General features: G+C 47.5%; 65 protein-coding genes (2 of these 65 running past the window's edge). 36 read left to right on the top strand and 29 right to left on the bottom strand.

What is annotated here, in order from left to right; genetic code table 11:
* The 4 genes from ACQ4M5_RS24945 to ACQ4M5_RS24930 all read left to right on the top strand — a co-directional run.
* On the top strand, positions 1-244 hold the 3' end of the coding sequence (locus ACQ4M5_RS24945) for a DUF6816 family protein (RefSeq protein WP_430678406.1). Its footprint begins 473 nt before the window's first position; only the last 244 of its 717 coding nucleotides appear in the window; the start codon falls outside the window, past its left edge; it ends in the stop codon at positions 242-244.
* A 318-nt stretch (positions 245-562) separates the two neighbouring features.
* Positions 563-880, top strand: a complete 318-nt coding sequence (locus tag ACQ4M5_RS24940; protein ID WP_430678405.1) for a hypothetical protein — start codon at positions 563-565, stop codon at positions 878-880.
* A gap of 95 nt (positions 881-975) precedes the next feature.
* Positions 976-1,263 (top strand): hypothetical protein, encoded by a 288-nt coding sequence (locus tag ACQ4M5_RS24935; protein ID WP_430678404.1) that lies wholly within the window; start codon positions 976-978, stop codon positions 1,261-1,263.
* Positions 1,264-1,296: 33 nt separating this feature from the next.
* Positions 1,297-1,560, top strand: a complete 264-nt coding sequence (locus tag ACQ4M5_RS24930) for a type II toxin-antitoxin system RelE family toxin (RefSeq protein WP_430678403.1) — start codon at positions 1,297-1,299, stop codon at positions 1,558-1,560.
* A 22-nt stretch (positions 1,561-1,582) separates the two neighbouring features.
* On the opposite strand, the gene ACQ4M5_RS24925 is transcribed toward ACQ4M5_RS24930, so the two are convergent.
* Both ACQ4M5_RS24925 and ACQ4M5_RS24920 read right to left on the bottom strand, forming a co-directional pair.
* Positions 1,583-2,065: a hypothetical protein gene (locus ACQ4M5_RS24925; RefSeq protein WP_430678402.1), complete on the bottom strand. Its 483-nt coding sequence runs from the start codon at positions 2,063-2,065 to the stop codon at positions 1,583-1,585.
* A 71-nt stretch (positions 2,066-2,136) separates the two neighbouring features.
* Positions 2,137-2,517: a hypothetical protein gene (locus ACQ4M5_RS24920; RefSeq protein WP_430678401.1), complete on the bottom strand. Its 381-nt coding sequence runs from the start codon at positions 2,515-2,517 to the stop codon at positions 2,137-2,139.
* Positions 2,518-2,674: 157 nt separating this feature from the next.
* On the opposite strand from ACQ4M5_RS24920, the gene ACQ4M5_RS24915 reads away from it, so the two are divergent.
* On the top strand, positions 2,675-3,358 hold the full coding sequence (locus tag ACQ4M5_RS24915; RefSeq protein WP_430678400.1) for an SDR family oxidoreductase: 684 nt from the start codon (positions 2,675-2,677) through the stop codon (positions 3,356-3,358).
* Here ACQ4M5_RS24915 and ACQ4M5_RS24910 read toward each other — a convergent pair.
* The gene (locus tag ACQ4M5_RS24910; protein ID WP_430678399.1) at positions 3,348-3,776 is read right to left on the bottom strand and encodes a hypothetical protein; all 429 of its coding nucleotides are present in this window, start codon (positions 3,774-3,776) and stop codon (positions 3,348-3,350) included. The two genes, ACQ4M5_RS24915 and ACQ4M5_RS24910, sit on opposite strands and share 11 nt — an antisense overlap.
* 79 nt (positions 3,777-3,855) lie before the next feature.
* Here ACQ4M5_RS24910 and petN point away from each other — a divergent pair, with 79 nt between their 5' ends.
* A complete protein-coding gene (petN, locus tag ACQ4M5_RS24905; RefSeq protein WP_071596148.1) occupies positions 3,856-3,945 on the top strand; it encodes a cytochrome b6-f complex subunit PetN in 90 nt (29 codons plus the stop codon).
* A gap of 65 nt (positions 3,946-4,010) precedes the next feature.
* On the top strand, positions 4,011-4,190 hold the full coding sequence (locus tag ACQ4M5_RS24900) for a hypothetical protein (protein WP_430678398.1): 180 nt from the start codon (positions 4,011-4,013) through the stop codon (positions 4,188-4,190).
* Between the two features lie 226 nt (positions 4,191-4,416).
* Here the strand turns inward: ACQ4M5_RS24900 and ACQ4M5_RS24895 are convergent, their stop codons facing one another.
* Positions 4,417-6,000 carry an ammonium transporter gene (locus tag ACQ4M5_RS24895; protein ID WP_430678397.1) on the bottom strand — a complete coding sequence of 528 codons (1,584 nt, stop codon included), beginning with the start codon at positions 5,998-6,000 and terminating at the stop codon, positions 4,417-4,419.
* Between the two features lie 52 nt (positions 6,001-6,052).
* Here ACQ4M5_RS24895 and ACQ4M5_RS24890 point away from each other — a divergent pair, with 52 nt between their 5' ends.
* From ACQ4M5_RS24890 to ACQ4M5_RS24870, 5 genes are all read left to right on the top strand, one after another.
* Positions 6,053-6,217: a hypothetical protein gene (locus ACQ4M5_RS24890; protein WP_430678396.1), complete on the top strand. Its 165-nt coding sequence runs from the start codon at positions 6,053-6,055 to the stop codon at positions 6,215-6,217.
* Between the two features lie 336 nt (positions 6,218-6,553).
* Positions 6,554-7,024, top strand: a complete 471-nt coding sequence (smpB, locus tag ACQ4M5_RS24885) for an SsrA-binding protein SmpB (protein WP_430678395.1) — start codon at positions 6,554-6,556, stop codon at positions 7,022-7,024.
* Between the two features lie 73 nt (positions 7,025-7,097).
* On the top strand, positions 7,098-8,516 hold the full coding sequence (locus ACQ4M5_RS24880) for a tetratricopeptide repeat protein (protein WP_430678393.1): 1,419 nt from the start codon (positions 7,098-7,100) through the stop codon (positions 8,514-8,516).
* A gap of 180 nt (positions 8,517-8,696) precedes the next feature.
* Positions 8,697-11,654 carry an excinuclease ABC subunit UvrA gene (gene uvrA / locus ACQ4M5_RS24875; RefSeq protein WP_430678392.1) on the top strand — a complete coding sequence of 986 codons (2,958 nt, stop codon included), beginning with the start codon at positions 8,697-8,699 and terminating at the stop codon, positions 11,652-11,654.
* Entirely contained in the window at positions 11,651-12,499 is an 849-nt protein-coding gene (locus ACQ4M5_RS24870) for an alpha/beta fold hydrolase (protein WP_430678391.1), read from the top strand. Before uvrA ends, ACQ4M5_RS24870 begins: the two co-directional genes overlap by 4 nt.
* A 60-nt stretch (positions 12,500-12,559) precedes the next feature.
* Here ACQ4M5_RS24870 and ACQ4M5_RS24865 read toward each other — a convergent pair whose 3' ends face one another.
* Positions 12,560-12,883 (bottom strand): STAS domain-containing protein, encoded by a 324-nt coding sequence (locus ACQ4M5_RS24865; RefSeq protein WP_430678390.1) that lies wholly within the window; start codon positions 12,881-12,883, stop codon positions 12,560-12,562.
* Positions 12,884-13,336: 453 nt separating this feature from the next.
* On the opposite strand from ACQ4M5_RS24865, the gene ACQ4M5_RS24860 reads away from it, so the two are divergent.
* On the top strand, positions 13,337-13,537 hold the full coding sequence (locus tag ACQ4M5_RS24860; RefSeq protein ID WP_058998328.1) for a chlorophyll a/b-binding protein: 201 nt from the start codon (positions 13,337-13,339) through the stop codon (positions 13,535-13,537).
* 99 nt (positions 13,538-13,636) lie between these two features.
* Here the strand turns inward: ACQ4M5_RS24860 and ACQ4M5_RS24855 are convergent, their stop codons facing one another.
* The 3 genes from ACQ4M5_RS24855 to psbD all read right to left on the bottom strand — a co-directional run bounded on the left by ACQ4M5_RS24855 (position 13,637) and on the right by psbD (position 17,717).
* A complete protein-coding gene (locus ACQ4M5_RS24855) occupies positions 13,637-13,831 on the bottom strand; it encodes a DUF2795 domain-containing protein (RefSeq protein WP_430678389.1) in 195 nt (64 codons plus the stop codon).
* 249 nt (positions 13,832-14,080) lie between these two features.
* Positions 14,081-15,940, bottom strand: a complete 1,860-nt coding sequence (locus ACQ4M5_RS24850; RefSeq protein ID WP_430678388.1) for an iron uptake porin — start codon at positions 15,938-15,940, stop codon at positions 14,081-14,083.
* A 718-nt stretch (positions 15,941-16,658) separates the two neighbouring features.
* On the bottom strand, positions 16,659-17,717 hold the full coding sequence (psbD, locus tag ACQ4M5_RS24845; RefSeq protein WP_430676012.1) for a photosystem II D2 protein (photosystem q(a) protein): 1,059 nt from the start codon (positions 17,715-17,717) through the stop codon (positions 16,659-16,661).
* Positions 17,718-17,961: 244 nt separating this feature from the next.
* Between psbD and ACQ4M5_RS24840 the strand changes: the two genes are divergently transcribed.
* From ACQ4M5_RS24840 to ACQ4M5_RS24800, 9 genes are all read left to right on the top strand, one after another.
* The gene (locus ACQ4M5_RS24840) at positions 17,962-18,228 is read left to right on the top strand and encodes a hypothetical protein (protein WP_430678387.1); all 267 of its coding nucleotides are present in this window, start codon (positions 17,962-17,964) and stop codon (positions 18,226-18,228) included.
* Positions 18,229-18,234: 6 nt separating this feature from the next.
* A complete protein-coding gene (locus ACQ4M5_RS24835) occupies positions 18,235-18,936 on the top strand; it encodes an energy-coupling factor ABC transporter ATP-binding protein (protein WP_430678386.1) in 702 nt (233 codons plus the stop codon).
* A gap of 223 nt (positions 18,937-19,159) precedes the next feature.
* Positions 19,160-19,381 carry a hypothetical protein gene (locus ACQ4M5_RS24830; RefSeq protein ID WP_430678385.1) on the top strand — a complete coding sequence of 74 codons (222 nt, stop codon included), beginning with the start codon at positions 19,160-19,162 and terminating at the stop codon, positions 19,379-19,381.
* 36 nt (positions 19,382-19,417) lie between these two features.
* Complete coding sequence (locus tag ACQ4M5_RS24825; RefSeq protein ID WP_430678384.1) at positions 19,418-20,551, top strand: AAA family ATPase; 1,134 nt, start codon at positions 19,418-19,420, stop codon at positions 20,549-20,551.
* A gap of 199 nt (positions 20,552-20,750) precedes the next feature.
* Positions 20,751-21,071: a DUF433 domain-containing protein gene (locus tag ACQ4M5_RS24820; protein WP_430678383.1), complete on the top strand. Its 321-nt coding sequence runs from the start codon at positions 20,751-20,753 to the stop codon at positions 21,069-21,071.
* Positions 21,071-21,424, top strand: a complete 354-nt coding sequence (locus tag ACQ4M5_RS24815) for a DUF5615 family PIN-like protein (RefSeq protein WP_430678382.1) — start codon at positions 21,071-21,073, stop codon at positions 21,422-21,424. Before ACQ4M5_RS24820 ends, ACQ4M5_RS24815 begins: the two co-directional genes overlap by 1 nt.
* A gap of 131 nt (positions 21,425-21,555) precedes the next feature.
* On the top strand, positions 21,556-21,891 hold the full coding sequence (locus ACQ4M5_RS24810) for a hypothetical protein (protein ID WP_430678381.1): 336 nt from the start codon (positions 21,556-21,558) through the stop codon (positions 21,889-21,891).
* Between the two features lie 43 nt (positions 21,892-21,934).
* Entirely contained in the window at positions 21,935-22,339 is a 405-nt protein-coding gene (locus ACQ4M5_RS24805) for a DUF1308 domain-containing protein (RefSeq protein WP_430678380.1), read from the top strand.
* A gap of 3 nt (positions 22,340-22,342) precedes the next feature.
* A complete protein-coding gene (locus ACQ4M5_RS24800; protein ID WP_430678379.1) occupies positions 22,343-22,633 on the top strand; it encodes a hypothetical protein in 291 nt (96 codons plus the stop codon).
* 4 nt (positions 22,634-22,637) lie between these two features.
* On the opposite strand, the gene ACQ4M5_RS24795 is transcribed toward ACQ4M5_RS24800, so the two are convergent.
* On the bottom strand, positions 22,638-23,069 hold the full coding sequence (locus ACQ4M5_RS24795) for a hypothetical protein (RefSeq protein ID WP_430678378.1): 432 nt from the start codon (positions 23,067-23,069) through the stop codon (positions 22,638-22,640).
* 38 nt (positions 23,070-23,107) lie between these two features.
* Between ACQ4M5_RS24795 and ACQ4M5_RS24790 the strand changes: the two genes are divergently transcribed.
* From ACQ4M5_RS24790 to ACQ4M5_RS24775, 4 genes are all read left to right on the top strand, one after another.
* Positions 23,108-23,497 carry a hypothetical protein gene (locus ACQ4M5_RS24790; protein ID WP_430678377.1) on the top strand — a complete coding sequence of 130 codons (390 nt, stop codon included), beginning with the start codon at positions 23,108-23,110 and terminating at the stop codon, positions 23,495-23,497.
* Between the two features lie 486 nt (positions 23,498-23,983).
* A complete protein-coding gene (locus ACQ4M5_RS24785) occupies positions 23,984-25,882 on the top strand; it encodes a protein kinase domain-containing protein (RefSeq protein ID WP_430678376.1) in 1,899 nt (632 codons plus the stop codon).
* 89 nt (positions 25,883-25,971) lie between these two features.
* Complete coding sequence (locus ACQ4M5_RS24780; protein ID WP_430678375.1) at positions 25,972-26,529, top strand: NYN domain-containing protein; 558 nt, start codon at positions 25,972-25,974, stop codon at positions 26,527-26,529.
* Positions 26,507-27,679, top strand: a complete 1,173-nt coding sequence (locus ACQ4M5_RS24775) for a TRAP transporter substrate-binding protein (RefSeq protein ID WP_430678374.1) — start codon at positions 26,507-26,509, stop codon at positions 27,677-27,679. Before ACQ4M5_RS24780 ends, ACQ4M5_RS24775 begins: the two co-directional genes overlap by 23 nt.
* Positions 27,680-27,744: 65 nt before the next feature.
* Here the strand turns inward: ACQ4M5_RS24775 and ACQ4M5_RS24770 are convergent, their stop codons facing one another.
* From ACQ4M5_RS24770 to hisA, 8 genes are all read right to left on the bottom strand, one after another.
* Complete coding sequence (locus tag ACQ4M5_RS24770) at positions 27,745-28,731, bottom strand: hypothetical protein (protein ID WP_430678373.1); 987 nt, start codon at positions 28,729-28,731, stop codon at positions 27,745-27,747.
* Between the two features lie 48 nt (positions 28,732-28,779).
* Complete coding sequence (locus ACQ4M5_RS24765) at positions 28,780-29,157, bottom strand: helix-turn-helix domain-containing protein (protein ID WP_430678372.1); 378 nt, start codon at positions 29,155-29,157, stop codon at positions 28,780-28,782.
* A gap of 14 nt (positions 29,158-29,171) precedes the next feature.
* Positions 29,172-29,465, bottom strand: coding sequence for a type II toxin-antitoxin system HigB family toxin (locus tag ACQ4M5_RS24760; protein WP_430678371.1), 294 nt, complete (start codon positions 29,463-29,465; stop codon positions 29,172-29,174).
* Between the two features lie 119 nt (positions 29,466-29,584).
* Positions 29,585-29,875 carry a hypothetical protein gene (locus ACQ4M5_RS24755; protein WP_430678370.1) on the bottom strand — a complete coding sequence of 97 codons (291 nt, stop codon included), beginning with the start codon at positions 29,873-29,875 and terminating at the stop codon, positions 29,585-29,587.
* Positions 29,876-29,923: 48 nt separating this feature from the next.
* Complete coding sequence (locus tag ACQ4M5_RS24750) at positions 29,924-30,259, bottom strand: hypothetical protein (RefSeq protein WP_430678369.1); 336 nt, start codon at positions 30,257-30,259, stop codon at positions 29,924-29,926.
* Positions 30,252-31,802, bottom strand: a complete 1,551-nt coding sequence (locus ACQ4M5_RS24745; RefSeq protein WP_430678368.1) for a M48 family metalloprotease — start codon at positions 31,800-31,802, stop codon at positions 30,252-30,254. The genes ACQ4M5_RS24750 and ACQ4M5_RS24745 overlap by 8 nt, the downstream gene beginning before the upstream one ends.
* A gap of 412 nt (positions 31,803-32,214) precedes the next feature.
* Entirely contained in the window at positions 32,215-32,358 is a 144-nt protein-coding gene (locus ACQ4M5_RS24740; protein WP_430678367.1) for a hypothetical protein, read from the bottom strand.
* A gap of 9 nt (positions 32,359-32,367) precedes the next feature.
* Entirely contained in the window at positions 32,368-33,141 is a 774-nt protein-coding gene (gene hisA, locus ACQ4M5_RS24735) for a 1-(5-phosphoribosyl)-5-[(5-phosphoribosylamino)methylideneamino]imidazole-4-carboxamide isomerase (RefSeq protein ID WP_430678366.1), read from the bottom strand.
* 118 nt (positions 33,142-33,259) lie between these two features.
* Here hisA and ACQ4M5_RS24730 point away from each other — a divergent pair, with 118 nt between their 5' ends.
* Together ACQ4M5_RS24730 and ACQ4M5_RS24725 are read left to right on the top strand one after the other, a co-directional pair.
* The gene (locus ACQ4M5_RS24730) at positions 33,260-33,973 is read left to right on the top strand and encodes a rhomboid family intramembrane serine protease (RefSeq protein WP_430678365.1); all 714 of its coding nucleotides are present in this window, start codon (positions 33,260-33,262) and stop codon (positions 33,971-33,973) included.
* Between the two features lie 133 nt (positions 33,974-34,106).
* Positions 34,107-34,619, top strand: coding sequence for a hypothetical protein (locus ACQ4M5_RS24725; RefSeq protein ID WP_430678364.1), 513 nt, complete (start codon positions 34,107-34,109; stop codon positions 34,617-34,619).
* Between the two features lie 80 nt (positions 34,620-34,699).
* Here ACQ4M5_RS24725 and ACQ4M5_RS24720 read toward each other — a convergent pair whose 3' ends face one another.
* Positions 34,700-34,879: a YqaE/Pmp3 family membrane protein gene (locus ACQ4M5_RS24720; protein ID WP_430678363.1), complete on the bottom strand. Its 180-nt coding sequence runs from the start codon at positions 34,877-34,879 to the stop codon at positions 34,700-34,702.
* Positions 34,880-34,987: 108 nt separating this feature from the next.
* Here ACQ4M5_RS24720 and ACQ4M5_RS24715 point away from each other — a divergent pair, with 108 nt between their 5' ends.
* Positions 34,988-35,788, top strand: coding sequence for a sulfurtransferase (locus ACQ4M5_RS24715; RefSeq protein WP_430678362.1), 801 nt, complete (start codon positions 34,988-34,990; stop codon positions 35,786-35,788).
* On the opposite strand, the gene ACQ4M5_RS24710 is transcribed toward ACQ4M5_RS24715, so the two are convergent.
* On the bottom strand, positions 35,785-36,981 hold the full coding sequence (locus ACQ4M5_RS24710; RefSeq protein WP_430678361.1) for a hypothetical protein: 1,197 nt from the start codon (positions 36,979-36,981) through the stop codon (positions 35,785-35,787). The two genes, ACQ4M5_RS24715 and ACQ4M5_RS24710, sit on opposite strands and share 4 nt — an antisense overlap.
* A 594-nt stretch (positions 36,982-37,575) precedes the next feature.
* Here ACQ4M5_RS24710 and ACQ4M5_RS24705 point away from each other — a divergent pair.
* Positions 37,576-39,681: a FecR domain-containing protein gene (locus ACQ4M5_RS24705; RefSeq protein ID WP_430678360.1), complete on the top strand. Its 2,106-nt coding sequence runs from the start codon at positions 37,576-37,578 to the stop codon at positions 39,679-39,681.
* A 67-nt stretch (positions 39,682-39,748) separates the two neighbouring features.
* Here the strand turns inward: ACQ4M5_RS24705 and ACQ4M5_RS24700 are convergent, their stop codons facing one another.
* The 4 genes from ACQ4M5_RS24700 to rpmI form a co-directional block, all read right to left on the bottom strand.
* Positions 39,749-40,279: a tetratricopeptide repeat protein gene (locus ACQ4M5_RS24700; RefSeq protein WP_430678359.1), complete on the bottom strand. Its 531-nt coding sequence runs from the start codon at positions 40,277-40,279 to the stop codon at positions 39,749-39,751.
* A gap of 45 nt (positions 40,280-40,324) precedes the next feature.
* Positions 40,325-41,095 carry a transporter substrate-binding domain-containing protein gene (locus ACQ4M5_RS24695; RefSeq protein ID WP_430678358.1) on the bottom strand — a complete coding sequence of 257 codons (771 nt, stop codon included), beginning with the start codon at positions 41,093-41,095 and terminating at the stop codon, positions 40,325-40,327.
* Positions 41,096-41,446, bottom strand: a complete 351-nt coding sequence (gene rplT, locus ACQ4M5_RS24690; RefSeq protein WP_430678357.1) for a 50S ribosomal protein L20 — start codon at positions 41,444-41,446, stop codon at positions 41,096-41,098.
* Positions 41,447-41,508: 62 nt separating this feature from the next.
* Positions 41,509-41,706 carry a 50S ribosomal protein L35 gene (rpmI, locus tag ACQ4M5_RS24685; protein WP_430678356.1) on the bottom strand — a complete coding sequence of 66 codons (198 nt, stop codon included), beginning with the start codon at positions 41,704-41,706 and terminating at the stop codon, positions 41,509-41,511.
* Positions 41,707-41,977: 271 nt separating this feature from the next.
* On the opposite strand from rpmI, the gene ACQ4M5_RS24680 reads away from it, so the two are divergent.
* The 5 genes from ACQ4M5_RS24680 to infB all read left to right on the top strand — a co-directional run bounded on the left by ACQ4M5_RS24680 (position 41,978) and on the right by infB (position 49,540).
* Complete coding sequence (locus tag ACQ4M5_RS24680; protein ID WP_430678444.1) at positions 41,978-43,849, top strand: iron uptake porin; 1,872 nt, start codon at positions 41,978-41,980, stop codon at positions 43,847-43,849.
* 162 nt (positions 43,850-44,011) lie between these two features.
* Positions 44,012-44,470, top strand: coding sequence for a ribosome maturation factor RimP (rimP, locus tag ACQ4M5_RS24675; RefSeq protein WP_430678355.1), 459 nt, complete (start codon positions 44,012-44,014; stop codon positions 44,468-44,470).
* A gap of 36 nt (positions 44,471-44,506) precedes the next feature.
* Positions 44,507-45,787: a transcription termination factor NusA gene (nusA, locus tag ACQ4M5_RS24670; RefSeq protein WP_430678354.1), complete on the top strand. Its 1,281-nt coding sequence runs from the start codon at positions 44,507-44,509 to the stop codon at positions 45,785-45,787.
* A gap of 37 nt (positions 45,788-45,824) precedes the next feature.
* Complete coding sequence (locus ACQ4M5_RS24665; protein ID WP_430678353.1) at positions 45,825-46,103, top strand: YlxR family protein; 279 nt, start codon at positions 45,825-45,827, stop codon at positions 46,101-46,103.
* A gap of 413 nt (positions 46,104-46,516) precedes the next feature.
* Complete coding sequence (gene infB, locus ACQ4M5_RS24660) at positions 46,517-49,540, top strand: translation initiation factor IF-2 (RefSeq protein ID WP_430678352.1); 3,024 nt, start codon at positions 46,517-46,519, stop codon at positions 49,538-49,540.
* A gap of 110 nt (positions 49,541-49,650) precedes the next feature.
* Here the strand turns inward: infB and ACQ4M5_RS24655 are convergent, their stop codons facing one another.
* From ACQ4M5_RS24655 to pip, 5 genes are all read right to left on the bottom strand, one after another.
* Positions 49,651-50,094, bottom strand: a complete 444-nt coding sequence (locus ACQ4M5_RS24655) for a response regulator (protein WP_430678351.1) — start codon at positions 50,092-50,094, stop codon at positions 49,651-49,653.
* Between the two features lie 3 nt (positions 50,095-50,097).
* Positions 50,098-50,688: a response regulator gene (locus ACQ4M5_RS24650; protein WP_430678350.1), complete on the bottom strand. Its 591-nt coding sequence runs from the start codon at positions 50,686-50,688 to the stop codon at positions 50,098-50,100.
* Between the two features lie 8 nt (positions 50,689-50,696).
* Entirely contained in the window at positions 50,697-52,847 is a 2,151-nt protein-coding gene (locus ACQ4M5_RS24645) for a sensor histidine kinase (protein WP_430678349.1), read from the bottom strand.
* A 167-nt stretch (positions 52,848-53,014) separates the two neighbouring features.
* Positions 53,015-53,314, bottom strand: coding sequence for a ferredoxin (locus tag ACQ4M5_RS24640; RefSeq protein ID WP_430678348.1), 300 nt, complete (start codon positions 53,312-53,314; stop codon positions 53,015-53,017).
* Positions 53,315-53,567: 253 nt separating this feature from the next.
* Complete coding sequence (pip, locus tag ACQ4M5_RS24635; RefSeq protein WP_430678347.1) at positions 53,568-54,521, bottom strand: prolyl aminopeptidase; 954 nt, start codon at positions 54,519-54,521, stop codon at positions 53,568-53,570.
* Positions 54,522-54,579: 58 nt separating this feature from the next.
* Here pip and ACQ4M5_RS24630 point away from each other — a divergent pair, with 58 nt between their 5' ends.
* Positions 54,580-54,792 (top strand): hypothetical protein, encoded by a 213-nt coding sequence (locus ACQ4M5_RS24630; protein ID WP_430678346.1) that lies wholly within the window; start codon positions 54,580-54,582, stop codon positions 54,790-54,792.
* Here the strand turns inward: ACQ4M5_RS24630 and ACQ4M5_RS24625 are convergent.
* Positions 54,789-55,250: the 3' portion of a Tab2/Atab2 family RNA-binding protein gene (locus tag ACQ4M5_RS24625; protein WP_430678345.1), read on the bottom strand. It continues 396 nt past the right edge of the window; 462 of the gene's 858 nt are visible here — the last part of the coding sequence; its start codon lies off the right edge, out of view; its stop codon occupies positions 54,789-54,791. The two genes, ACQ4M5_RS24630 and ACQ4M5_RS24625, sit on opposite strands and share 4 nt — an antisense overlap.

Raw genomic sequence — 55,250 nt, 5'->3', positions numbered from 1 at the left:
AACTCCTGCTCCAAATCAATTCATTACCAGCGAAATTTTCCAGCAAGTTTTTCGTGGAACGGCTCAACCTTATTTGAATCAAGTTGAAACAACAACCGCGTACAATTACTCATCAGATCAAACTACCGCAGATCAAATTACCGCAATCTATCTTTCGCCTCAAGATCCTAACTATTTCAAAGCAGGAAATACGCCCGTTGCCTTATATCGATATCGCCTAGAATTCTCACCATTGAATGAGTAATTTGACTCAGTTTCTGCTTATTTTTGTCGTAAATATTACAGTTAATTGCTGTTATCAGCCAAAGTAAACTTTGATTTCTTAAGCTAGAAAGACAAGAGCGACTTTGCTATTCTCACGATAGAGCAGTGGATGGGCTGTCAACCCGTACAGCACTTAAATTTCTGACCCTTTGCACCAAAAATCCGTTGCGCGATCGTGAGTGCCGTTGAGCCAAATGCGGCTCCCTCACTGATTTTAGAAATATCGAAGTTGTTGGTTTCTAATCATCAACTTTTTTTCAGCCTCATTTTTTGAACCCACTCGATTTTTAGACTAAGTATGAATCACTATTGCGAACAATGGATTGCGGATTGGTGTCAGACCAACGGTTGGACAGATTGGTTTAAAGATCGATCGAGCTATTGGGCATTCCCTCCAAATTCTGTAATGCCTGTGCCGATTCCGTCTTCAGTTTTAGTCTCAATCAAAGCAGAAAAAGGATTGAGCAATCAGGAACGCCTTTGGAGTTTAGGCGCGATCGCTGGAACTGTTCTTGCTGCTGGTTGGGGCTATGCCGCTGCATCTCCGATGCCCCTGATGTTTGCATTTGTCGGTTGTGCGATCGTCTTTGCTCAGTTGGATTCTGAAGAGATTTAAGACTGATTTAATTTGATGCTTTGAGGTGGAGGTTTATTGCTTCCACCTTTTTGCGTATTAAGATCATTAGAGGATTCGTTTGGTGAAGAACGATTATGCAAGAGATTGTAAGAACAGATGAAAATCACGATGAAGAGGGAATAGCGCGATCGCAGGCGGAAGCACTACAAGCGCAAGTCAATTCTCATTTGAATCAACTGTCTCTTAATGGCTTGCAAACCGTTCTGGACTTTGCTGCGTTTCTGCTCGACAAAGAAAGTGAAGCAGCGACTCAAGAACTATTAGAAATCCCAGGATTTGCTGAAAGATTTGCTCAGGCTCAAGAAGAAATCTCCAAAGGTCAAACGAAGACCTTCGATCAACTTAAGAGAAAAACTGCTTAGGGTGAGCTTTCAGATTGAACCGAGGAAACGACATTGTACGAGCTAGAATTTAGCGATTCAGCAGCGACATTTTTTGAGAATGCAACTGCCAAACTACAAAGACGATTAGAGCGATGCTTTGAGCAAATTCAGGAAAATCCTCGATCGCATCTCAACATAAAACCGCTCAAAGGTGAATACGCTGGATATTACCGTTATCGACTCGGTGACTATCGCATTGTGTATTCGATTAACGATGAAACAATTCGAGTTTTCATTGTGATGATCGATCACCGTAGCAAAGTTTATGAGTCGTGAGCGATCGTTATTCTCAAAGTAATTAACACGATGGCGAGTTGTATGCTTGCCGCCATCTTTTCATAACATCAGGGTTCTCTCTTTCAAATTCCTCTATTGCTTTTCCTACCTCTTCTGAAGATTTCGCTCCATATTTTCCAAGAACTGCCATCATCCACGTAACTTGATCAGCAATGTTATGAAATTCTGGATCATGTCTCATTGGCAGTCTAAAAAGCCATAACTTCTTACGTAGGATCGCCCAATCAGGATCGAGAAGCTTTGGTAAGATTTCTTGGTATTCTTGCTCAGAAATCTTGAAAGGTTCCCAGGCAAAATCAGGACTATGACTACCAACGGCTCCACCCTTAAGGAGAATCGCGTTGAGAATGTGCAACGGTGGAATCACATTACAGATGGTTAAATGCGGCAAGTCATAAAGAAAAGTGCTGAGAGGCTCTTCTCGATAACCGTTGCGCTCAGACGGAGCATGTCCCGTTCTAAAGTATCCGATGATTCTTTCCATTCTTTGTTCTCCAAACAAAAACTCGATCGAGCTTTCACCCAATCGAGTCTCTACTTTCTAATTGCTTTCAATTAATCATCCAAAACTTGTGCTGCCACTTCCACCGCTTCAACATCGATCGTGCCTGAAGGAGTCATCCGCTTAAACTTGCCTTTCTCAGTTTCCAGGGGTTCCCCACAATTCGAGCATTGCACCTGTGCGTGATTAAATCCGGTCAATTCTGCACCGCACACTGGACAAGCCGCCTGCACAATATTCTTTCTTACCCACCATTGGAAGACAAATATTCCAACGATCGGCAAAATGATCAGCAGCGCTAATACGAAGAAGAATGACTTCACCAACCAGCCTAGACCGACTGCGCTCAATAGAAGAGCAAATCCAACGATCGTTAACAGTCGTCCAAATCCATTTAGACCGAGTTGTAAGTTATAAAGTTGATTCTGATTCACAGCGGTTTCCTCTGTTGGCGCGTATCTTTATTGGAGCAGATTTTGCTTAAACCCCAGGACGGCTTTCTCGACTCACAATAGATCTGGTATCCGTATAGAATGCCCCTGTGCAGCTTAATTCTTAAGCATAATTGATTCATCCAAAGGCTGTTTTAAAATGCTGGAAAGTTTAACCAATCCAAACCTTCAGACGATTTTGGTGGCGGGTGCAAGTCGCGGTGTCGGTCGCGAAATTGCTCGATTATTACAACCGCACTTTACGGTAATCGCGTTGTTGCGATCGACTGCTGCGGTGCCTGAACTCGAAGCGCTAGGAGTCCAAATTGTCATGGGCGATGCAATGGAACCTGACCAACTTGAAGCGGCGTTTCAAGGTCAAATCGATGCGGTGATTAGTACGATCGGTGGATTACCCGCTGAAGGAAGACGCGCCGATTTTGAGGGGAATCGTAATCTGATCGATGCTGCGAAAAAAGCTGGCGTGAAAAAGTTTGTCTTGGTGACTTCGATCGGTGCAGGTGAAAGCGTCGTTGCTTTACCGCCTCGTGCCTTGGAAGCATTAGGAGCGGTGCTGAAAGAGAAGGAAAAAGCAGAACAGCATTTGATCGAAAGTGGTCTAACTTATACGATCGTGCGTCCTGGTGGGTTGAAAACCGAACCTGCAACCGGAACAGGAATTCTCACAGAAGATCCGAAAATTGCTGGCTCAATTAGTCGAGCAGATGTGGCTGAACTTGTATGTCGATGCTTAGTCAGCGATCGAGCAAATCAAAAAATTCTTTCCGCACTCGATCGCACTCAACTATTCACGCCAACCGAGATCGCGGAATTTAACCCTTAAATCGCTGAATCTTACCCAGGATCATTCCGCCATCGAGGACTAATCGGGCAACCGTAAAGAGAAGAATGCTTTCGATCGCATAACTGACGATCGGAACCCAATCACTCTGAGCGGCGATGCTCATTTCCACCTGAGCCAATCCCCGCACTAATCCGAATGCCATGACTGCACCGGATTTAAGGTGTGAATTTTGATCTTCACGAATGATGTATCGGTAAGTCACACCAAATAGAAATCCTGCGAAAATTGCGATCGCGCCACTAATCCAATAATTCGTTACTGGACTAGCATATCGACTTGCCAAAAAATCATTAAATAGTGCTGCTAACGGAAAAACTAGCATCACAGAAGCAGCCGAAAGCACACCTGCCTTCAGTGACTCGACTCGTTCTTCCCAACTTAATCTGAGGTGCTGCATAACTTTATCCAGTCCAAGCCCCTAACCCGTTTTGCCTTATTATTAGATTTATCATCACTTTGCAACGATCGTTTTTATCATGGATATTTTGTCACTCGGTTGGGTCGCGCTTTTGTCTGTTTTTACCTTCTCGATCGCGATGGTCGTTTGGGGTCGGAACGGCTTCTAATGCTAGGTTTCGCGCCCGTGGCTTAACTTCTACGGGCATCTAAAAATTCAAGCTTTGAGATCACCGTGGAATTTACAGTTTTTAACACTCTGGTTCTGATCGCGTTTGGTCTCCTCCTCACCCTTACCGGAGGAGTCATTTATCTGACGCTGGCAGATTGGCGCGATCGTCGTCGTCGCGAACAGGAAAAATTAGCCAACAAACCCACCAAACCGCTCTCTACTAAATCCGCTAAGCGCCGCTAAGTTAAAAGGCTCCAGGACATCAAATCCCGGAGCCTTTTTAAGATAAATTCACGACTTGTCTATCGTGAACAAAGACTGCTTGCAACACGTTCAGAATCACATAAGTTCCGATCGTGGACTTTGAATGACTGAAATTTCCTGTAGCAATCCAAAAAAAGAACATCCCTAAACCAATAGGGATGTTCTCTGTAAGAATCAAATTTGGGTACCAGAAGTATTCGATCGATTACTGATACTTCGCTGCCTCAGAAGCGCTGCTCGGATAGTTGCTGGATGCTCCAAATGAGCTTTCTTTCGCAAATCCTGCATAAGCTTCCATGCCATGTTCGCCAATATCCAAGCCTTCGATTTCTTCCTCAGCCGTCACACGGATACCCAATGTAGACTTCAGAATAATCCAGAAGACGCTGGAGACGAGTACTGTGAAACCCCCTACAGCGAGCGTTCCGACAAGTTGAATCCAAAGCTGATTGAATCCACCGCCGTAGAACAAACCTGCCAGCGGACCTGCGCTGTAGAGTGCGCCCGGTTGGTCGCTCGGACCGACTGCAAACAGACCCAGTGCTAAGGTTCCCCAGACACCATTCACCAAGTGAACTGAGACAGCACCAACCGGATCATCAATGTTCAGCTTGTCGAAGAAGCCCACTGCAAAGACGACCAAGATACCGCCGATCGCGCCGATGATTGCCGCAGACGGAACGCTAACGAACGCACAAGAAGCCGTAACTGCAACCAAACCAGCCAGCAAACCATTGATAATCATCGACAGGTCAGGCTTACCGAGAACTGCCCAAGCCGTAATCGTCGCTGCGATCGCACCAAATGCACCTGCCGTATTCGTGGTCAACGCAATGTGAGCAATCAGAGAACCATTGCCGATTCCCATCGTCGAACCAGGATTGAATCCGAACCAGCCCAGCCACAGGATCAAACAACCCAAGGTTGCAATACTCATGTTGTGGGGTGGAATCGCGTTTGCAGACTTATCAGAGTTGTACTTGCCAATTCTCGGACCGAGGAAAGCTGCACCCATCAGGGCTGCCCAACCGCCGACTGCGTGAACCACGGTCGAACCTGCAAAGTCGAAGAATCCGAACGTATACAACCAGCCGCCACCCCAGATCCAGTGACCTGTGATCGGATAAGCAACTCCAACGAGGAGCAAGCTGAAAATCAAGAAGTCAATAAACTTGATTCGTTCAGCAACCGCACCCGAAACGATCGTTGCTGCGGTTCCGGCAAAGACAAGCTGAAAGAAGAATTTTGCAGCCAGAGGAACACCTGCCCAGTTCAGTGCCGCAAAGATTCCTTGGTAAGCATCAGCCAGAGCGGGGCTGTTGTCGGCTCCAGTCAGGAAGAATCCACCGCTGGCTCCGATCCAGCCGTTTCCATTACTGAACATCAGCCCAAAGCCGATCGCCCAGTAAGCGATCGTCGCGATCGCGAATACAACTAGGTTTTTCGCGAGAATGTTGACCGCGTTTTTCTGGCGGCACATTCCGGTTTCAAGCATTCCAAAGCCTGCGTTCATGAAGAACACGAGGAAGCCTGCCACCATCACCCACATCGTGTCCAGACCGACTCTGAGATCTGATGCCGTTGTTGCGACGCTTTCGACCGTAGGTGGGGTTTGGGCAACAGCCGCGTAGCTCCAAAGCCCGACGATCGCGACTGTAAGTGGAATTGACATTTGCCAACTTGGAGCAAGCTGACCCACTGTACGGATCAGTGCTTCCCAAGATTTCAGAAGAGCAGGTTTTTTCCTGCGGACTTGCGTTTTATGCTTCAACGATGCTTTCAACACCATGACAGAAGTTTCCTAGATTATTGTGAGACAGATTGAAAACTGCTAACGAACTGTGAGCGTTACACGATCCGTTAAGCAGAAGAACTTTTCTGAAGCTGGGTACGTCATTCCTGAATCCCAAAACCCCTCAAATTCAATGCTCATGCTTTTGGCACAATTGCAGGGTAGTTCCAGCCAATACATTGGAGCCGCAGAAATTTCAACAGCCGAAATGTGAAATGAGCTACCTGCCGAAAGGAATAGAACATTGAGTTGTTGTTAAATTTCGTTGATTAACTAGGTCTATTCTGTATACCAAATTACAAATTTGCGGTTTGTGCAGACAAAACGATCGAGAATCTAAATCAGCATCCTCTGGTATCCAGTATACATCGATATCCGTCTATGAATTTATGAAAACCATAGATAGAAGTCAATTTGCTGTGAGGCGGGATTCGCTATATAGTACTTCTGTATTAAAACTTCGTCTCCTTGAGTTTCTCGCCTTGCTCCTCATGCCGGAGTTAAGGCGATTTTTTTGTTTGCGCTCCGTCACCTGCGCTAAAGTGAAATCATGAGCGAGAAGAAGACCGAAGGCATCAAAATTGTTAGCGATAACCGTCAGGCTCGGTTTCAGTACGAGATTCTGGAGACCTACGAGACGGGGATTGAGCTAGTGGGAACCGAAGTGAAGTCGATCCGTGAAGGTCGAGTGAACTTAAGAGACGGGTTCGCACTGGTTCGCAATCACGAGGTTTTTCTACACAACGTCCATATCTCACCGCACAAGACCGCGAGCCTTGTGTTTAACCATGAGCCAACCCGCACCCGTAAACTATTGCTAAAAAAAGATGAAATCCGGAAACTGGTTGGAAAAGTTGAGCAGCAAGGATTGACGCTGGTTCCGCTGAAGATGTACATGAAACGGGGCTGGGTCAAAGTTGATCTGGCACTGGTTCGCGGTAAGAAACTGTACGACAAGCGCGAAGATTCCAAACGGCGCGATGATCAGCGAGATATGCAACGGGCGATGAAGAATCGATAGATGCGATCGCTACTTTCCTGAACGCAGAAAAATCGGATCGGGAATAATATCGGTACTACCGTTCTGTGCCCTTATGCTACCGTCCCCTGAATCCAAATCTTTGATCGATGAATCCGTCTCGACCTGGTTAGAGCGAGGCGACGAACTGTTTCAACTCCAGCGCTACCGAGAAGCGATCGCGGCTTACGATAAAGCGATCGACTTTCAGTCAACCTATACCGCTTGGTTTAAGCGCGGGATCGCGTGTGAGAATTTGCAGCGGTTTGAAGATGCGATCGAGTGTTATGACAAAGTCATTGAACTTCAGCCCGGTGATTATTTGGCGTGGTTTAAGCGCGGAGCGGTTTTGGAGAGCTTGAATCAGCCGAAAGAAGCGTTGATTTGCTATCAGCGAGTGATTGAACTCCAGCCGGAAAATTATTGGGCGTGGCATGACACTGGGAAAGTATTAGAGACGTTAAAACGTTACGAGGAAGCGGTTGAGGCATTCGATCGAGCCGTTCAATTAAAGCCGAGTTTTCAATTAGCCGTAGAAAGTCGGCGGCGAATTTTGTCGCAGATTCAGCAAGTCGATTCACTTTACAATCTGCCAGTAGACGACTTGGAAGACTGTGCGGAACTTTCAGAAGATGCAGACGAAGCATCAGCTTGGTTAATGCGCGGAATGGCATTTGAAGGTCAAGCGAACTTTGAGGCAGCCCTGGACGCTTACGATCGCGCGGTTGATTTGCAGCCGAACGATCATTTGGCTTGGTTCAAACGGGCGACAGTGCTTCAGAGTTTAGAGCGGTTTGAAGATGCGATCGCGGCTTACGACAAAGCGATCGAGCTTCAGCCAGACAATTATTGGGGTTGGCACGATCGCGCTAAAGCACTCGAAGCGACCGAACAACACGAAGAGGCGTTACTGTCGTACATTCGTGCGATTCAGCTTCGGGCGGACTGGAAAGCGGCGATCGAGGGACGGCAGCGAGTCCTTGCTCGATTAAATTCTGGAGCGCAATCACAGAAACAATCGACTCCCGCAGATAATTACGGGGCTTGGTTTCAGAAAGGTCAAGTGCTGGAGAAACTACAACATCATGCCGGAACTGCGATCGCTGCAAATCAATCGGTCAAATTGAATCCGTCTGATCCTGAAGTGCTGCGCTGGCGTGGGAATGTGTTGTATACGTTGGCGCGATACGAAGAAGCGATCGCGTTCTACGATAAAGCGCTGCAACTCCAGCCAGAGAACGCAAATTTATGGTGCTGTTCTGCAAGTTCGTTGATTAAACTCAGACGATTTCGAGAAGCGATCGCCTGTTTTGATAAAGCGTTGCAACTTCAGCCAAATCATCACGGGGCTTGGTATTGGCGCGGTCGCGTCATGGCAGAACTGAAACGCGATCGAGATGCAATTTATTCTTACGATCAAGCATTGAAATACAATCCGAATTTTCAACCTGCCATTCGCGATCGCGCCAAGCTTCAGAAAGAATCTGTTGAGTAATTCGTAAAAATGTTCCGATTTACGATCGTCTCATTCAGGATGATTTCAGTCCCTCATAGCGGCAAATTTGAGTGGCATTGATGCGGTGTAGAAAATCGCACCGATTGATCCTGAGTACAAAACAACTCGATCGCTATTTAGAGCGATAGAATCGTTAAGGACTATTTCTTCGCCCTCCGAATGCCAAAGCGTGTTAGCAAATCCAAAAGCTCCGATGTTCCAGTCTTAAGCCCCGATTTAGGAGCCGAAATCGAATCGAACGGATCGAAACATTCGGCGAGAAAGATTGTTTCGCTCAATTCCATTCGGATTCGCGGCGCACGTCAGCATAATTTGAAAAATGTGGATCTCGAACTCCCGCGCGATCGCTTAATCGTGTTTACCGGAGTCTCAGGATCAGGAAAGTCTTCTCTTGCATTCGATACGATTTTTGCAGAGGGACAGCGGCGATATGTTGAATCGCTCAGTGCTTATGCGCGTCAATTCTTGGGGCAGGTTGATAAACCGGATGTCGATGCGATCGAAGGCTTGAGTCCAGCCATTTCGATCGATCAAAAATCGACTTCGCACAATCCTCGATCGACGGTTGGAACGGTCACGGAAATCTACGACTATATGCGGTTGCTTTATGGTCGCGCCGGGAATCCACATTGTCCGATTTGCGATCGATCAATTGCGCCTCAAACGATTGATCAAATGGTCGATCGCGTTATGGAATTACCCGATCGAACTCGTTTTCAAATTCTCGCGCCTGTGGTTCGAGGCAAGAAAGGAACGCATCGTAAATTAATTTCAGGACTAGCAGCAGAAGGATTTGTGCGAGTTCGGATTGATGGAGAAGTTCGTGAGTTAAGTGACTCGATCGAGCTTGATAAAAATCAATTGCATACGATTGAAGTAGTCGTCGATCGCTTAGTCAAAAAAGACGATATGCAAGAACGATTGAGCGATTCTTTGACGACTTGTTTAAAGCGATCGGGCGGAATTGCAGTGATTGATCTAATGCAAGAAAGTGCAGAAGATCAACCTTCAGAACTTGTTTTTTCTGAGAACTTTGCTTGTCCTGAACATGGCGCAGTGATGGAAGAACTTTCTCCCCGATTGTTCTCATTCAACTCGCCGTATGGAGCTTGTCCAAACTGTCATGGAATCGGCAGTCATCGCACGTTTTCACCTGAACTGATTATCCCGAATCCGAATCTTCCGGTATATGCGTCGATCGCGCCTTGGTCAGACAAAGATAATACTTATTACTTGTCTTTAATTTGCAGTGTTGCTGAAGCTTTTGGTTTCGATATTCAAACACCTTGGAATCAACTCACTCCAGAACAACAACATGTCATGTTGTACGGTTCCAAAGATCCGATTTGGATTGAAGTTGATTCGCGATATCGAGAAAACAAAGGGTATCACCGTCGATATGAAGGGGCGATTCCACTGCTCGATCGACAATATCAAGAAGCCAGTTCCGACCTGTACAAACAGAAATTAGAACAATATTTGATCGATCAAGCCTGTGATGTTTGTGGCGGAAAACGATTGAAACCAGAATCGCTCGCAGTGCGGTTAGGACAATATCGAATTCATGAATTTACAGGGGTTTCGATTCGAGAATGTTTGGATCGAGTTGAGAATCTGAAATTAAGCGATCGACAAGCCCAAATCGGAGATTTAGTCTTACGAGAAATCAAAGCGAGATTGCAGTTTCTTCTTGATGTGGGATTAGATTATTTGACGCTCGATCGAACGGCGATGACGCTCTCTGGCGGTGAAGCTCAGCGAATTCGCTTAGCCACTCAAATCGGTGCAGGACTGACAGGCGTTCTCTATGTTCTAGATGAACCGAGTATTGGATTGCATCAACGTGATAACACTCGATTGCTCAATACTTTGACTAAACTGCGCGATTTGGGAAATACCTTAATCGTGGTTGAACACGATGAAGAAACGATTCGTGCGGCGGATCATTTAGTCGATATTGGACCCGGTGCGGGTGTTCATGGTGGGCGAATTGTAGCTCAAGGCGATTTAGACACGCTCTTGAACGCAGAAGAATCGCTGACTGGAGCTTATCTTTCGGGTCGTCGATCAATTCAAACTCCCCCAGAACGCCGAGAAGGAAATGGTCGATCGCTGATTATCCGAGATGCCAGACGCAACAATCTTAGAAACATTGATGTCGAATTTCCGCTCGGTAAATTGGTTTGTGTGACGGGCGTTTCCGGTTCTGGCAAATCAACGCTAATCAATGAACTGCTTTATCCAGCAATTCAGCATCACTTTGGGCAGAAGGTTCCACAACCGAAAGAGATGAAACCTGTAAAGGGACTAGATGCGCTCGATAAAGCGATCGTCATCGACCAATCCCCGATCGGTCGAACTCCTCGATCGAATCCTGCGACCTATACAGGTGTTTTTGATTGTATTCGTGAAGTTTTCTGCGAAACGATCGAAGCCAAAGCCAGAGGTTACAAGCCCGGTCAATTCTCGTTCAACGTCAAAGGCGGACGCTGCGAAGCCTGTAGTGGTCAAGGCGTGAATGTAATCGAGATGAATTTCCTTCCCGATGTCTATGTGCAATGCGAGGTATGCAAAGGGGCACGGTACAATCGCGAAACTTTGCAGGTGAAATTCAAAGGGAAATCGATCGCAGACGTTCTAGCCATGACCGTCGAGGAAGGCGCGGAATTCTTCAAGAACATTCCTCAAGCTGCAAATCGTCTCCAAACTTTGGTCGATGTCGGTCTTGGTTACATGCGGCTCGGTCAAACGGCTCCCACTCTTTCCGGTGGAGAAGCACAACGGGTCAAACTTGCCACCGAACTCTCTCGACGTGCGACGGGCAAAACACTCTATCTAATTGATGAACCCACGACCGGATTATCGTTCTACGATGTTCACAAACTCCTCGATGTGATCCAACGGTTAGTCGATAAAGGCAATTCGGTCTTGGTGATCGAACACAATTTAGATGTGATTCGATGTTCAGATTGGATTATTGATCTCGGTCCTGAAGGCGGCGATCGAGGCGGCGAAATTGTCGCAGTTGGAACACCCGAAGAAGTTGCAAAAAATCCTCGGTCTTATACGGGTCAATATCTTCAGCAAGTTCTACAACAATATCCAGCAGGATCATGATCGAAACTTGGACGCACGATCGCATTTTCACAAACGGAATCAATCTGCATTACGTTACTCAAGGCGAAGGTGATTTAATTCTTTTTCTACACGGCTTCCCTGAGTTCTGGTATTCCTGGCGTAAACAAATCCCAGAATTCGCCAAAAATCACAAAGCGGTTGCGATCGATCTTCGCGGCTACAACGATAGCGATAAACCCACTGGCAATGATGCCTATCGAATGTCTGAATTTATTGCTGACGTGAAAGGTGTGATCGAAGGATTAGGCTATCAGCGATGTACGCTCGTGGGACACGATTGGGGAGGTGCGATCGCATGGAATTTTGCCTATACTTATCCCGATATGCTCGATAAGCTAGTGATCTTAAATTTGCCTCATCCAGCAAAGTTCGCTCAAGGATTAACGACACCCCAACAATTGCTGAAAAGCTTCTATATCTTTCTGTTCCAGATTCCTATCCTGCCCGAAATTCTAATTCCCCTAAACGACTACAAAGCACTAGAATCTGCATTTTTGGGAATGGCAGTGAACAAGGATGCCTTTACGAAAGAGGACATTGAAAAGTATAAAGATGCGATCGCAAAACGAGGCGCTTTAACTTCCTCGATTAACTATTATCGCAATGCGTTTCAGTCTGGAATTGTTGGAAAAAATTGGGGCGTTTTAGATGTACCCACTCTAATGATTTGGGGAGAACAAGACACCGCATTAGGTAAAGAATTAACCTATGGGACTGAAGAATACGTCAAGGATTTTCGCATTCGATATATTCCAAACTGTAGCCACTGGGTGCAACAAGAACAGCCCGAATTAGTGAATCAATATATTCGAGAGTTTATCTAAATATTCAAGAGTTTATCTAACAAAAAACCGGATCTAATCTAGATCCGGTTTTTTATTTTATTAATTGACTAAGACTTGTTCACTTTCTTCAACGGGACTTTCCATAATCTCAAACACTTTATCCATCCCAGTTAGTTCTAGAAGCATTCTAATGCGCTCATTGACAGATTGTAAGAGCATTGGCTTTCCTGCTTCACGCGATCGCTTAAATGCAATCACCAATGCCATCAAACCAGGACTACTCATAAACTCAACCTTCGCGAAATCCACGAGAATCGCATCCGAATCTGAATGAACTGCTTCGTTTGCTTGCTCATGGAATTGAGCGATCGCCATGTCATCTAACGTCTCTGGGAACTGAATCGTCCGAGTTAATAATTCCATACCCCACAACCTGACTACTAAACGATGATAGATAGGGAAACCCCAGCTTCAATAGATGCTAGGCAAAAGAGAAATCGCTACAAAGATATTAATTAAGCTTATACAAATGTAGCGGTCGGTGATTGCCTTTACCTCTATCTCAGGATGTAGCTGGAAGTTCGCCAATTCAATACCTGAACTGCGAGTGTAGTCTCTACTTTACAATCATTTAGAAAAAGCGATCGTAGTGTTGAATACGATCTACGTCGGTTCATTCTATTCTCGATAAAACATTTCAAAAATAGCATTGAATTTAACAGTTTCGAGGTAGCTTACATCACTAACCTACAATTAATTAAAAAATTGATTTCATATCTATCGATGGAAAGAGAAATAGCTTGCTTCTACAGGTAGACAGCAAATAAAAGAATGAACAGTAATATAACGATTATGAAGCGTTTGGAATTAATAGATATGCAAACTCCTCCTAGCACCACCGATTTACCGATTTCTACTGCGTACAATGGCAAAGATCGTAACGCATTCTTGTTTGGCTGGACTCCCCAAGCTGAACTTTGGAATGGACGTTTCGCAATGATTGGTTTTCTCGCATACCTCCTTTGGGATTTGGCAGGTTACAGCGTTGTGCGTGATTTGTTGCACTTGGTTGGCTAATTAGAATCTAATAATTAATCCGGGTGTGAGAGCTAAGTCTTTCACACCCGTTTTTGCGACTTAAAAAGCTGCACCTCAGAAATGCAGCTTGATTAGAACTTATTCAACTTGTCCGATCGCTTTATTCACATCGGTTGGCTTTGCAAATTCTTCCTCTGGTAGGTCTTGAAGCAGTGATTTCAACGTTTCATCTGCCCCATTCTTTTCTGCGTGTTTGATCAAATCTTCTTTGTTAACCGGGTAGTCAATACCCTTCAAACATTTTTGAACATCGATCGGATTTACCTTTGCCATAACGCTTCTCCAAAGCGAGATTACGTCAAAAGCATAAATTCAACTCAGTGTTAAAACCTCGATCCACAGTGCCGTTTTAGTCTCTATCTTCTTGCAGACGGCAAAACAAAAACCCTGCCAATTTGACAGGGTTGAAATGAGGCTTACCAAACTGAAGCAAACATTGATAGTTCGCTTAGCGAATTTGAAGCACAAATCGATTAATTGTTCCCAAAACTCACTCGAAATAAGTGAGGTTTTTAGCCAATTTTAGAACGTGAAAGTTGTTCTAATCGTACCAATTACCGCATCATCGTTCGCTTCGTTCTGACCCGGATTCACAACCCAGATCACGCCCGGAGTAACCGAGATATTGTCGGTCAATTGATATTTGTAGAATCCTTCAAAGTGGAACGGAACATCATTCCGCAAGCCAGCACCAGGATTACCCATGTACGGTTCAGCACCTGCGAAGAATCCGAGCAAGTTACCTTTCCTACCGAAGTCAGGGAACGCCAAGCCAACACCATAAGTCCAGATGTCCTTCGAGCCTTCGCCATCATCCACGAAGTTGGCGCTGATGTACGAACCGTATGCGTTCAAGACAATGTTCGGGCTGAGTTTGAACGCAACCGAAGCACCGTAAGCGCTGACTTGGGAAGCACCTGATCCACCGATGTTACGGTTTGCCAGGAAGGTTCCAGAAGAAGCTAACGCCGAACCACCGTCAAAGATTGCGCCACGACGGTAAGCGTTGACGTAGGTTAAACCGATTTGCAGCGCATCGCTGGCATTGAAGGTCAACTGAGCCAAGGCACTGTAGCTGCCGTTGAACAAGCCGCCGCCAGCACCAGGGTTGTTTGCTCCAAAGGTGAGTTGGCTTCCGTCTGAGTTGTCAGCCAGATAACCTGCACTGAGTTGGAAAGCGCTGTTCAGACCGAAAGTCGCACCAATTCCAGTACCACCACCGATCAAGTAGATCGGGTTACGTTGAGCGAAGACAGAGAGCGGACCTGTACCACCGTCAGCCGCATCTAAAGCAGGACTGATCGTCGGCGCGTAGTCATAGTGCAAACCGCTGACTGCTGGGATGTAGAATCTCAAGTTTTCGCCAACCGGGAAGTAGTAAGCAACCCAGTCGATAAAGGCGCGGTTTCCACCTGTGTTACCAAAGTTGAAGGTTTGAATTCCTTCAGCACCGCTGCCCGGAGGAAGTGTGAAGAGGTCAGCATTGCCCGCAGCAATCCGGGTGACTAACAAGTCTCTTCCGGTGAAGCTGGTGTTCAACGCTAAACGAATGCGGTTCTGGAAGACAGTGTTGTTTCCGCCAGTTCCACGGACACCAAACTCATCGGTAACTGCGAAGATCGCTTCACCCGCGAGTTTCGTTGTGGTGGAGAATTGCTGTCTCTCTAAGGTTGTGGTGCGAGCTTCCAACGCATCCACTCGTCCTCGAATCGTTGCCAACTCTGCTGCGAATTGCTCTTGCAGCTTTTGGAGGGTTGCGAGGTCTTCTTTTTTAACCAGGTCTGCGGTCGAAGCTGCGATCAGTTCGTTGACGCGATCGAGACAAGCGTTGAGACCTGCTGCGAACTCAAAACGAGTGAGAGCGCGATTACCGCGATAAGTACGATCGGGATAACCTGCGATACAGCCATAGCGCTCAACGAGGGATTGGAGTGCTTGGAATGCCCAGTCAGTGGGGCGAACATCGGAAAGCTGAGACACCGAAGTGACTTGACCTGCGCTAGTTGCACCTTGTCCTTCACGGCTATAGCGGTTGATTTGAGTTAAGGAATCAACGCTGGGGGTTGCCGGAGTTTCGGTTGCGGCTTGGGCAACTTTTACAGGCTCGTTTACGACTACAGACTTAGCAGGGCTGAATTCTGCTGCGACCTGGGGTTGGGGCTTGACTGCCTCAGCGGTCTTCTCGGTGTTGAGCGATTTGACATCAGCCAGAGCTTTGACTTCAGCGAGAGGTGCAACGACCTTCGACTGAGTTCCAACTTCGAGAGCGGGCAATCCAGCGACTTCTGCCTTCGGAGCCGCGATTGCGGAGGAAGACATCATCAAAGCTGCGCCCAAGACAGCAGGACTTGTGAACAGAGAGTTCAATAAAATCTTACGCATTGTGTTTAGTTTTCCTCACACCTACAGATAGAACGACTAGCGGAGCCTTCTATATCAAAATTACGAAGTTGGCAAGATTACTGCACAACTTCACCACTGCAAATTAGTTTACCTGCTAGAGCCGAATAGTGACACGCTTGATGTGTGACAATTCTCCAACTGTCAGGATTTTATTACAGGAATTTGCGGCGGTTCAGTTGGTAGAGTGCCCATTTTTTTATAGAGTGCCGCACTAAAAACTTTGACTCCTCTATCTAAAGACGTACATCTTTGGAGCGATCGCGTAAGATTTTCCTTTAAAAAGCTATCCGCTCTTGTTCGGGAGAAAGCTGGACGCATCCAACATTCAAGAACAAGAGCGGTGTAGTGGGTCTTCAGTTTAGAAACCAGACTGCCGGAAGGAAACTCCGAGTTAGTCCAGTAATTGAAGAATTGTACGGACAATACTTACAAAAGGTCTGAAATAACTGTTAGAGAACAGCCCCGGCGCACAGCCGACTAACTCTAACCTGACGACCCAAGCGTTTACTACTATCTGGCATGGGCATCACCTCCTATGTCCTAAGTGGATAAATTTCAAAGGGTTTACAGACTCGGAACTCATCGAATTCCTTCATCTGTAATTCAATGTAGCATACCCATTCTCGAATGTGTCAAGCATTAAAAAAAGCTCCTACCTCTTGGGTGGGAGCCAATGGAATCAGAAAGACTTTGCTCCTTAGAGAGCGTTACCGCGAGGCAATACTTCTTCAGGGAATACAAAGTGTTCATGCGGCTGATCCTGAGATGCCATCCACGCCCGGATGCCCTCGTTCAGCAAAATGTTCTTCGTGTAGAACGTTTCAAATTCCGGGTCTTCGGCTGCGCGTAACTCTTGCGATACGAAATCGTATGCGCGTAAGTTCAGCGCAATCCCGATGATGCCGACCGATGCCATCCATAGTCCCGTCACCGGAACGAACAGCATGAAGAAGTGCAGCCACCGTTTGTTGCTGAACGCAATTCCAAAGATCTGCGACCAGAAGCGGTTCGCCGTCACCATCGAATAGGTTTCTTCGGCTTGGGTTGGGTTGAACGCCCGGAAGGTGCTCGACCCGTCGCCGTCTTCAAACAAGGTGTTCTCCACAGTCGCGCCGTGAATCGCACAGAGCAGTGCGCCACCCAAGATGCCCGCCACGCCCATCATGTGGAATGGGTTGAGGGTGAAGTTGTGGAAGCCTTGAATGAACAAGATGAATCGGAAGATGGCAGCCACACCAAACGAAGGTGCGAAGAACCAGCTCGATTGTCCCAAGGGGTACATCAAGAACACCGAGACGAATACGGCAATCGGTCCGGTGAACGCGATCGCGTTATAAGGACGAATGCCCACGAGTCGTGCGATCTCAAGCTGACGCAGACAGAAGCCGATCAAACCGAACGCGCCGTGGAGGGCAACGAACGTCCAGAGTCCGCCGAGTTGACACCAGCGGGTGAAGTCGCCTTGCGCTTCCGGTCCCCAGAGCAAGAGCAAGGAGTGTCCCAAGCTGTCGGCGGGTGTGGAAACGGCAACGGTAAGGAAGTTACAGCCTTCGAGGTACGAGGATGCGAGTCCGTGGGTGTACCAGGAAGAAACGAAGGTGGTTCCGGTCATCCAGCCGCCGAGTGCCATGAACGCACAGGGGAAGAGCAGGATGCCAGACCAGCCGACGAAGACGAATCTATCGCGTTTGAGCCAGTCGTCGAGGGCATCGAATACGCCTCTCTGCGCTGGTGCGCGACCTACTGCGATGGTCATTTGAATAATCTCCAAATAAATACGGGTGCGAGAAGTAAACTCTGAATTATGAATAGAGTTTACTTTTCGTTACCTATGCTCCTGATTATATGAAGACTTCTCTGAAAATTTCCAGTCTTTTTCTTAACAAATCTTAGAATTATGGAAATTCTTTCAAAATGATCCCCATCCGACACAATGGGAAGCAAGCCGTTTCTGCGGATATTTGCGATACTGAGAACTGGCAGTTTGTACGATCGACATTATGTATATTCTCGAATTAACCCTGAAAGGAAACCCGCTCGGTCTCTCATTTCTACGGAAATCGGCGGAAGCAGCGGAAGCGACGTTTCAAGAAATCACCACCGCGATGAAGGGCGGCGGGGGATTGCTGGAATTTACCTGCGATCGCCAAACCGATAAGAAGATCGCAGTGTTTGCGGATAATATTGCGGCTGTTCAGATGTATGAGAAATCGAGTGCGGCAGCTTCGGGCAGACCCGCAGGATTCTCATTTGCAACGGCGGAATAGAACAGTATGACCATAGACGCGCCCATGCAGGAAGGACTCTCTGCGATTCAAGCGATCGACTTAAGTTTTGGCTGGTCGGAAGACAAGGCGATTTTGCAGTCTTGTGGGCTGGAAGTGCCGAAAGGGGAGTTTTGGATGCTGCTGGGCGCGAATGGTAGCGGGAAATCTACGCTGCTGAGATTGTTGGCAGGATTGCTGAAACCGACTGGGGGAGAGATTTATATCATGCCTCCGGTTGGTTTTGTGTTTCAGAATCCAGATCATCAGTTGGTGATGCCGACAGTGGGGGCGGATGTGGCGTTTGGGCTGGTGCAGGAAGGATTGACGACGGCGCAGATTCGAGAGCGGGTGGAAGAGTCGCTGACGGCTGTGAGTTTGGGGGCGTTTCAGCGTCGTCCGATTTATGCGCTGAGTGGGGGGCAGAAACAGCGAGTTGCGATCGCGGGTGCGATCGCTCGTCATTGCGATGTCCTTTTATTAGATGAGCCGACCGCGTTGCTTGATCCGGATAGCCAGTTGGAGTTGGTAGCGCAGGTGCAGACGCTCGTGAAGAAGCGGGGCATTACGGCGCTTTGGGTGACGCATCGGCTGGAAGAATTGGAATATTGCGACGGGGCGTTCTTGTTGGAAGCAGGGAAGGTTGTTGATAAGGGCGATCCTGAACGGCTGAAGCAAAGATTGATGCAGACCGAAGACGTTGAAGATTAGAAGGTTTTGCGAAGCGATCGGGCAATTCAGTAAGACGAATACAGCTTTTCATTTATTGAATACAGCAATTTGTGAAGCGAATACAGGTTCTGCTTCACGAAACACAGCAATCGGTGAAGTGAACACAGGATCTGCTTCATAGAACACAGCGTTTTGTTTCCGGTTCACAGTGTTTTGTGAAGTGAACGCAGGATCTACTTTATAGAAAGCAGTGTTTTATGAAGTGAACACAGGATCTGCTTCATACAACAGTGGGAAAGGATTAGAGCGATCGCTGATCGGAGAGGCGATGTACGATCGTGCTTTAAGAATTAGAAGGATTGTCGATAAGGGCGATCCGGAACGGATGAAGTATAGATTAATTCAGGCTAAAGACGTTGAAGATTCGGTGAAAGTAACCGTTAGCAAGGTGCTTGTCACATATTACCCGATGGGTAATATGTGACTGAAAAGCCTCTCGTTTCTGCGGACGGATAGTGTTATGTCGGTCATTCCACCCATCTTTAGCGTTTGTACACTCGGTAACTCTTATTTCTGGGCGGCATGGGATAGCCCAAAAGCTGCTAGTGATTTTCTTCAAAAAGCTGAAAAAGTACTTTCGCTAGATTGTCTCTTCTATTCAGAAGCTCCGTCTAAAGATGTCGCAATTCAAAACGCTCGTAAACTTCTGGGTCGTTTTGCTAAACAGGCGAGCGATAAGTATGCGAAAGAAGTTGCTGTGTCACTTTATGGAAATCTTTTTGATGATCTCGTTGAAAGCGGCACAACGCAAACAGAATCTTCTAAAGACCTTGATCCTTCTCATCTATTGCAGTCATTGACGGGTTTGAACACAGTGAAATCGACTGTTCAAGAATTAGTCAACATTGCAAAAGTTTCGAGAATGCAAACGCAGGCAGGTTTAAAGGCTCCCTCGATTACTAGGCATTTGGTATTCACTGGCAATCCTGGAACGGGCAAAACGACAGTCGCTCGGATTCTTGGCGAAATTTATAAGGATCTCGGCGTTCTCTCAGAAGGGCATTTTGTCGAAGTCGATCGAACAGATTTAGTCGCGGAATATTTGGGACAAACTGCACCTAAAACAGCGAAAGTGATTGAATCTGCTTTAGGTGGTGTTCTTTTTATTGATGAGGCTTATTCTCTTGTTCCAGCAGAACGAAGCGATATGTTTGGACAAGAAGCAGTCAACACGCTTTTGAAAATGATGGAAGATCATCGAGAAGATTTGGTGGTCATTGTTGCAGGATACAAAGGAGAGATGGCTCGTTTCATTGACTCGAACCCAGGACTGAAATCGAGATTTGCGCGATCGATTCACTTTGAAGATTATTCACCTGCTGAGTTGGTTGAGATTTTCAAAACTAGATGTGAGCAACACGGTTATCTAGTCTCAGATGAAACGCTCAAGAAAGTGAATCAACTGGTTAAAAAGTTTGAGGGACAGATCGGGGAATTGGGAAATGGCAGATTTGTCAGAAATATCTTCGATCGTTGTATTGCGAACCAATGCAATCGTTTAGCGGCAACAGGAACTCCATCTAAAGAAGACTTGAAAACCTTTTTACCTGGTGATGTTCCTTCTCAATCACAGTTAGCAGAGTGTCTTCTTTAGATATTGCTGATTTCAAAATGAGAACGCACTTGAAAGAAAAGGCAAATCGGCATCCGCGCTATAGCAAAGAGAAATGTGCTTGACGGGATGAGGAGATTTATCGAAGGCAGGGTTGATCGATTAGTCATGTGTTGTGTTTCTTTGATGCGATCGCATTTCGTATCACCTAAAATCTGATTATTGAACCACTGGTATTTTTATGGCATTAGCTCCGATTCTGGCAAAGTCATACATTGAGCAACGAGGAGCAGGATATTGGATTGAAGGAACTCGGATCTCGCTCGATTCTGTTGTTTACTCGTTTCTCAATGGGGATTCCCCGGAAAGCATTGGTCAAAATTTTCCGTTGTTGTCGCTTGAACAAGTGTATGGCGCGATCGCTTTCTATTTAGCAAATCGATCGCTAATTGATGCGTATCTGAGAGAAGGTGAAGCGGAATTTGAGCAGTTACAGAAGGCTTGTCGAGAAAAGAATCCTTTGCTGTATCAAAAGTTGAAAGCGGCTCAAGCTCAAAAATAATGGCAGAGATTCGATTTCAAGCGGATGCCGATCTTAGACAAGCGATCGTGACTGGTGTAACTCGTAGACAGCCGAATCTAGATTTTCAGTCAGCGAATGAAGCAGAACTTGAAGGGCTGAAAGACCCAGAAGTTTTAGCACTTGCGGCGCGACAGGGTAGAGTGCTGGTGACACACGATCGTAAAACGATGCCGACTGAGTTTGGTCAATTTATCGTTTCGCAAACGAGTTCTGGCGTTCTCATTCTTTCTCAGAATCTTCCGATTGGTGAAGCGATCGACGCAATCATCCTGATTTGGGAAGCGTCTGTATCAGAGGAGTGGGTAAACCAGATTATGACTTTTCCATTTTGAGAAGACAGTTAGAAAGTCTTAAAGATGACAACCAATTCAGAAAAAGCAATGCAGGCTTATCAGAAGATTAACGAGAAATATAAAAATGCTTTGCGTGAGCTTTCGAGATGCTGCAATCAAGATGACACAGAATGAATGGGGCAGAGTGTTGGGAGCGTTTAGAGTTTTGCTGTTGCGAAGCGCTTCGGGAGCATTCAGAGCGACGGTTTCGATTTCTTTGGTGTGACGGGTTTATCCCTGTTGAGTATCAGCTTGATTATTCTGCTCCCAAGATTGCTGGCAAGGTTTGGATTTGTAACGGTCAACAACAAACCGATTGGGCGTTTACGCTACTTCTGCCCCAATTATTTCGACCAGTAGAAGCGATCGATTGGGCAGTACTACTTCCATCAAATGAATTAGTAGAATGGTTATCGCTCAATGAGAACGATCGCTGTATTGAGATTGATATGTCTAGCGCAAATTAAATCAGGGAATTATGAAAAAACTGTAGCGACCAACAAATAGAGCGTGATTAATCTTGATACCAATACCGCGATCGCGTTTGTCGCTGAAGGGTCTACTGTTCGCCATCAACTTAAAGCATTTGTTCAGAATCAGCAATTGATAATGGCGCAAACCGCTTTCGATGAATTCGCGAATATCGTTCAGTTTTCCGGCGGTGTCTTGGAACAGGAAAGAGCGAGTCGATTTCTCGATCGAGTGACGGTTGTGGCTGATAATTTGTCGATCGCGGCTCAAACATTACAACCGACGCGAAGTTTAGACCCGAACGATATCATTATTCTAGGCACAGGCGATCAAATGGGGATTGTGACGATGACTGCTGATGCAAAAGCCGTTCGAGCCGCTAGTGCCCAAGGTGTAGATTTCAATGTTTATCTTCATTCTTCTTATCCATTGACAGGTCGTTAAATCATGCAAAAAACTATTCCGACCCACCTTGTAAGTACTTATCAATTACTTCAATGCGCTTTTCCACAAGGAATTGAAGAGCAAGAGTATCTTCCTTTGTTGTCAATTCTTTATAAGCAAATGTCCGATCGAGGTTTGGCTCAAGTGATCGCTGAATTGACGGGAAGAGAATATCCTATTGTTTTGAATGACGTGTATCGAGTTGGAATGGCAGAAGGCTCATTTGCAGTCGAAGAAGTGAAACAGAAGTTGATTCGCTGTGGATATGAGAATTGGCTTCTTGAGAATGAGTAAAAAGCTAGAGGTCAAATTGTCGATCGGATCTCGGATCGAAGGTGTGTTTTTTGCGGGAATTGTACGATCGACATAAGATTTGCAAGTTGCTGAGGTCGCCGCTGCCACCGTTTCGCAGATGAGTACTGGCGGTTTCGTTTTGCGCTCTCCATTCCTGATATTCACCGTCAACGTTGCGACATTGACCCTCAACATCGTGACATTGACCCTGAATATTGCAATCTTCCTCGTGAATTCCGCAACATTGACCCTCAACATCGTGACATTGACCCTCAACATCGTGACATTGACCCTGAATATTGCGATTTTTCTGGTGAAGATACCGACTCCTCTCATCTTGCTGCGGAAAACCATGAGATGCGATCGCAAATCTTCTCGAAAAAATTACAATTTCTTGCGCCATATACTCAAAGAATTTCTGAGTTGCGAAAGCCAAACTAGCACTAGAAACTTAAATTTAGGGAGCATCCTAAAATGGCACGCGCACAACGCACTTCTCGCGTTCTCGATAAAGGTCAAATCCAGCTTTTGAAGTTCCGATCGGTTGACCCACGCATGGATTTTGGCAACGATCGGAACCTTGAAGTGCTGTCTCAGCAAATTACAGAATTGAACGCTAGTTTAATTGACTACAACAACACGATCGCAGAACTCAATGCGGCAAAATTGAGAATTGATGAAATGGAAAAGACGATGGGCAACCTGCTCGATCAGTTGATGAATGGGGTTTGTGGAAAATACGGCAACGATAGCCGTGAGTATGAAATGGCAGGCGGAATTCGTAAGAGCGATCGGGTTCGGAAAAGCTCTCAAGGTCGGGCAAAAAGCAATCTGGCAAAGCTGACGAATGTGGTGGATAGCTAGGCAGCCAAAGTGGAGAGATAGCAAGAGATCAATCTTTCTATCTCTCTATCCCAATGCAAGATTAGGAGACTTATCGAAAACAAATTACCCGCTGTCTTCGGCTTCGCTCAGTCAGCTAAAGATTGCGCCCTGAGCGAAGCCGAAGGGCAGTCTCTCAAACGGTAAGCTCTTTCAGTAGAAATCTCCTTAGCAAATCGCTTCCTCTAAAATTTGCTTGTTCCACAGATTTGTTCAGCCTGCTTACCCGTTAAGCAATTGTTAAACCTCAAACCCTGGATGACCGAACACGATCGCTCAAGTTTCCATGAGATAGAAGCTTGAGCGATTCGGGTTTTGATCCTGTCAAAAATTCTTTTGATCAAGGCACAAATTGCACATTGCCTTCGTCCGTAGCAAATTAGGCGGTGAACAAAATTAAAAAGGTTGCCTGAAAATTGGATTGGGCTTCGGAAGTAAGGGAAAGGCAACATAGCGTGAGGGGAATACGTGAGTTTTTTACAGCGCTTTCAATTCAATGCGCCCAAAAGTCTGTTGGGCGGTCGCTACCAAATCATTCAAGAGTTAGGAGCGGGTGGATTTGGGCAAACCTTTCTCGCCACAGACCTACACCTACCCGGACAACCTCACTGCGTCGTTAAGCAACTCAAGCCCCAATCCACCCATCCTTCAAGCTTGCAGGTTGCAGCTCGCCTGTTTGATACAGAAGCCCAAGTTCTTTATCAATTAGGACATCACGATCAAATTCCGCGCCTGCTGGCTCACTTTCAGGAGGGGTCAGAATTTTATTTAGTTCAGGAGTGGATCGATGGCACTCCCCTAAGCGAAGAACTGATTGCTGGACAGCGTTGGACAGAAGCGCAAGTCATCTTCATGCTTCAAAGCCTGCTCGATGTGCTGGCTTTTGTGCATCAGCAGAACGTCATCCATCGCGACATCAAACCCTCGAATCTGATGCGGCGGCGATCGGATCACAAAATTGTGCTGATCGATTTCGGAGCCGTGAAGCAAGTGAGTACGGCATTGAGCCATCCTCATGCCGCTCCGACTCAAACGATCGGGATTGGCACTCCCGGCTATATGCCCATCGAACAAATTGCAGGCACTCCCCGCTTCAGTAGTGATATCTATGCGATTGGCGTAGTCGCGATCGAGGCACTGACCGGAATTTGTCCGCGTCGAATGAATCAAGACCCGAATACAGGCAAGCTGCAATGGCGCGACGATGTGCCGCATCTCGATTCTGCGATCGCAACCGTTCTAGAGCAAATGATTTGTCCTGATTTTCGCGATCGATATGCCACTGCGGTAGAAGCCTTGACTGCAATTCAAGCCATTTCCGCAGGCATTACCCCGCCGCCTGTTCTGTTCCCCCTTTCACCGCCGCCTGCCCAGTCTCCACCGACTGAAGTAACGATCGCTGTTAATCCTGTCCCAAATTCAGCCCCGCTTGCTCGGCGTAAATTGCCTTTCTTCGCACCGTCTCAATCGACCGCCTTAGCTCCAGACCCTGCAAGAAATACGTCTTTGCCACAGATCAACACGCTCAAGCAACTTGTCCCGATTCGATGGCGTGAATCCCTTGCCAGAGTCCCCCATCATCGCGTTCTACCGCCTGCGATCGGGCTAACGGTGCTTGCTTTTGTCGGCTGGACTGCGACCCGCCCACCCCAAACTCAGCCGATCACTCAGTCAAACGCTCCGGCTGTTTCCCCTTCCCCGAATCCCGCCGAGCAAGTAGCGCAACTGCTCACCCAAGCCGAACAGCAACAAACCGCGAAGCAATATCAGAGCGCGTTGGATACTTATGAAAAGGTGATCGCGCTCGACTCCAAATCCGCAAAAGCGCACTGGGGACGGTGCTACAACCTGAACTATTTGCAGCGAAGTCAAGACGCGATCGTGGCGTGTGATGCTGCTTTAGCACTCCGTTCAGATTATCCAGAAGCACTTTGGAGCAAGGGTTATGCCCTAGATCAGCAGCAACGATATGAGCAAGCTTTACCCCTTTATGAACGTGCGATCGCTCTCAAACCCGATTTTGCTGAAGCTTGGAGTAATAAAGCAACGCTGCTCTTACGGCTCAATCGATTAGAGGAGTCGATCGCTGCATTTGACAAAGCGATCGCCCTCAAACCAGAGCTAGCCGAAGCTTGGAATAATCGGGGTGCAGCGCTGTGGAGTTTGGGGCGCATGGATGAGGCGGTTTCGTCGATCAATAAAGCAATCCAACTCCGTCCCGATTATGCAGATGCGTTGAGTTTGCGGCAGCAGATTGATCGAAAGCTGGGTCGAAGTAGCGCTCAAGCGCGGCAAAAACAATCGCCACAAAAGAGAAGCAAGGCGAACCGAACGGTTTCTAACGATGATGAGGGGGATGACGATTAGCCCGTTCATTCCCCAACAAATTAAGAAAATGCAATATTATTGAGGGGTGAAGTATATCAATCTTTGCAATGTCCTTTCAGCGTTGAGTGATGCCACGTTCTGCACCACAGGCACTTCTATTGGTGGACGGCTATAACATAGTCGGAGCTTGGCATGAGTTGAAAGTGATTCGCGATCGAGACGGTTTAGAAGAATCGCGACGCAAATTAGTCGAAACGCTGATTGGGTATAGCTCCTATCAAAATTTTGAAACCCATGTCGTGTTTGACGCGCAGTATCGGGATTGTCCGACGAATCGTGAGGAAATTACAAAGTATTTATTTGTCTGCTACACCGATTTTGGACAGACGGCAGATACGTATATTGAGAAAACTTGTGCAGATTTTCGGCACGACATTCGCAAGTTTAAGCAGCGGTTGATTGTGGCGACGAGCGATCGCGCTCAACAATTAACCGTGGTGGGATACGGGGCAGAGTGGATGTCTGCGGAAAAATTGGCGAACGAAGTTGAGTTTGCGGCGCGGCGAGTTCAGAGCAAATTGAAACCGAAGAAGAAATCAGCGGGACGATTGTTGATGCACTCGATCGATCCCGATGCTCAGAAGCGCTTAGAAGATTTGCGATTTGGGAAAGACAAGCGCGATTGAATTTCTGTCCCCATTGCTCGGTAAGATTTTCGATACGAGTTGGGCAACAGGAATGAAGCGCAGATTTGTATTGGGAGCCGCGATCGCATCAAGTACTTTAACGGCTTGTACGATTCGCAAACGAGGTGTGGCAACGGCGGGAACCGCTTTACCGTCGGTCAGATGGCGCATGGCAACCAGTTGGCCCAAATCCTTGGAGACAATTTTTGGCGGAGCGGAAACGGTTTGTCGGCGGATTTCAGAGATGACCGATGGACGATTTGTGATTCAGCCGTTTGCAGCCGGGGAAATTGTGCCGGGATTGCAGGTTTTAGATGCGGTGCAGAATGGAACGGTCGAGTGTGGGCATACCGCGAGTTACTATTACACCGGGAAAAATCCGGCGTTGGCGTTTGGCTGTGCGGTTCCGTTTGGGCTGAATGCTCAACAGCAAAATGCTTGGCTGTATCACGGGGGCGGACTCGACACGATGCACAAGCTGTATTCGGATTTCAACATTATTAACTTTCCATCGGGTAATACTGGGGTACAGATGGGCGGCTGGTTTAAGCGGCGGGTGAATACGATCGCAGATCTCAAAGGCTTAAAGATGCGAATTCCCGGTCTCGGTGGTGAAGTAATGTCGCGATTGGGCGTGAATGTGCAGGTGCTTCCGGGCGGCGAGATTTATTTAGCGTTGGATCGAGGCGCGATCGATGCGGCGGAATGGGTGGGACCGTATGACGATGAAAAGCTCGGTTTGCATAAAGCCGCGAAGTTTTACTATTACCCTGGCTGGTGGGAACCGGGTCCGACCTTGGAAACGCAGATTAATTTAACAGCTTGGCGGAAGTTGCCGAAAGAGTATCAAGAAGTTCTTAAAACGGCGGCGTTTGAGGCGAATGTGAATATGTTGGCGCAGTATGATGCGCTGAATCGAGAGGCGATCGCTCGACTAATCGCAGGCGGAACGCAGTTAACTCCTTACAGCAAAGAGATTTTACAGGCGGCACAGAAGGCTTCGTTTGAACTGTACGAGGCGAATGCGGCGAAGAGTAATACGTTTAAGCAGGTGTATGGACAGTGGAAGCAGTTTCGCGATCAGGTTTATCAGTGGAACAAGATTAATGAGTTGAGCTTTTCGGATTTCTCGTTGGGGTCGGAGAGTTGAGATTAACTCTTCGTATTGTTTAATAACTTACTGCAATCACATATGGACGAGCAAAACCAGCATGACTAGATTGATTGAAGAATTCTCCATGCGTTGGAATTAAGGTCATCATTAGTAAAATCACAAAAATAACTAAGAAGAGGAAGAATAAGGTCTTCGTCGCTCGATCTGTAGAATCCCACTATTGCTCTTTCTCGGCTTACATTATAAGTCTGAAAGCACAAAGCTTTGATCCAAGCAAACTCCCTCAAGATGCCCTCAGTCTTGAGCTGCCCTTCAATATTACTAGCCCCTTCAAACCTAATGGGCGTAAATACTCGTTCACCTAAGCTTCCAAAAGCTGTGTGCCACAGTAACCCACTTACTACTGATTTGAGAATTGGTTCATGAAAAAATGCAATGGAATTCAGCTTATGTCCAAAGGGAGTGTCAATTAAGCATAAATCGATTAAGAGTATAGTCTCTCCAAGCTCAAACTGTTGTTTCTTGAGATTCTGTTTGATCTTCTGAACTATTGTGTCAATGAAGTATGTTCCGTAACAAAGCAAATAGTCCGGTTTCTGGCTTTGGAGTGGGTCAAAACCAACTTCTGCGATTGCTACTCTTTTGCCAGACTTGCTCTGCTGCTCAAGAGAAACTCTAGCATCTAAGCCCTTATCTAAAGCGTCAATATAGTTCAAATCTCCTTGAGCAAATCCTAAAGTTTTCATCTCTAGAAAAAAGCTTTTCCCTTCCAGAAGAATCTTAAAATCGGGAGTTTTTTGATGATTGCTTTCACAGACTCTTTCTATTGAAATTGATTTGTTTTGAAAAAGTAAGTAGAGAGCAGCTTCATTATGTTCGTCTAAAGCTGCTTTGAGCTTGCAGTCATATCCCACGTCATATCGTTTCAGATAATTAAGAATATTTCTCTTCTTCTCCGTAAGAAAGCTATCAGTTGCTGAACAATCAATTTCTTGACAAGTATCAAGTGAAATAGCATCTAGGACTGGAGTTATGATAGAGAACCTTGAATTCTCTTGCTTTAAAGCAAGAATTTTTGAATGAAGCATATTCTAAGTTAATCTCAACTGTTGAATTCTTATTAGAAGAGCATACTTCTAGGCAGAGGCTTGCATCGACTCATAAGGTTGAATTAGAATCTCAGCCGGAATTCCTAACTCTTGATTCAGCTTCCGAATCATCTCCAGCGTTAAAGAACGTTTGCGTGACAAAATCTCGGAGACTCTTGCACGACTTCCCAAACATGGCTCTAGGTCGCGTCGCGACCATCCACGAGAATCCATATAGTATTGAATTGCTTCGATTGGATCAGGAAGCTCGATCGGAAAGTGAGTCTTCTCATAGGCATCGACTAGGGTGCTGAGAATCTCTAATCGATCGCATTCAGGAGTATTTGGAGCCACATCAAAGAGTGATTCAATTTCTTGCAGAGCTTCTTGATAGTCAGCTTCAGTTTTAATCGGTCGGATTTCCATAGATTAGCCTCGGTTTAGATTGTTTCTGCGTCTACTTTGTCGTATTCGGCATGAGTTCCGATGAATCGAATAAAAATGATGCCAATGTCATATCGAATCGCAACAATTAGTCGATAAGTATTGCCTTTGATATTGAAAACGACTCGATTATCCGCAATGATGCTGGCATTACCGTGAGCAGCTTTGACATCAACAGGGCTTTGCCAATCGGCGTGAGATGCCTCGTAATACCAAGTTTTGAGCGGCTCTTCTGCATCTGAGTGAGATTCCCAAAAATTTCGTAGAGTGCTGCGAGATAAAATACGCATAGCGTCCAGTGTAACTTGTTCCCATATCGGGAACAAGTCAGGGCATTTGAGAAGCTACTGGTCTAAAACTTGCCACATGGATAGCGATCGCTATTCTACTAATCGGCTGGTTTCTCAACTTATTCGTAAATCTTGCCAATATAAAGAAACTCAGCAAACGATCGACAAGTTGCTTCTTTCAAAATGTCATCGCGCTCTGCATGAGCCTCAACACAAGCCAACGCCGCCTCGAAATAAGACTCGATCGAACAATTCTGCCAGCCAAACGCCCCATATCCTCTTTGGAATTCTGAGGCTTGCTGTTCTCTCAAAACGGAAGCTTCTCGATCGCGAATTAATGCCCGAACAAACTCGATAAACGTTTCTCGATCTTCAACCGCTTCAAGATAATCAATCAGTGTCTTCTCCATGTTGTCTATCGGTATGAACTACGTAGAGTCCAAAATAGAGAGTCTACTTCAGCCGCCTGTACTGCCTGGTAGATGTAAGCGATAGTAGTAATTAATCATCGAAATGACGATCGCAGAAATCACATACAAGAAAACCGCGATCGCTAATCTTCTTCCAATCCATTTTCGAGACGCGATCGCTCCCAAATAGATAAAATACGTTCCTAAACCAACACTGATTCCAATGAATAGATAGGCAAGATTTCTCTGTGCATATCCTAATTCACTAATAAATCCATCTGGGAATCCAAGCTGATAAACATAGATTAGGTAAATTAGAGCAGAGGTAACAAACGCAATCCCTCCGCTCAGATAAGCAACAATGCGACTTGCTTGATTACTCATTGCGGTGTTGTCGATCGCCTTTCTTGTCTTCCCGCGCTTTATGCTCTTTCAACAACTGACTTACCTTCGTTTGAATCGCTTTATGCTGTTCAATCCCTTCAAACGCATAGCGATTGTATCCGGTTGTTGTGATCAGCTCTTGTAGATAGTTCACTCGATCGTTGGGTAGCGGATGTGAAGCGAGCCAAGCTGGAGGACGATTTCGCTGTTCTTTTTCTTCTTGCTTTTGCAATGTAACCATCAGATTGTACAAACCATCTGAAGCATAGTTCGTCGATGCAAGTAGTCGAGTTCCGAGAACATCCGATTGACGTTCCATCTCGCGGCTATAGCTCAGAGTTGAAATGTCTGTGAGCAGTCCACCCACGTAAGGAATAAACTGGGTTAGATTTGCGGTTAAGGTTCCTTCGGTGATCAATTGGAAACTGTGAGATAGAACGGCGTGAGAGATTTCGTGTCCAAGAAGTCCAGCCAGTTCTGCTTCAGAATTGGCTTTCTCGATCGCGCCCGCATTAATAAAGACTTTCCCACCCGGAAGCGCAAACGCATTCAACTTATCATCGAGAATCACGTGGAATTCGTACTTAAATTCCTGTCGTCCTGCCGCAGTTGCAAGCTTTTGTCCTAAGCCGTTCACATAGTCATTGACTTCCTTATCTTCAACGAGATCAAGCTGTCGTTGGGCTTGGCGCATCACTCGATCGCCCACTGCTGATTCTCCGCGTAGTAGCAATGCTGTGTTTTGAACTGCGGTGAGTGGACCAAATAAACTTCCAGTGAGCGCATACCCGATCGCACCTGTAAGAATGCCACCAATTAGATTTCCGCGCAATCGACCGCGTAACTGTCTTTGATAACGGTCTTGATAGTTCTCGGCAAGTTTCGTAAACTCAGCCGATTGAGGATGATCGGGATTGAGTAAGGCGAATTGTCGAGATGCGATCGAAGCTTCGATCCATTTCTCATTCTTCGCATAAGCCGCCACTTTCGCTTTAATCAAATCGGGCTGATTCGCAAACTGAGTGGCAGCTTTTTCTAAAACCGCTAAGGCTTGCTCATTCTTGCCATATTTCTCAAGCGCTTCCGCATAGCGCAACTGTCCCGGAATGAACTGCGGATAGTTCTTCACGAGCAATTCTAAAGGCACAAAAATTCGACTTTCTAAATTCTGAGCTAACCCCGCTTCCGATTCACGCCAATACACTTGACCCGCAGGTGAGAGCTTTTCGGGATCATTGATGACTTCTAGAACCGTTGCTTCAGTCGCGCCTGTAAATGCAGGTTTCGCTTCACGATAAAGCTTCTCAGCTTCCGTTTTGTTGCCTGCCTTGAATAATCGATCGGCTTCAATCAGTTTCTTTTCACGCTCTGATAGTTCAGGCGGTTTAGCAACCTCTGTCGGTTTTGCTTCAACAGGAGGCGAAGTTGCAGAAACAGAAATCGCGAATACGATCGGACGAACGAGAAGCAAAAGGGCACAACAAAGGACGACGAACCTTGGCAGAGACCAGCGAAACCGTTTCCGAGCATCCTGTTTCTTCATTCAGAAACTCCCGATTTTTAAGAATGACAGTTAACCCCTTGAATGCCCAGGAATAGAACTTGCCGGGATACAAACTAAGTCATCTACGCGAACTTGCTTAAAGGCTTTTGAAGAGTGATTGAAAAGTAATCATTTGTTGCATTCACCCGCCCGGAAATGGATCTCCGGGCTAATCGGGGGAAGCCCACTAAACTGGGCTAAGAACTCCGTATTGCTCTCTGAGTCCGCTTCAGCGGAGTTTCCTCCATTAGCCCGGAGATTCATTTCCGGGCGGACTCGCAACGAAGCAAAGCAGCTTTTATACTTTTCAAACACTCTTTCAATGCACGTAGTCACACTTCGCCTGCACCGTCACAAATTCTATTTGCCACGGCACGAAGACAAGAGATCGTATTCTTAAAATCTCATAAAACTAGCGATCGAGAACCGCTGCAATTTGCCGCTTTGCAGAATCTTTGGCTAACTGTTTCGCAAGCTTCTTCGGAAGTTTTTTCTTCAGCTTATGAACAACTTTTTTCGCGATTTTCTTTGCCAATTTTTTCTTGTGACTACTCATTGTTTTCTCCTATGCAAATGCAGATGAACCAAAATCAGGCGGAATATCTTGCCATCGTCCTTGACCGACTGCCCGAACTGCTTCTGTGAGTGAAACATCTCCGGTATACAGTGCCTTTCCAACGATCGCTCCCGTCACTCCTTGCGACTCTAATGCTAACAAGCTTAATAAATCTGTAAGCGAACTCACACCACCCGAAGCAATCACGGGAATTGCCGCGATCGAAGCTAAATTCCTCAATGCTTCCAGATTCGGACCCTGCATCGTGCCATCTCGATGAATATCCGTGTAAATGATCGCCGCTGCTCCGAGTTGCGCCATCCGTTCTGCCAAATCAGTCGCCATCACTTCCGAAGTCTCAAGCCAACCTTTCGTCGCAACTTTTCCATTTCGCGCATCAATTCCGACAATAATCTGCCCTGGAAATTCCCCGCATAATTGTGCCACTAATTCAGGCTTTTCGACTGCAACCGTTCCGAGAATTGCCCACCTCACACCTGTCGAAAGTAACGCCGCCACTGAATCCCGATCGCGCAATCCTCCCCCAACCTCGATCGGAATCTCCAGCGCTTCCACAATCGATCGAATCGCATCCAAATTCACCGGATGTCCCACTTTTGCGCCATCTAAATCCACCAAATGCAAGCGAGTTGCACCTTGAGCTTCCCACTGTTTTGCGACGGCAACGGGATCATCATTAAACACTTGCGATTGATTGTAGTCACCTTGATACAGCCGAACGCATTTACCATCAAGCAGATCGATCGCGGGTATCACTTCCATCAGTTTGTCTCATTTACAAAGCAAACAAATCGTAGTCACAGATCTGTCTTCAGATCAACAGACATCGATCGAGAAAATCAGTTATTCTTCAAACTAAAATTATTGTTGAGGCTAAACTGTGTTTCCGGTCAGCGACGACAATCCAACTCGCATTACTCCCTATGTCACATACGGAATTATCGCGGCAAATGTCTTAGTTTTTGTTTATCAACTTTCGCTTACCCCTAGTGAGCTAGAAAACTTTTTCTACACTTGGGCTGTAGTGCCGCGCGAACTCACCGCAAGCTTCTTAGGCGAATCTCTGCGCTATCATCCCTTTCCAGAATGGATCACCCTAATTTCTTCTCAGTTTCTACACGGTGGATTCGCTCATATTGGGGGAAATATGTTGTTCCTCTGGATCTTCGGTAACAACGTTGAAGATCGCTTAGGACATATCCGATTTTTCATTTTCTACATTGCTTGTGGAATGTTAGCTGCCTTGACCCAATGGTTCTTCTCGGCTGACTCGAATATTCCATCACTTGGAGCCAGTGGCGCGATCGCAGGAGTAATGGGCGCGTATATTCTGAAATTTCCTGGAGCCGCAGTTACGACAATCATTCCGCCCTTTATCTTTTTTCCCTTCCGGATTCCAGCTTGGGCATATCTTGGAATTTGGTTTATTCAGCAAGCATTCTACGGAGTTGCCAGCTTAAACGTTCCTGCCAATATCGGAATGGAACGCGGCGGAGTCGCATACTGGGCACATGCAGGCGGATTCGTTTTTGGCGCGATTCTGGGACCGTTACTCGGACTGCTCTCAAATCGGGATCAGCGATATTCACCATAAAAAGATCTGGGATCAGCTTGCATCTAGTTCCATCGCGGGCGGATAATCGTGTTAACGACTACTTTTCACGAGCTTGTCCGTATTGATGAGCGATCGAGCATAACGATTCAGCAAAACCCAGGAGTATTGGTCAATGGGCGGTGTCTTTAATTTAATTAAAAAACTCTTTAGCGGTATTCTCTCCTTCATTGGAGGAATTCTCGGTGGTAATAAGTCCGGTTACTACATGGAAGCTGAACCTTTGCCCGCAAAATCTGCCGCGAAAGTCGAAGAATCTAAAACGGAAGATGCCAAATCAGCGGTTGCGACTGTCAAAGCAACTGTAAATTCTGCTGCTGATTCTGTTACTGAAGGGGTCAAAGAAGTCGCTGAAACAACCGAAGCAACTGCGAAGACTGCGGCGAAATCGGTGAAAGCGAAAGCGACAAAAGTTGAATCTGTTACGGCTGAGAAGGCTGAAACAAATGGTTCACCGAACGGAGCAAAACCGCCAGTTCCAGCAGACACGCTGAATCTTCCTCAACCAACGACGAGCTTTGCAACTGAGTATCTAGTTCCGAAACCCACAAATACTCGCCGTCGCCCTGGTGCAAATATGAATTCGTATCTTGAAATGGCGAAAACCGTCAAGACTCCGAATAACTAAGATTCACTGGACAGCATTAGCAAAAAAAAACCGCTCGATCGAGTAATGACGATCGAGCGGTTTCTTTTTGTAAATCTCAATTAATAAGCGCCGCGACGCTCATCTGTTTTTTGCAGATACCAAAGGGCATGAATAACACCCGGAACCCAACCAATTAGCGTTAACAAAATGCTCACGAATAATGCAGAGCTAACTCCGGAAGCCATAAACACTGCTACGGGCGGAAGTACGATCGCAAATACTAAACGTAAAAAGTTCATAGGATTTCTCTATCAGTTGTTTTAACGGTTCACCATTATTCTCTTGTAATTCATCGCGATCGCCGTCTTTCCAAAGGTAGGATCTGAAAATCGCTCAAACGTTGAACTATGTCCGAAGTTGCAATCGATCCCGCTTGGTTAGCTGCACATTTAAATGATTCCGATATTGCGATCGCAGATTGTCGTTTTGCCCTAATGCAACCCGAACTCGGACGACAACAATATGAAGCGGGACATCTTCCAGGCGCTTACTATTTCGATCTCAATCAAGATCTTTCCAGTCCGGTTCAAAAACATGGCGGACGGCATCCATTACCCGATCCCGATCGACTTTCTACCAAACTTTCCGCAATGGGGATCACTTCTTCAACTTTAGTGATCGCTTACGATGATTCGCGGTTTGGATTTGCTGCGCGGTTTTGGTGGCTTCTTCGATACTTGGGACACGATCGCGTCAAAGTTCTGGATGGTGGCTTTACGAATTGGAAGAACTCGGACTATCCGATCACGACGATCGAGCCTCCATCCAAATCTGGAAATTTCACTCCTCAAATTCGCACCGATTGGATTGTCGATATCGAAGCAGTGAAAGCCAATAAAGATTTATCCAACGTTGCCTTAATTGATTCGCGAGAAGCAGAACGATATCGCGGAGAACGAGAGCCAATTGATCCGATCGCAGGTCACATTCCAGGCGCAGTGAATTATCCTTGGCAAGCTGCGACTGACGATCGTGGTTTTCTCAAATCCCAAGACTGGTCAAATCTCAAATCAAAAGATGAGATCCTCGTCTACTGTGGCTCTGGAGTAACGGCTTGCGTCAATTTATTGTCACTAGCCGATTCGGGGATCGATCACGCCAAACTCTATCCGGGAAGCTGGAGTGATTGGTGTTCGTACCTGATTTAGAACAGTGGCACACTAAAGACTAATCCCGCACCAAAAATAAAACTGTTGAAATCGATTCGTCGATCGCTGGAATTCCCAAAGCTATAGCCCGCAAAAATATTCGCTTGAGTTCGCGGCGTGAGATTATAACTGACCCGCCCGATCAATTGATGATAGAGATCATCCCGTTCTTGCTGCGTGAAATGCGACCAAGAAAACTGATAATCGATCGCGGTTTGAAATCTTTGTGAGATGTTGTAAGCCAGTGTTGCAATGAAGGTATTCAAGATCCGACTGCGATCGTTCGGATTAGCAATACTCCATCGAAATTGATAATACGTATTCAATGAAAGGTTGGGCGACAACTTATCTTGGCGACTCAACTCAAACCGGATCGAATTATCGCCAAAGAATTCTCGACCTCCAAAAATTTGCGTCAATCCGCGATTGGACGTAAACAGTTTCTGATTACTCCAACCGAGTTCTGCCGACAAGCGAGGTGTAATTCGATGAAACACGCCCGCCCGAAACCGCAACTCGTCATAATTCAACGATCGAATATCGCCATTAATATCCCGATACCGCCCAAGCTGGGTATATCGAATCAGATTCGTGTCGATCGACGTAATCAAAAATGTTCGAGATCCGATCGGTGGCGCATAGAAGAATGTCAATCCCGTTCTAAACAAACCATCATCGACGGGATCAACATCAGAAAAGACATTCGACGATTTAAAGTAATCTGTTCGCGCCAATAAATAAGCGGTTGGTTGACGAGGACGTTGCGGCAGCACGAGCGGCGGTTGTGGAGTTGTCCGCTCTTGAATCCTCAGCGTTCCTAATTCGGGATCAGCGGCTCCAACAGGCGGATCAGTCTCAATCGGTTGAAGACTCAAAATCCCCAATTCAGAATCCGGGATCGGACTCAGGCGCAAATCTCCAAGCTCAGAATCCCGTCTTGATTCTGGTGTCGGCTCTGTTTGCTGTGTGATCTGAATGCTGCCTGGACGATAGGCACAATCCGTAGAAATCGATCGCCAACATCGACTAGGCGGTAAAACTGGAGACTCAACGGAACTCGGTAGCTGCTTTTGAGTGGTACTTAACGAATCGAGTGCTTCTGATAAGAAAGCGGATGGACTTGGAATGGACTCGATCGCAAAATTTCCTTCATCGACTGCCAAATCTTTTGCCTGACGAGAGAAATTCTCCAAATTTGATTCCGGGATCAGGAACTTCCTGTCTGATTTTTCAGTCTGCGATCGCGGTTCTATCGATCGAACTTCAGACTCCGATTTTCCTGAAAATGAAGTTTCGGCATGTATAGGAATACACAGAGCCTTGCTTGTAAAACTCAGGATAAACCAGCAGCCAACCTGACCTAAAAATTTGTAATGTAATATCCACAGTAGCCTTACACTACGGAAATGTACTAAGGGCGAAATTCGTGCTGTCGCACTACTAAAATCTCCAAAAACCAATCGTTTCACAATCTCCCCGTTCACCACTCAGCATCCACACTTTCAAACTAATTTCAGCACTTTGACGCACAGATTCCGGACAACTTTAATAACTGTTGCATATACGAACGATGCTAGTATCTTCACTGAGATTTATATGAAGTCTCGTTAAAGCCGAAGCAGAAATCCCTTAAGCTTCTCCGTTCGCGTGTAAAGTATTCGTGAAGACTTAATTCTGTAATTTCACTTAATCATCTCACACGAGTAGAACTGGGTTGAACTTGTTTCTAGGCTGACCCCCCTCTGATCGCGCCCTGCGCTTTCTGTCCTTTTGTTCTTGGAGCGTCTATGTCCCGCAATTGGTTTCTTGCAATCCCATCTCTGGCGCTAGGCGTGAGTGCCGTCCTAATCGCTGGTGCCGCTCATGCCCTTACTCCCATCACTTCCGCCGAAATCCGGGAAATTGTGAGACAGGTTCGATTCGTACCGAGGGGACAAGCCGAGCGCAATGCAATTCTGTCAGAAATCATGCGCCCCGATGATGCCCTCGTCACTGCAAGATCCTCGCGAGTCGGTTTACGCTTCAACGACGGCTCCTGGGCACGAGTGGGCGAAATGGCAACTTTCCGATTTGTGCCAGGAACCCGAAATTTCCGCCTCAATAATGGAACGGTACTATTACTGATCAAACCGGGACAGGGCAGAACGACGATCGATACTCCGAACGCCTCCGCTGGAGTCCGGGGATCAGCCCTGTTTGTCCGCTACGATGAGCAGACCGAAACCACTGTCGTTGGCGCATTAACGAATAATCCCAATGGACCGATGGAGATCCTCGACAACACCACGGGACGCAAGCTGCCTCTAGAAGCGGGACAAATGGCGATCGTCGATCCTCTAGGAATCCGCCTATTTAATTTCGACATGCACCGCTTCTACGAAACCAGTGACATCGTGCGCGGTCTAGATTTGCAGCGTCGAGAAGCCCAACCCAGTGCGGAACCAGGAATCGCAGCCGTACAAGCTGAAACCTCTCAAGCCCTGCGGGAACAAAAACCGCTCACCGGAACTGTGATCGAAAATCCCAGAATGGTGCAGCTTTCTCCTGCAACGGAGACTCCTGTAGCAACCCCCGCTCAGAATTCAACTTCTCAAACGAACACCACGACGGCTGAAACTAAGCCTGATTCTGGAACGAGCACCACTGGGGGAACCACACCGGGCGGTTCAACTTCTGGTAGCACAAATTCTGGTGGCTCAACGACAGGGGGTAGGCAAGCCAATGAGCGCGATTCCCCGGACGGCGCAGTGAAAACTGACACGACAGGTACGACTGGGAGGAATACGAACTCTGGAACTCCAACAACGAACTCTGGAACCCCAACAACGAACTCTGGAACCCCAACAACGAACTCTGGAACCCCAACAACGAACTCTGGAACCCCAACAACGAACTCTGGAACCCCAACAACGAACTCTGGAACCCCGACAACGAACTCTGGAACCCCAACAACGAACTCTGGAACTCCAACAACTCCCAACACTTCCACCGGAACTAATTCAACTCCAGCAGGTACAACACCTACAACGCCTGGTGTAACAACTCCAAGTGGTAATGCAACGCCAAGCACTTCAGGCACGACCACTCCTTCCACATCTCCTACCGTCCCCCCGCCTTCCAGCGGCACAACAGCCCCTGCCCCAACCAGACCAGGCGGTAGCCCCATTGAAGCCACTCCAGCCCCTGGCGCTTCTACCGCTCCAGGCACGATCGTTGCCCCATCTCCCAACCCCAACCCCACCACCAACACCCCAGTCAATCCCGCTGTTACGCCTACTCCTGTTGCCCCCACACCCAGCGCATCTCCTACGACTCCCACGCCCAGCACTTCTCCTGCTCCCACACCCACCATCCCAACTCCCTCTGCAAATCCATCTCCGACTCCAGCACCGAATCGCAACACGGAACAACCGCCAACCGCTCCTACACGTCAACTCATTGACCTTGATCCAACGCGCCCTGCTGTTCAAGATCAGCCAGGTTCAGTCTCTACTCCTCCAGCACAAGCTACTCAGCCTCCGGTAGAACCGTTGCCCGCTCCACCCGTGCAACCTGCTCCCCCTGCCCCAGCACCCCCTGTCATTACACCCGTCGATAATTCAACCCAGCCCCCGATCCAACCGATCGCGCCTCCGCCTGCTTCCCCAGTCCAGCCGACTCCCCCTCCTGTGGAGCAGCCTCCAACTCCTCCAGTGCAACCCGCACCAGCTCCCCCTGTGGAGCAGCCTCCGCAGCCCGCGCCTCCAGTGGAGCAACCCCCACAACCGACCCCTCCGGTAGTTCAGCCCCCCCAACCGACTCCGGCTCCTCCAGTGGAACAACCGCCAGCACCCGCACCTCAACCCCCAGTGCCAATTCGGAACTCTGTGCCTCCAGTTCCTAATACTCCGTAAGGGGCGCATAAAACAAAGAGGGCGATCGATAAATTCCCGATCGCCCTCTTTGTTTTTCTAATCACTTCTACGCAGATGGAACCAGCCGCTTCCTTAATGCTTCCGCCCGTCGTTTTGCGGTCTGATTTGCAGGTTCAAGCGCTAGTGCTTGATCGTAAAACTCCAAAGCCTGAGCCGCTAACTGCTTCCGCTCATACGCATGTCCCAAATTATTCAACGCGGTCACATACTCTGGCATCAGTTTGATCGCTTCTTTGTACTGCCGAATCGCCAAATCGAACTGTTCTTGAGCAAAATAGGCAAATCCCATCGCGTTGTACACGGCTGCAAGATCCTGACCTTCAAGCGTTTCGAGCTTGATGGCTTTCTGGAACTGGTTGATCGATTGGGAAAATAGCCGCTTGTCGAGCAGAATGCTACCAAGTTCATAATATTCTTCTGCGGTTCCTTTCCCTTTGCTGAGTTTGCTTTGTAGGCGAGACAGAGCACTTTCGACCCGACGAGTTTTCAGGACTTGCCGAGCGACGAAGAAGGCGGCGCTACTAAGCAATACCAGCAGAAGGGAGATGTAAAGAATGGGGGAGGCTACGCTGTCCATAAGATTTTGTCGATCGCGAATTTTAAGTCCATGTCCCAGCGTATCTCAAGGAAGACCCCAATAGGTAGCCCGCTGTTGTAGCCATCCTTCAGCTTTCCACCGTAGCAAAATTCGATCGACGGCTCTCCGTAGTTCATCCGATTCGAGTCCCTTCGGAAAGACGATCGCTAACGGTTCCGCTGCAATCCAGAATGGCAAAATTCGATACTCTGGAAATTCCTGCGTCCAGCCTGTTAGAACGCTCACATCGCCAGCAAATCCAACAGCTTGCCCTGATTCGATTAATTGCTTTCCAGCTTGATAAGAATCGATTCCAACAAGTTTGACTTGGGGAAATTGAAAACGAAGCGCCGCGATCGTACTGGAATTATTCAAAACCGCGATCGTCTGATTCGTTAAATCTCGCTGAGTTTGAATTGCTGAACTCTTGGTAATGATCCCCGTTCTATCCAGATAATACGGTTCGCTGAATGCCACGATTCGAGCGCGAGAAGAATTTACCGTGACACGAGCGATCGCGAAATCAACTTCTTCATCGGTCACAACAGAAAGACGATCGCGATTACTTACAGGTCGGAACTCGATCGCAATCGATCGCCCAAATAGCTCTTGTGCCAACCGTTGCGCGATCTCGATTTCAAAGCCTTGTAGCTTGCCTTGAGCATCCCGAAATCCCAGCGGTCGAACGTTATCTTTTACCGCCACGATTAGCTTATTGCGTTGAGCGATCGTTCTTAAATCTGCCGCAAACAAAGAAGGGGACACAATCAATTGCATCCCCATCAGAATCAAAAATGCGACGAATCGCTGTTTCATTTAAGCTTGAACTGCTTTCTCAACAACCTTCGCGAATCCAGCCGGATCGAGAACTGCCAATTGAGCCAGCATCTTACGATTAATCACGATATCTGCTTTCTTCAGCTTGCCGATCAGTTGGCTATAGCTGATTCCTTGTTGACGTGCAGCCGCATTGATCCGAGTGATCCACAAACGACGAAAATCACGTTTCTTCTTACGACGATCGCGATACGCATTCCGCAGCGCTTTCATCACCTGCTGATTGGCTGTGCGGAACAACCGAGAATGAGAGCCACGAAAGCCCTTCGCGAGTTTTAAAATCTTCTTGCGGCGTTTCCGAGCCACATTGCCGCGCTTCACCCGTGCCATGTTTCAACTATCCTTAACTAAATTTGCTGTAAAGCGTGTCTAAACCCCAGATAAAACATTATCTAGAGATAAGGCATCATCAGCCGAACATTCGCTTCATCCCGTTCGTTCACCAAGTCTCCGCCTGCAATTCGACGACGACGGCTCATACTCTTGTGAAACAGCAAGTGATTTCCATGAGTGCGACGGCGCTGGATCTTGTCACCACCAGTTGCTTTAAAACGCTTTTGTGCAGATTTACGGGTTTTCAGCTTCGGCATGGGTTTGCTCTAATTCGACACAGCTTTCAATCTTACTATGATTTTCAAATTTCGGGCAAATTCTCTCGAATTAAATCCGCAATATTAATTAACCTGAACTAGAAGACTACCAGCTATAAGTTCTGCTCTATTTATTCTCTCGAAGAATTTCTAAGCCATAACTATTCCGTTCGATGCCCCAAACCCTTAGCGTTGAAAGGAATAAACTGCGCCTGCAAATCGTCCACTTTGGGCACGGTTAATGGTTCGGATCTATTCGCGTGGTGAGGTAATGACTGTGAATCTATTCAAATTCAATGAACAGTTCGGATTAATTAGCCTGATCGCAGGTTCTTTGAGCTTGATTGCGACAAATGCTGTCGCCTCAGAACCCGCCCAGACAACAAACCCAACAGATGCGATCGCTCAACCCAATCCCACCATGAACCAAATTCCGTCGGTGGCTCAGTTGAGTAACGGCTCAACGAACTCTATGGGACAAGTCACTTCGGTGTCTCAGCTTTCTGATGTCCGCCCCACTGACTGGGCATTCCAAGCACTCCAATCCCTGGTTGAGCGCTACGGCTGTATCGCAGGTTATCCCGATCGTACTTATCGCGGGAATCGCGCTCTCACTCGTTTTGAGTTCGCAGCAGGTCTCAATGCTTGTCTCGATCGCGTCAACGAACTGATCGCTGCTTCGACCGCAGACCTGGTGAAGAAAGAAGACCTCGCAACCCTCCAAAAGCTGCAAGAACAATTCGCAGCAGAGTTGGCAACGATTCGCGGACGAGTGGATGCGTTGGAAGCTCGCACCACAACCTTAGAGAGGCAGCAATTCTCCACCACCACGAAACTCCAAGGGGAAGCCATTTTCAGTCTTGCGACTGCCTTTGGAGCCTATGATGGCGGTCTCCCTCAATTTGTCGCGAATACCAACATTTTACCTGGACGCGATCCGGGCGTTGTGTTCAATAATCGCGTTCGCTTGAACCTCAACACCAGTTTCACAGGAAGAGACCTCCTCATCACTGGCTTACAGGCTTACAACTTCGGTGGAGGACCCAGCAACATTCTTCCAAATGCGGGAGCTGGCAGCATTGCAGGAACTTTAGGCTACGGCGACGTGATTTTCGGCAATGCCAGTAACGTGCGCTTGTCCTTTGAACCTCAGTTTCCAACGATCAATCCACAAACCTTGACCGCTCGTGGCGGCAACAACAATGTAGACCTCTATAAGCTGCTGTATATCTTTCCCGTTGCCGATCGCCTTTCGTTATTTGCTGGAACCAATGCTGAAGTCTCGGATGCGTTTCCTTCGATTCTGCCTTGGGCAAGTGAAGGGCAAGGAGCAATCTCTCGATTCGCCACCCTTCCCGCTGCTCAACGTGTTTCTGGAGGCACGTCTCAAACAGGATTAGCATCTGCTGCTGGCTTTATTTTTAATATTTCGGATTCGATCGACTTACGCGCCCTTTACGGCAGCGTCAACGCGAACCTCGTAAGCAACCAAGGTTTAGCAGGCGGAACGCCATTAGGCGCAGGCGTTTTTGGGGGTAGCTATGTTGCTGCCGCTCAACTCACCGTCCGTCCTTCTCAAGCCTTCACGATCGGCTTGAACTACGCTCACAGCTACCACCAGATCAACATTCTGGGAACAGGCTTGAGTACCTCTGACATTGGCTCAATCTTGTTTCTTCCGACCGCTGCTGAAGTCGCAACCGACGGTGCAGGTTTAGGACCTTTGGGCGCGATCGCAAACCAAGGAATTCGGTTGAATACGGTAGGTGCAACTGCTGCATTCCGATTCAGCCCGAATATCAGTCTTGCAGGTTCCTTCAGCTACATTTTTAGCGACCTCGTTGATATTGATGCCTCTACAAACTTCCAAAGCTGGCAAGTCGGCTTATATTTCAGCGATTTTCTTAGAAAAGGGAATTCAGCCGGATTCATTGTTGGACAACCCCTCAATCGTGTCAGTGTCAGCGGGCGAGCCTTTAATCCTGAAGACACTGATCCCTTTCAAATTGAAGGATTCGTGAACTTCCGCGTCAATGACAATCTCAGCATTACGCCTGGAGTGTTCGCGATCTTCAACCCTGAAGGATTTGATGCCAACGATACGGTAATCACGCCTGTTATCCGTACAACCTTCACATTCTAGATTTCAAGGGTGGCTCGTGAAAAAACCGAGCCATCCTGAAATTTTTCGCTAAAATTGGCAAAGGAAGAACAGCATTCTCTGTTTGACCGAACTCCATGAAATCAGTCGTTTCATGAGAAGTGGGCGGATTGTCCCACTTTTTTTATTTGGAGAAGTTGTTCGATGGCGCATCCTTTGATTCCTCAAATTTTAGAAGTGGCGGCTCCGGTGGCGGAGTCGATCGATCTAGAAGTCGTTCATGCCGTGTTTCAAACGAACCAGAATCCGCCCGTGTTGCGGATCGATGTGCGAAACAAGCAGGAAGATACAGGACTCGATGACTGTGAACGAATGAGTCGTGCCCTAGAGCCGCTTTTAGATGAATTGCTTCCAGATCAGTACGTGTTGGAAGTCTCTAGTCCTGGTATTTCTAAGAATCTGACGAGCGATCGAGAATTCATCTCGTTCCGAGGCTTTCCTGCAATGGTGACGACTTCTGAACCCTTTCAAGGTCACATCTATTGGGAGGGAAACCTGATTCGACGAGACGAAGAAAACGTCTACATCAGCAAAAAAGGACGCACGATCGCGTTGCCTAGATCGATCGTTGCCAGCGTTCAACTGACCGAAAGCGAAGACTGATTTTCTTAACAACTCAATAACTACGGAGATTTCTCTATGTCAATGGTCGCTCTGCCCGGACTCAAAGACATGATCGACGGCATCAGCCGTGAACGCAATTTGCCCAAACACGCAGTCCAAGCGGCACTCAAAGAAGCCTTAATGAAAGGTTACGAGCGATTCCGCCGGACTCAAAAGATTGATGGTGACGGCTTCGACGAAGAATATTTCGACAATTTTGAAGTGGAACTGGATGTCGAAGAAGAAGGCTTTCGAGTGTTGGCAACAAAAACGATCGTCGAAGAAGTCAGCAACCTAGATCACCAAATTTCTCTAACTGAAGTTCAAGAAGTCGCCGCTGAAGCACAAACAGGCGATACGGTCGTTTTAGATGTGACTCCCGATCAAGGCGATTTCGGGCGCATGGCAGCGATTCAAACCAAGCAAGTTCTGGCTCAGAAACTTCGGGATCAACAGCGGAAACTGATTCAAGAAGAATTCCAAGATCTAGAAGGCACAATTCTACAAGCACGAGTTCTCCGATTCGAGCGGCAGTCGGTAATTATGGCAGTCGTGAGCGGATTCGGTCAGCCCGAAGTCGAAGCTGAATTGCTCAAACGCGATCAACTTCCAAACGATAACTATCGAGCGAATGCCACCTTCCGCGTTTATTTGAAGAAAGTGAGCGAAGGTTCTCATCGCGGTCCTCAATTGCTCGTGTCGAGAGCCGATGCAGGTTTAGTTGTTTACTTATTCGAGAACGAAGTTCCTGAAATCCAGGATGATGTTGTGCGGATCGTTGCGGTCGCCCGTGAAGCGAATCCGCCTTCTCGTCACGTTGGACCTCGAACCAAGATCGCGGTCGATACCCTAGAGCGCGATGTTGATCCCGTTGGAGCTTGTATCGGTGCGCGTGGCTCTCGGATTCAAGCGGTCGTAAACGAACTACGTGGAGAAAAAATCGACGTAATTCGCTGGTCGCCCGATCCCGCAACCTATATCGCGAATGCCCTCAGTCCTGCGCGAGTCGATGAAGTTCGCCTGGTTGATCCCGAAGGTCGTCAAGCGCACGTTCTGGTTGGAGAAGATCAACTGAGTTTAGCGATCGGCAAAGAAGGTCAAAACGTCCGACTCGCTGCCCGCCTCACCGGATGGAAAATCGACATCAAAGACAGCCGAAAATACGATGCCGATGCCGAAATGCAGAAAATCTCAGACGCGATCGAAGCTCGTCGCCAATCTCAACCGCCAGTCGATGAATACGAAGACGAGGAAGAGTACGAAGACGAGGAACCCGTAACGGCTCCAGAGCCAGAACTCGAAGAACAAGAGGTTTAAGACGATAGGGTAGACTTAACAAAAATTCTTCTACCCTATGCCCTCAAACATTCGTCGCTGTCTCAGTTGTCGTAAAGTCGCACCCAAAGAAGAATTCCTTCGAGTGGTGCGGCTTTCTCCATCTCATGAAATCTCGATCGAACACGGCATGGGTCGATCCGCCTACCTTTGCCCCACCCCCAACTGCATTCAAACCGCCCAGAAAAAAGATCGCCTCAGTCGCGCCCTGAAAGCGCCCGTTCCACCCAGTATTTATCAAACCTTGAAGCAAAAGCAGGCAGAGATTTCTTCGCTCACCCAACCTGAGCTATACTAGATGCAGTGTCAATTGGGTCGAGCGACCTTCAGTTAAACGCCGTCGATCGCTCTAGTTTCCGTTTACTCAATCCCGTACTGTCGTAGGAGATGTTCCATCCCTTGCTCTGAGATGTTATCTGTATCCTCTCTTCAGTTCTATTGTTCCAGAGCAACTCAGGCATGATATCGAGGGAGAGTAACGCAACAGCCACGATTTCACACCCACCGCGAACAGTTTGCGGCGCTATTTTTCGAGCAAAATTGTCGATCGAGACATCGACAACTGCATTTCTAAGCTACCATTCAACCAAGGGGGTAACATCTTCTTCGAGATTACCGAGGCAAAAATCCTGCCATAACCCAACTAACCTGTCGTTTTAGTCAAAACAGAAGGTCACTATGTAACACCAGAATCGCACGAGGGAAGAGTGGATGAACAACGGCAAAGTCAGAATTTACGAGCTATCCAAAGAATTGAACCTAGACAATCGAGACATTCTCGCAATTTGCGAACAACTTAATATCGCGGTCAAGAGTCACAGCAGCACCATTACGGAAACTGAAGCGCAACAAATTCGCGCTACTGCTGAAAAATACGCTGCCAGTCAGCCGACTCGCAGTGCCTCTGCCCGCCCAACTGCCCCCCAATCTGTTGAATCAAGAAAGAAAACGCCCTTGAATATTCAGAAGAAACAGCAAATCTTAGAAATTCGTCGTCCGATTACGCGATCGACTGCCGAAAAGGAATCATCCGAACTTCGCACTCCTCAGCCACCTCAGTCTTCCCCGGCAGCTCAGTCTCCGGCGGCAAAATCTCCTGAGCCTCCGCGCCCATCGCGTCCGACTCCGACTCCAGAACGATCGACTCCCGTTGAGGCTGAATCTCAACCTGCCGTCGAACCCGCTCCACAGCCAGTCGAATCGATCGCGACTCCGAAAGTGGCAAAGGTCGAGGCTGCTCCCAAGCCTGAACCGACGCTGCAATCCTCTCCTTCGCGTCCATCGCCGCCAGTACGTCCTTCCTCCACAGTGAGTAAGCCTGTTCTGAAGCGCGACAAGCCTGCAACTCCAGAGCAGACTGACAATCGGCAACCGTCGTCCGATGCTAGACCCGATCGACCGCAGCGCCCTTCGATTAACAAGCGTCCTGGCGCACCTGGAAGACCTGGAGAAGCGGCTTCCAGACCTCAACAAATCGTCGAACTACGGCGACCGAAAGCAGCGACAGATGATGCGACCTCCGAAGACGGGACAACTCCCGTACTGCGATCGCGCCCCGTCAAACCGACCCTGCCTGATGCGATCGAGACTTCAGTTCCCGATCTGACGCTGAACAAGCCCACTCCGCCAAAACGTCGCACCAAAGTTTGGGAAGACGAAGAAGACGAAGTGCAAGAATCCTCTGAAAAGGCAGCGAAGCTCGGCAAAGGCAAGCGTCGCGGTCCTCGGATTCAGGAAGATGATGATGACGATCTGGATCTGCTCAATGAAGACGAAGAAGGAGCAGTGAGTCAGGCTCAAGTCAGCTTGTCACTCGCTCGTCCTGCGAAACCGAAGGGTTTACCTGGACAGCAGCAAGTTCGACCTGTGGCAACTTCGGCTCCGACTCAGCGCAAGCGGAATAATTACCGCGATCGACGCAATAATCGCAATGATTCTGAGAAAGCAGAACGTCCAGAAATCATCACACTCACAGGCGGACTCACCGTTCAAGAGTTGTCAAATTTGCTCGTCGTTTCTCCGACCGAAATCATCACGAAGCTCTTCATGAAGGGCATTGCTGCCACCATCACGCAAATGCTCGATGTCGAGACAGCGACGATGGTTGCAGAAGAGTACGGCATTCTGGTGGAAGTCGGTCGGAAAGAAGCCGCTGCCAGGAAAGTCACAGAAATGGTGGATGCAGATGATCTGGATTACCTGATTCGTCGTCCTCCGGTTGTAACCATCATGGGTCACGTTGACCACGGTAAAACAACGCTGCTTGACTCGATTCGTAAGACGAAGGTGGCAGCCGGAGAAGCGGGTGGAATCACTCAGCACATCGGGGCATACCACGTCGATGTGGAACATAACGGTGAAATGCAGCAAGTCGTGTTCTTGGATACTCCAGGTCACGAAGCGTTTACTGCGATGAGAGCACGTGGAGCGCGAGTTACCGACGTTGCGATCTTGGTCGTCGCAGCGGATGATGGTGTTCGACCTCAAACGGTTGAGGCGATCAGCCACGCGAAAGCGGCGGAAGTGCCAATTATTGTGGCAATCAACAAGGTTGATAAAGAAGGGGCACAACCCGATCGAGTCAAGCAAGAATTGACCGAGTACAACCTCGTACCGGAAGAATGGGGTGGCGACACGATCATGGTTCCGGTGAGCGCGTTGACGGGTGACAATCTCGATACGCTGCTAGAGATGATTCTGCTGGTTTCGGAAGTTGAAGATCTGAATGCGAATCCGGATCGACCTGCACGCGGAACCGTAATTGAAGCGCATTTGGATAAGGCGAAGGGACCTGTCGCAACCTTGCTGATTCAGAATGGAACGCTGAAAGTAGGAGATGTTCTGGTTGCAGGATCGGCGCTCGGTAAAGTGCGGGCGATGGTAGACGATCGAGGACAGCGCGTTCAAATCGCAAGTCCGTCGTTTGCGGTCGAGGTGCTTGGTTTGGCGGATGTTCCGGCAGCCGGGGACGAGTTCCAAGTCTTTACCGAAGAGAAAGAAGCGCGATCGGTGGCTTCGGATCGAGCAGATGAACAGCGGACTTCTCGACTGTTGGCAGCGATGTCTTCGCGTCGGGTGAGCTTGAATACCTTGTCTGCGAAGGCGCAAGAAGGCGAACTCAAGGAATTGAATCTCGTGCTGAAAGCGGATGTGCAGGGTTCGATCGAGGCAATTCTGGGTGCATTGAGCCAGTTGCCGCAGAACGAAGTCCAAGTGCGCGTCTTGTTCTCGGCTCCGGGTGAGATTTCTGAAACAGATGTCGATCTTGCGGCGGCGAGTGATGCGGTAATTATCGGATTCAACACGACGTTGGCTCCAGGTGCGCGACAAGCTGCCGATCGAGCAGGCGTAGATGTGCGGGATTACAACATCATCTATAACCTGTTGGATGATATCGAAGGCGCGATGGAAGGTCTGCTGGAACCGGAACTGGTCGAGGAAGCACTCGGACAGGCGGAAGTTCGAGCGGTGTTCCCAGTGGGACGGGGAGCGGTTGCGGGCTGTTATGTGCAGTCTGGTAAGCTCATCCGGAACTGCAAAGTACGGATTCACCGTGGCGGTAAGCTGATTCACTCCGGCAACTTGGATTCGCTGAAGCGGATGCGAGAAGATGCACGAGAAGTGAATTCGGGTTACGAGTGCGGTATCGGCTTGGATGACTTCAAAGATTGGGTCGAAGGCGACACGATCGAAGCTTACAAGATGGTGACGAAGCGGAGAACGCTTGCTCGATAGATTACGTTACTAGATCAATTGGCTCCTGGATCGTGAGATTCGGGAGTTTTTTTGTGAATTTCCAAAGCGGGTCTATTGTAAAGCTTTGGAACGATCGCTAACTCAGACAATCACAGCACAATCTGAGGTTTTTCATTCAACATTAACCAATGCACATTTAACGTCTCTAAAATGCTGACTAAATGATCAAAATTTACGGGCTTGACCATGTAAGCATTCACGCCTAAATCGTAGCTTTGATTCACGTCGATTTCTTCTCTTGAAGTTGTGAAAATGACGACTGGAATTCGTTTTAATCCGGGTTGTTGACGTAACCAAGCGAGAACTTCAGTGCCCGATCGACGTGGCAATTTCAAATCCAGCAAAATTAACGCAGGAAGCGGATACTGAGCACGATCGTCATACGGGGACTCACCTGATAAATAAGCGATCGCTTTTTCGCCATCATTCACCGCTTGTACCGGAGCCGTAATTTGTGCTTTGCGAAAGGCGCGGTGAATGAGAATGACATCTTTTGGGTTATCTTCGACTAGCAGAATCGAGGGCGTGTCCATAAGTTAAGAAATTGACTCGGAGGATAGAGTAGCCAGCGTTTGTAATAGCTGAGTGGCTTGTCGAGCGTTTTCGTAGATTTGCTGCAAGTCAGGCTGAAGCGAATTGGACTGGGATTGATCCTGAAGCAGACGAGAACTGATCGATTCAATCTGCTGCAAAGCGTTGTGCAATTCATCGAAGCGAAAACTGCGATATTGGGCGAGTTCAGTCCGGGTTTTAGCTTCGTTGATAGCGCGAATGACGGCTCCCGGTAGCTGAGTATAACGATTTTGACGTTTGAGAATATAGTCATTCAGTCCGAGTTTCATCGCTTCAACCGCAATCTCCTCGGTTCCTGTATCGGTAAACATAATCACGGGCATGTTCGGATCGCGTTCTTTTACTGCCAGCAACACATCAATTCCGGTCGTCCAACGAATCTGGAAATCGGTAATCACCAGGTCGAAGTTTTTTTCGCGGATGGCTCGATTTAAACTGCCTTGATTGAGAATTTCGATCGCTTGGAGCGATGGGAATGCAGGTCTGAGGGCGCGGAGAGCTAAAGCGCGATCGCCTGGATTGTCATCAATCAGAAGAATGCGAAGCGGTGTCATGCGTTGGGTTAGAGGGATTTAGCAAGCGGCAATGAAATCCAGAAGTGGCTGCCCTCACCAGGTTTTGATTCTAACCCGATGGTTCCGCCCATACGATCGATGCCTTTGCGAACAATGGCAAGCCCAATGCCCGTTCCAGGAAACGATTCAATTCCGTGCAATCGCTCAAATACACCGAAGATACGATCGTGGTATTGGTCAGCAATGCCGATTCCATTGTCTCTAAACGATAAGCGTACCGAATTCTCTTGAACGTGAGCAGAAATTTTTACGATCGGCTGGATACCGGGTTCAACGAATTTAATTGCATTGCTGATCAAGTTCACCATCACTTGAAGCAGGGTGAAGCGATGTGCCATAACATACGGCAGATTTGGGGAAACATCGACGATCGCATTTCGTTCCTGAATCGTGGCGCTTAATTGTTGAAGTGCGGCTGCGATCGCATCATTGAGATCGATTGGTTGAAGTTGAATTTGTGTGCGGCTTAGACGACTGTAAGACAGCAAATCATGAATGAGACTATCCATTTGCACCGCACTTTCAGAGATGTTTTGAATGTATGAAGTTGCGACTGGATCGAGTCGATCGCTGTAGTCTTCTTCTAAGGCTTGAGAGAATCCCTGCATGATGCGCAACGGCGCACGTAAATCGTGGGAAACCGAATAGGTAAAAGCTTCTAGCTCTTGGTTAATCTCTGTAAGCTGGGCGGTTCGTTGTTCAATGCGCTGTTCTAAAGTTTCGTTGAGTTGTTGTAGAGCGAATTCGGTTTTTTTGCGATCGCGAATATCCTCAATCACTGAAATAAAGTATTTTGGGCTGCCATCGGGTTCGCGTATCAATGATGCCGTGAGATTGATCCAAACAATTGATCGATCTTTGCGAATGTAGCGTTTCTCCATCGAATAGGTTTGAATCTCACCTGCTAACATTTGCTGGACATGGTTCAAATCAAGGTCTAAATCCTCTGGATGAGTAATGTCCTGAAACGTCAGTTGATGTAATTCCTCGCAGGGATAGCCCACAAGTTCACAGAGCTTTCGATTTGTACGTAACCAAATGCCTTTTGGGGAAACGTGAGCAATTCCCACAGCGGCTTGATTGAAGGTCGATCGAAATTGTTCTTCACTTTCGCGCAGTTCAGCTTCAATCTGTTTTTGAACCGTAATATTTTCAACAAAAATCAGAATCCCGCTAACAGTTCCGGTTGCATCGTGCCACGGTTGCACCTCCCATCGCAAAAATTGTTCGGTTCCATCTGGCAATACATAGCGATCGCTTTCACATTTCGCACTTTTTCCGCTCAGTCCTTGCCGATGAATCGCTTTCCAATGCTCTGAAAGATTTGGAAATAGATCATAGTGAGATTTTCCCAGAACTGATTCGATCGACGATAAATGATAGTCCTCGATCCAGCGCTGACTGACGGCAATGTAGCGCATTGATCGATCGAACATTGCTACGCTCACAGGCGCATATCTTACAAAGAGTTGCAGTCTCTCTTCTCGTTCTTTTAAGGCTCGTCCTGATTGATTTTGCTCGACTTCGTAGCGTTTGAAGCCGCTGGCAATCAGTCCAAGTAACGCAAAGCTTGTTCCTGTAGCTAAGGCGAATGTGAGTAAGGTTGCGTTCAAATTGCGTTGGGATTCGAGGGTTCGCCGTTGTAGCTGTTGGTTTTTCTGAGATGCGATCGCGCCAACCTGTTGTCGAATCTCATCCATAATTTGCTCACCACGATCGAGCCGTACAATTTGTAGCGCGGCATTCGATCCCTCGGTTCGTCGTACTTGAATGGTTTGATCTAATTCTGCGAATTTCTCTGTGATTAATTGTTCGAGTTTTTGGAGTTGTTGCGGCGCGATCGCTTCAGATTGTTTGAGAGTTTGAACGCGCTGATTGATCGATGCGATCGCACGATTGTAAGGTTCTAAATATCGATCTTGTCCAGTCAGTAAGTAGCCACGTTGTCCGGTTTCTGCGTCTTTTAGCGTCGAAAGTGTTGCTTCCAAATTCGCGATCGTTTGATGGCTCTGATTGATAGACTGCTCGTTTTCAGCGAGTCTTAGAATATTGCGATAAGAGATCACCGCATTTAGCAATAACAAGACTAGAGTTGCAGCAAAACCGAAATTTAGTTGCCGGGACAGCGATCGTTTCATGAGTCAAGCAACAAGCACCATATCGAAACGGTAGTGTAAACGATCGATCAATTCAACTGTTAATGGACTGGAAAAAACAAAGCAGGAACCTCGAAAGATTCCTGCTGCAAGAGTGGTTTAGCACAGAGAGAACGATCGTGAATCGCGAATGCCTCTCTGTTGAAAAACTAATAGAGATCTTCTTCCTGGTGAGTCATGATGGTGCAATCTGACTTCGGATACGCCACACAAGTGAGGACATATCCTTTTTCGATTTGATCATCATCCAAGAAAGACTGATCAGATTGATCAATTTCTCCGTCCGTGATCTTGCCTGCACAAGTGGAGCAAGCACCTGCACGGCAGGAGTAAGGCAGATCCAAACCTTGCTCTTCAGCCGCGTCCAAGATGTACTCATCGTCGGGGACTTCGATCGTGGTGTTCAGTCCTTCAGCTTCGTTGATTAACGTGACCTTAAAAGTAGGCATTCGGTGATCCTCTCTAGTAATTAGGAGCGGCAGGATTGCCGGAAAAGTTGTGACTTAAGTTTTCTCAATCAGTCCTGAGTCGCTTAAGTTGTTTTCAATTCTGATACTACGGGAAAACTCAAGCGTTAAACGCGCCATTTGCCTGGATCGATGAACGCGATTCCTAATAAATCAGCATCATTTAATCTACTTATACTTATAGGACGATCGATTGGGCACAATCGAGAGTTACAATTCGTTACCCTAATTACTTTTAATCGGTTTCGGCTGCGAATCTATCGGTAGCATCGATCAAAGCACTCAAAATTCCGATTTCCATCATCGAGTGTCCGGCATCAGGAATCACAATAAATTCAGCGTCCGGCAAGGCTTTGTGTAAGTCCCAAGCCGAAGTCATCGGACAAACGACATCGTATCGCCCTTGCACAATTACGGTCGGAATGTGGCGAATACGATCGCAGTTTCTTAAAAGCTGATTATCGGTTTCAAAAAAGCCCCGATTCATAAAGTAGTGGCATTCGATTCTGGCGAACGCATCCGCGAATTCATCCTGAGAAAATTTACTTTGCAAATCTGGGTCAACGACCAATCGACTGGTGCTACCTTCCCAAACTGACCAAGCTTTTGCAGCCTTCGATCGGGTTTCGGCATCGTCACTGGTCAATCGTCGGTAATAAGCTGAAACTAAATCGTCGCGTTCTTCTACCGGGATTGGTTCTAAATATTGCTCCCAAGCATCGGGAAAAATCCAGCTTGCCCCTTCTTGATAGAACCAGAGAATTTCCTTGCGTCGTAATAGGAAGATTCCACGCAGAATTAGACCTAAACAGCGATCGGGATGCGTTTGACTATAAGAGAGCGATAAAGTGCTGCCCCAACTGCCTCCAAAGACAACCCAGCGATCGATTTGGAGATGCGATCGGAGTTTTTCAATATCGCTAACCAAATCCCAAGTCGTATTTTCTCTCAGTTCTGCGTGAGGTGTACTTTTCCCGGCTCCCCGCTGATCGAATAGAATAATTCGCCATTTCTCAGGATCGAAATACTGCCGATAGGTTGAAATCGTACCGCCACCAGGTCCACCATGCAGAAAGACGACAGGTTTTCCGTTTGGATTGCCGCTTTGCTCGTAGTAGATTGTATGCAAATCGGAAACTGGGAACATACCCGACTGGTAAGGCTCGATCGCTGGATAAAGATGACGCATTTGAAGATCTGGGCTAACTAACTGTAGACCATGATAGTTTCCCGCAGTTTTAGCTTTTATGCGCTCTAAACTTCCAGTCGGATTTTTGTTCCTGATTAGTATTGTGTTTATTGGTTTTGGCGATCAGTTTTTACCGCCCCAGATTGGACGGTATAGTTTTCAGGCGCGAAGCTCGATCGATCAATTGTTGGTGAATATTGTCCCGAATCGGCAACCCAAGACGAATCCGTATCGCCGGACTGAGGATGCGATTCAGGATACGAAAAATTAGAGAGCAATGTCCTGCATTAACCAGAATCCCGCGAACGCCTCGACTTCTGGGCTTTCTTGGATGGCTAGAAAATGCACCTGGTTCGATCGAGCTTTCGCCTCTTCAAATTGTTGCGCTTCTGGAATTGCTTTCTTATCCAACGTGGTGAGAAACCATCGATCGTTGACTCCCGTTTCAAGTAGTAACCGATTCGGAATCGTTGGATCGTATTTCACCGCGGCAATTTCTAGTCCCGACATCCAAGCCGCCATCGCAGTCGCACGTTTCGAGAAAATGATCAAACCTGGAACAGGCGCATCCAGTTCAAGCTCGGTCAAACTTAACGGGAATGCTTCCCCGAAGTCGATCGACCATTCGCCCATGTCCTGAAATGCCTCTAGGGGCAAAGTCGCAAACGCCCATTTCTGACCTTCTAGCGCTTCGGGTAGGACTTGGGGTGGAAGCACTGGAAAGACGAC

The sequence above is a fragment of the Leptolyngbya sp. AN10 genome (assembly GCF_050565645.1).
Classification (GTDB): Bacteria; Cyanobacteriota; Cyanobacteriia; order Leptolyngbyales; family Leptolyngbyaceae; genus Leptolyngbya.
Note: the sequence above shows the minus strand (reverse complement) of the source record. Positions and strands in the feature narration are given on the sequence as shown.

Coding starts and splice junctions, on each gene's coding strand:
- ACQ4M5_RS24705 (WP_430678360.1), top strand. CDS start 37,576: ATGTCCCGCAATTGGTTTCTTGCAATCCCATCTCTGGCGCTAGGCGTG.
- ACQ4M5_RS24695 (WP_430678358.1), bottom strand. CDS start 41,095: ATGAAACAGCGATTCGTCGCATTTTTGATTCTGATGGGGATGCAATTG.
- pip (WP_430678347.1), bottom strand. CDS start 54,521: ATGCGTCATCTTTATCCAGCGATCGAGCCTTACCAGTCGGGTATGTTC.
- ACQ4M5_RS24910 (WP_430678399.1), bottom strand. CDS start 3,776: ATGCAGCACCTCAGATTAAGTTGGGAAGAACGAGTCGAGTCACTGAAG.
- ACQ4M5_RS24725 (WP_430678364.1), top strand. CDS start 34,107: ATGGGCGGTGTCTTTAATTTAATTAAAAAACTCTTTAGCGGTATTCTC.
- ACQ4M5_RS24770 (WP_430678373.1), bottom strand. CDS start 28,731: ATGCTTCATTCAAAAATTCTTGCTTTAAAGCAAGAGAATTCAAGGTTC.
- ACQ4M5_RS24825 (WP_430678384.1), top strand. CDS start 19,418: ATGTCGGTCATTCCACCCATCTTTAGCGTTTGTACACTCGGTAACTCT.
- ACQ4M5_RS24680 (WP_430678444.1), top strand. CDS start 41,978: ATGACTGTGAATCTATTCAAATTCAATGAACAGTTCGGATTAATTAGC.
- ACQ4M5_RS24755 (WP_430678370.1), bottom strand. CDS start 29,875: ATGGAGAAGACACTGATTGATTATCTTGAAGCGGTTGAAGATCGAGAA.
- ACQ4M5_RS24860 (WP_058998328.1), top strand. CDS start 13,337: ATGCAAACTCCTCCTAGCACCACCGATTTACCGATTTCTACTGCGTAC.
- ACQ4M5_RS24745 (WP_430678368.1), bottom strand. CDS start 31,802: ATGAAGAAACAGGATGCTCGGAAACGGTTTCGCTGGTCTCTGCCAAGG.
- ACQ4M5_RS24880 (WP_430678393.1), top strand. CDS start 7,098: ATGCTACCGTCCCCTGAATCCAAATCTTTGATCGATGAATCCGTCTCG.
- ACQ4M5_RS24915 (WP_430678400.1), top strand. CDS start 2,675: ATGCTGGAAAGTTTAACCAATCCAAACCTTCAGACGATTTTGGTGGCG.
- ACQ4M5_RS24715 (WP_430678362.1), top strand. CDS start 34,988: ATGTCCGAAGTTGCAATCGATCCCGCTTGGTTAGCTGCACATTTAAAT.
- ACQ4M5_RS24810 (WP_430678381.1), top strand. CDS start 21,556: ATGAATGGGGCAGAGTGTTGGGAGCGTTTAGAGTTTTGCTGTTGCGAA.
- infB (WP_430678352.1), top strand. CDS start 46,517: ATGAACAACGGCAAAGTCAGAATTTACGAGCTATCCAAAGAATTGAAC.
- ACQ4M5_RS24815 (WP_430678382.1), top strand. CDS start 21,071: ATGGCAGAGATTCGATTTCAAGCGGATGCCGATCTTAGACAAGCGATC.
- ACQ4M5_RS24895 (WP_430678397.1), bottom strand. CDS start 6,000: ATGGTGTTGAAAGCATCGTTGAAGCATAAAACGCAAGTCCGCAGGAAA.
- ACQ4M5_RS24720 (WP_430678363.1), bottom strand. CDS start 34,879: ATGAACTTTTTACGTTTAGTATTTGCGATCGTACTTCCGCCCGTAGCA.
- ACQ4M5_RS24790 (WP_430678377.1), top strand. CDS start 23,108: ATGGCACGCGCACAACGCACTTCTCGCGTTCTCGATAAAGGTCAAATC.
- petN (WP_071596148.1), top strand. CDS start 3,856: ATGGATATTTTGTCACTCGGTTGGGTCGCGCTTTTGTCTGTTTTTACC.
- ACQ4M5_RS24850 (WP_430678388.1), bottom strand. CDS start 15,940: ATGCGTAAGATTTTATTGAACTCTCTGTTCACAAGTCCTGCTGTCTTG.
- ACQ4M5_RS24870 (WP_430678391.1), top strand. CDS start 11,651: ATGATCGAAACTTGGACGCACGATCGCATTTTCACAAACGGAATCAAT.
- ACQ4M5_RS24630 (WP_430678346.1), top strand. CDS start 54,580: ATGCGCTCTAAACTTCCAGTCGGATTTTTGTTCCTGATTAGTATTGTG.
- ACQ4M5_RS24780 (WP_430678375.1), top strand. CDS start 25,972: ATGCCACGTTCTGCACCACAGGCACTTCTATTGGTGGACGGCTATAAC.
- ACQ4M5_RS24765 (WP_430678372.1), bottom strand. CDS start 29,157: ATGGAAATCCGACCGATTAAAACTGAAGCTGACTATCAAGAAGCTCTG.
- ACQ4M5_RS24645 (WP_430678349.1), bottom strand. CDS start 52,847: ATGAAACGATCGCTGTCCCGGCAACTAAATTTCGGTTTTGCTGCAACT.
- ACQ4M5_RS24640 (WP_430678348.1), bottom strand. CDS start 53,314: ATGCCTACTTTTAAGGTCACGTTAATCAACGAAGCTGAAGGACTGAAC.
- ACQ4M5_RS24820 (WP_430678383.1), top strand. CDS start 20,751: ATGGCATTAGCTCCGATTCTGGCAAAGTCATACATTGAGCAACGAGGA.
- ACQ4M5_RS24840 (WP_430678387.1), top strand. CDS start 17,962: ATGTATATTCTCGAATTAACCCTGAAAGGAAACCCGCTCGGTCTCTCA.
- hisA (WP_430678366.1), bottom strand. CDS start 33,141: ATGGAAGTGATACCCGCGATCGATCTGCTTGATGGTAAATGCGTTCGG.
- ACQ4M5_RS24800 (WP_430678379.1), top strand. CDS start 22,343: ATGCAAAAAACTATTCCGACCCACCTTGTAAGTACTTATCAATTACTT.
- ACQ4M5_RS24935 (WP_430678404.1), top strand. CDS start 976: ATGCAAGAGATTGTAAGAACAGATGAAAATCACGATGAAGAGGGAATA.
- rimP (WP_430678355.1), top strand. CDS start 44,012: ATGGCGCATCCTTTGATTCCTCAAATTTTAGAAGTGGCGGCTCCGGTG.
- ACQ4M5_RS24835 (WP_430678386.1), top strand. CDS start 18,235: ATGACCATAGACGCGCCCATGCAGGAAGGACTCTCTGCGATTCAAGCG.
- ACQ4M5_RS24855 (WP_430678389.1), bottom strand. CDS start 13,831: ATGGCAAAGGTAAATCCGATCGATGTTCAAAAATGTTTGAAGGGTATT.
- ACQ4M5_RS24655 (WP_430678351.1), bottom strand. CDS start 50,094: ATGGACACGCCCTCGATTCTGCTAGTCGAAGATAACCCAAAAGATGTC.
- nusA (WP_430678354.1), top strand. CDS start 44,507: ATGTCAATGGTCGCTCTGCCCGGACTCAAAGACATGATCGACGGCATC.
- ACQ4M5_RS24760 (WP_430678371.1), bottom strand. CDS start 29,465: ATGCGTATTTTATCTCGCAGCACTCTACGAAATTTTTGGGAATCTCAC.
- ACQ4M5_RS24740 (WP_430678367.1), bottom strand. CDS start 32,358: ATGAGTAGTCACAAGAAAAAATTGGCAAAGAAAATCGCGAAAAAAGTT.
- ACQ4M5_RS24940 (WP_430678405.1), top strand. CDS start 563: ATGAATCACTATTGCGAACAATGGATTGCGGATTGGTGTCAGACCAAC.
- smpB (WP_430678395.1), top strand. CDS start 6,554: ATGAGCGAGAAGAAGACCGAAGGCATCAAAATTGTTAGCGATAACCGT.
- uvrA (WP_430678392.1), top strand. CDS start 8,697: ATGCCAAAGCGTGTTAGCAAATCCAAAAGCTCCGATGTTCCAGTCTTA.
- psbD (WP_430676012.1), bottom strand. CDS start 17,717: ATGACCATCGCAGTAGGTCGCGCACCAGCGCAGAGAGGCGTATTCGAT.
- ACQ4M5_RS24665 (WP_430678353.1), top strand. CDS start 45,825: ATGCCCTCAAACATTCGTCGCTGTCTCAGTTGTCGTAAAGTCGCACCC.
- rplT (WP_430678357.1), bottom strand. CDS start 41,446: ATGGCACGGGTGAAGCGCGGCAATGTGGCTCGGAAACGCCGCAAGAAG.
- ACQ4M5_RS24750 (WP_430678369.1), bottom strand. CDS start 30,259: ATGAGTAATCAAGCAAGTCGCATTGTTGCTTATCTGAGCGGAGGGATT.
- ACQ4M5_RS24865 (WP_430678390.1), bottom strand. CDS start 12,883: ATGGAATTATTAACTCGGACGATTCAGTTCCCAGAGACGTTAGATGAC.
- ACQ4M5_RS24700 (WP_430678359.1), bottom strand. CDS start 40,279: ATGGACAGCGTAGCCTCCCCCATTCTTTACATCTCCCTTCTGCTGGTA.
- ACQ4M5_RS24925 (WP_430678402.1), bottom strand. CDS start 2,065: ATGGAAAGAATCATCGGATACTTTAGAACGGGACATGCTCCGTCTGAG.
- rpmI (WP_430678356.1), bottom strand. CDS start 41,706: ATGCCGAAGCTGAAAACCCGTAAATCTGCACAAAAGCGTTTTAAAGCA.
- ACQ4M5_RS24650 (WP_430678350.1), bottom strand. CDS start 50,688: ATGACACCGCTTCGCATTCTTCTGATTGATGACAATCCAGGCGATCGC.